Raw genomic sequence first — 57,671 nt, forward strand, 5'->3', positions numbered from 1 at the left:
CCGATGTCACCGGCATCATCAAGCTGAAGGAAGGCGTGGAAATGATCATGCCGGGCGACAACGCCGAGCTGGACGTCGAGCTGATCACCCCGATCGCCATGGACCAAGGCCTGCGCTTCGCCATCCGTGAAGGCGGCCGCACCGTCGGCGCCGGCGTCGTCGCCAAGATCATCGAGTAGTCTCGATCGATCTTAGCCTCGGCTGAGACATGCGAAGGCCCCGGAGAGCAATCTCCGGGGCCTTTTGCTATGGGTGCCTCCCCGCCACCCGCGCAAACGTGAACCGCTGACCGTCCGCCTCGAGCGTCCCGCTATCCGGACCGTCGAAGGTCACCACCGCGTCCTGTTCGACGACGAAGAAGCTCTGGGCCGCCGCCGGGATCAGCTTGAAGACCTGGTTCTTGCGGATCTCGATCGTCATCGCCGCGCCGCCGTCGCGGACGTCGAAGGTCCCCAGGCCCTTGATCTCGAACTCACCGGCGAAGCCGCGCTGGGCGTCCAGCGGCAGGGTGATGGCGGTGCGGGTGATCGGGCGCTGGTCGGGCCAGCCATAGGCCACGGCGATGCCGCGCAGGATGTCCTGGCCCAGCTGGTAGCCCTGGTCGCCATTGGTCAGGATCACCGCGCCGTCGCCGGTCTCCGGATGGCCGATCAGGGTGGCCTTGTAGCCGGCGTTGGAACCGTCGTGGAAGAAGGCCTGGTCCCGGCCCTCGCCGATGATCTTGAAGCCCAGGGCCCAGCCGGCCGGCTCCGGCGTCAGCATCGTCCGCGCGGTGGCGGCCGACAGCACCTCGCCCTGATCGCTGCCCGCAGACCGCTGCAGGTCGATGACGAAGCGCGCCAGGTCGTTGGCGGTCGTCCACAGGCCCGCCGCCGCCAATTCGGGATAGACGTGGGGACCGCCGGTGATCGGCCGGCCGGCGCCGTCATGGGCCAGGGCCACGTCGCGGGTTCCGGCCGGCAAGGGCTGGTCGTAGGTGCTGCGGGTCATGCCCAGCGGCCCGAACACCGCCTTGCGGGCGATGGCGGGGAAGGGCGCGCCGGCCGCGTCGATCATCGCCTGCTGGACGATCGTGTAGCCGCCGCCGGAATAGCGGTAGGCCGCGCCCACCGGGCTGTCGACGCGCACCGCCGCGGAATTGGCCGGCGCGGTTCCGTCCAGGATCTGCGGCGCGGTCGGCAGGGTCTCGCCCGCGGCATAGCCGGCGAAGCCGTGCACCGTGGTCCCGGCCGTGTGCGACAGCAGGCGGCGCAGGGTGACCGGATTGGCCTGGGTGAAGGCGTTGTCCGGCAGCCGCCAGGTCTTCAAGGCCGTGTTGATCGGCGCCTCCAGCGACAGGGTCCCGTCCTGCACCAGGCGCATGGCGGCGGCGGCCGCCACCGGCTTGCTGACCGAGCCGGCCTGGAACAGCGTGTCGGCCCCGATCGGCGCGCCGCCTGGGGTGACGACGCCATAGCCCTTGGCCCAGTCCAGCCGTCCGCCGCGCACCACGGCGATGGCCACGCCGGGCACGTTCATCGCCTTCATGGCGTCATCCAGCCGCCGGGCGGGGGAGGGCAGGCCGGCGATCACGACGGCGGGCAGCAGGCCGGTCTCGACGGCCTTCTGGCGATCGGCGGCCGTCTCGGCCTGGACCAGGGTGGGCGCGGCCATCAGCGCGCACATCAGGGCGCTCATCAGTGCGCCAGGGGCCAGGGTCGATAACTTCATGCGGGCGTCCTTCCAGTGGCATCGAACTTCGCCGTGGGCTCCACGCCCCGCAACATAAGGTTTGGTAACGTCCCGCACGGTCGCGCTATGTCGGCTGCCGCCTTGACGGCGACGCGGGAAAGGCCCAGCACCGACGTCGGGGTCTCGGGGGAAACGGGCGTTTGGACTGGCGGCGGAAGATCAACGGCAATCTGGGTGCGCGCTACGGCCTGGCGCTGACGGCGGCCGGCCTGGCCATCGTGGCCCGGTTCGGCCTGAACGATCTGCTGCCGGCGGGCTTTCCGTACCTGACCTTTTTCCCGGCCGTGGTGGTCTGCGCCTACTATCTGGGCCTGCGCCCGGCAATCCTGTGCGCGGCGCTCTGCGGCCTGGCCGCCTGGTACTGGTTCATCCCGCCGTTCGCCGCCTTCGCCCTCGGGCCGCCGGTGCTGTGGGCGCTGGGCTTCTACGCCTTCGTGGTGGCGGTCGACATCTTCTTCATCGACGGCATGCGCAAGGCCCTGGACCAGCTGGAGGACGAGCGCGAGCGCTATGCCCAGCTGGCCGAGAGCCGCGACCTTCTCTATCGCGAACTGCATCACCGGGTGAGCAACAACCTGCAGGTCGCCGGCGCCCTGCTACGCCTGCAAGGGCAAGGGATCGCCGATGCCGACGCCCGCCACGCCTTGTCCCAGGCCGGCGAGCGCATCGAGGTGATCGCCAAGATCCAGCGCGAGCTGCACGACCGCACCGGCGAGCCGGCCCCGTTCCGCGCCTTCGCCGAGGCCATCCTGTCCAGCGCCGCCTCGGCCGCCGGGGCGAGGGTGTCCCTGACCCTGGAGGGCGGCGAGGCGCCGCTACACTCGGACCAGGCCACGCCGGTGACGCTGGTCATGCTGGAGAGCTTCAACAACGCCTTGGAGCACGGCTTCGGCGAGACCGGCTCGGGCCGGGTGCGGGTGAGCCTGGACCAGTCGGGCGAGACCCACGTGCTGACCGTGCGGGATGACGGGGCGGGGCCGCCGGACGGCTTCGATCCGGCGACGTCCAAGAGCCTGGGCCTGAGGATCGTGCGCGCCATGGCCCAGCAGCTGGGCGGCCGCTTCGAGATGGCCCGCGAGGACGGCTGGACGGTGTGCCGGCTGAGCTATGTGGGGAAGGCGGACTAGGGGAATAGATGCTCCCCCGCGCTGCGGGGGAGCTGTCGCGGAGCGACTGAGGGGGCAAGCTGGACGTATGCCGCGTTAGCCCCCTCCGGCCCTCTGGGCCACCTCCCCCGCATCGCGGGGGAGGATCTTAAAGTCCTACAGCCGATCCACCGGCGCTGCGCCGCTCTCCGCTTCACGCGGCGTGGTCAGGCGGCCCAATTTCGGCTTCAGCCACATCTCGAAGTCGTCGATGATCTCGTAGACCACCGGCACCAGCACCAGCGACAGCACGGTCGAGGTGATCAGGCCGCCGATCACGGCCACGGCCATGGGTTGGCGGAACTCAGCGCCCTTGCCGATGCCCAGGGCGGTCGGCAGCATGCCGGCCATCATCGCCAGGGTGGTCATGATGATCGGGCGGGCGCGTTCGCGGCAGGCCTCGATGATGGCGTCGCGCTGGGACTTGCCGGCGCGCTCCTCCTCGATGGCGTACTCGACCAGCAGGATCGAGTTCTTGGCCGCCAAGCCCATCAGCATCAGGAAGCCGATCAGCGACGGCATCGACAGCGACTGGCCGGTGACGACCAGGGCGGCCAGGGCCCCCGAGATGGCCAGTGGCAGGGCCGACAGGATGGTGATGGGCTTGAAGAAGCTGCGGAACAGCAGGATCAGCACCCCGAACACCAGGCCGATGGCCGACAGCAGGGCGACGGCGAAGCCGGTGAACAGCTCGACGAAGGCCTCCTGGTCGCCGGCGGCGGCCAACTGCACCCCGGCGGGCAGCTTCTTCATGGTCGGGGTGTTGTTGACCTCGTTCAGGGCCTGGCCCAGCTGGGCGCCGCCCTGCAGGTCGGCCTCGACGGTCAGCTGACGCTTGCGGCCGAAGCGGTCGATCTTGGCCGGACCGGCCTCGAAGCTGACATCGGCGACGGTGTCCAGGCGGGTGAAACCGCCCGAGCTGGTCGGCAGCAGCAGGGCCTTGATCGCCTCCAGGTCGCCGCGGCTGTCGCGGGGCAGGCGCACGCGGATCGGCACCCGGCGCTCGCCCTGGGTCATCTTGGCGACGTTGGCGTCGATGTCGCCGACCGTGGCCACGCGAGCCACCGAGGCGATGTCGGCCGAGCTGACGCCCAGGCGCGCGGCCTCGTCGGCCTTGGGCCGGATCAGGATTTCCGGACCCGACGGCGGGCTGGACGGGCGCGGGTCGGCGACCGTCTTCAGCTTGCGCATGTCACGTTCCAGAGCCAGGGCGGCGCGCTCCAGCTGCTTGCCGTCCTCGGCGGTCAGGATCATCTGGACGTCGGCGGCGCCCCAGTCGCTCTGTAGGTTGACGCGGGCGTCGGGGATCTCGCGCAAGGACGCGCGGATCGCCTGCTTGATCTCGGTGACGGTCAGGTCGCGCTTGTCCTTCAGCACGATGGTGACCGTGGCGTCGCGGACGTCCGTGCCGCTCTGGCCGCCCCAGCCGCTGGCGATGTTCGAGCCGACCTGGGCGAAGACGTGGGCGGTCTCCTCGCGCGTCTCGAAGTTGCGGGTGACGGCCTGGATGGTGCGGTCCATGTCGGCGGGCGTCGAACCGGGCGGACCCTGGACCTTCAGATAGTAGAAGTTGGCGTTGCCCGGGGGCTGGAAGCCGACCGCCAGTACGCCGATCGAGGCCAGGAAGATCGCCCCGGCCAGCGAGGCGAAGGTGATCACCCCACCCAGGATGAAGCTGACGAACTTGTGGTCCAGCGCCCAGTCCAGCGACCGGCTGTAGAAGCGCGGCAGCGGCTTTTGCGGATGCGGGTTGGTGTTGGGCTTGAGGAAATAGGCGGCCAGCAGGGGCGTGAGGAAGCGCGCCACGACCAGCGAGAACAGCACCGCCACGGCGACGGTCAGGCCGAACTCCTTGAAGAACTGGCCGGGGATGCCGGGCATGTACGAGACGGGCACGAACACGGCGACGATCGAGAAGGTCGTGGCCACGACCGCCAAGCCGATGGCGTCGGCGCCCTCCATGGCCGCCTCATAGGGGCGCTGGCCGCGACTGACGCGTTTCTCGATGTTCTCGATCTCGACGATGGCGTCGTCCACCAGGATCCCGATGACCAGGGTCAGGGCCAGCAGGGTCACGACGTTCAGCGAGAAGCCGACCATCGACATGAAGGCGAAGGTCGGGATCAGCGACACTGGCATGGCGATGGCGGTGATCAGGGTGGCCCGCCACTCGCGCAGGAACAGGAACACCACCAGCGAGGCCAGCAACATGCCTTCCAGCAGGGTGTGCTCGGTGGCGGTGAAGCTGGCGCGGGTCTCGTCGACGACCGAGAAGATCTTGGTGAAGGTCACGCCCTTCTGCGACTCTTGCAGCTTGGCGATGGCCGCGACCACGCGGTCCTCGACCTGGACGTCGCTGCTTTCCTTGGTCTTCATCACCTGGAAGGCGACGACGGGCTTGCCGTCCAGGCGCGCGAAGCCGCGCTCCTCGCCGGCGCCCTGGCCGACCTCGGCGACGTCGGTCAGCTTCACATAGCGGCCGGCGCCAGTCGGGATGGTGATGGCGCGCAGTTCTTCCAGGGTCTGGGCGGCGCCCAGAACCCGCAGCGTCTGCTCGCGGCCGCCGACCAGGGCCCGACCGCCGGGGGCGTCCAGGCTGTAGTTGGCCAGGGCCTGGTTCAGCTGCGGCGCGGTGATCCCGAAGGCCGCCATGCGGTCCGGGTCGATGATGATGTTGATCTCGCGGCTGACCCCGCCGACACGGGCTACCTGGGCCACGCCCTTCTCGCCCTGCAGGGCGCGGGTGACGGTGTCGTCGATAAACCACGACAGGTCGGTGTTCGACATGCCCGGGGCCGACACCGCGTAGGTGATGATCGGGGCGCTGTCGATTTCCAGGCGGGTGACGGTGGGCTCGTCGACCTCGCGCGGCAGCTGCTGGCGCACCTGGTCGATCTTGGAGCGGACCTCGTCGGTGACCTTCTGCAGGTCCTCGCCCAGCTCGAACTCGATCGTGGTGGTCGAGGCGCCCTGGACCACGGACGAGCGGATCGTCTTGACGTTGGAGATGCTGGCCACCGCGTCCTCGACGGGGCGGGTGACTTGCGTCTCCAGCTCGCCGGGGGCCGCGCCGCTCTGGGTGACGGTGACGGTGACGGCCGGGAACGAGACGTCGGGGAACTGCTTCACCGGCAGGCCCAGATAGGCCCCGATGCCGGCGATCAGCAGGGCGATGAAGACGACCGCGACCGGGGTCGGGTTCTTGATCGCCCAGGCGGAGATCCGAAGCTGCGAGGACATCAGCGCGCCGCCTGCTGCTCGATCGGCTTGACCTTGTCGCCGTCCAGCGTGAAGGCGGCGGCGTTCAGCACGATGCGGGCGCCGGGCTGCGGGCCCTGCACCAGCTGCACCCAGCCGCCGCCGCGCTGGCCGGTTTTGATCTTGACCTGGCGGGCGCGGTTCTGGTCGTCGATGGTCACCACCGAGGCCCCTTCGGCGTCATAGCGGATGGCCGATTCCGGCACGGCCGTGACCGCCTGGCCCGACGAGCCGAACACGGCGCTGGCCATGCCGCCGGCCCGCAGGTCCTCGCGCAGCGGCAGTTGCACGCGGACGCGGCCAAGGCGGGTCTCGGCGTTGATCAAGGGGCTGACGATGCGGACATTGCCAGACACAGTCGCGCCGCCGGGCGCGGTGACCTGCACCGACTGGCCGACGCGGACGTTGGAGAGGTCGGCTTCGTTGACCTCGGCGTTCAGCTCGACCAGGCCGTCGCGGGCGATGCGGAACCACGGCGTGCTGCCGCCGGCCACGTCGCCGGGACGCACGGTGCGTTCGAGGACGCGGCCGCCGACCGGAGCGGTCACCGTCATGCGGCGATCGCGGGTCTGCAGCTCGGCCAGGGCCGCGCCCTGGGCTTTCGCCGTATAGCGGCGGCTCTCGATCTGCTCCTGGGACAGGATGCCCTGGCCGTCCAGGCCGGTGACGCGCTTGGCCTCGGCCTCGGCCTGGGCGGTGACGGCGGCCTGCTGGGCGATCTGGGCGCGCAGCAGGGTGTTGTCCAGCTGGGCCAGGGGCTGGCCGGCGCGGACCCAGGCGCCTTCCTCGACGAAGACGCGGCCGACGCGATAGCCGCTGAGCTCGGAGCCGACGGCGGCTTCTTCGCGCGGGATCAGCTGGCCCGAGGCCTTGAAGCCGCCGCCCAGGGCGCGGCTCTCGACACGGGTGACGCTGACCGTGCGGGCCTGCTCGGCGCCGGCGGCCGGCTTCTCGGCGGCGTCTTCCTTCTTGCCGCAAGCGGTAAGGCCAAAGGCGGCCGAGACCAGGGCGGTGGCGATCATCAAGGAGCGGGTCGTCATCGTAGCGGGTCTCATTGGGCGTTGGGCTTTGCGGGAATGGACTCGGGCGACCAGCCGCCGCCGAGCGCCTTGTAGGTCTGGACGGCGCGCTGCAGGGCCTGCGTCTGGGCCCCGGTCAGGGCCGTGCGGCTGCTGCGCCAGGACTGTTCGGCCTGCAGGGCCGTGGTCAGGTCGGTCAGGCCGGCGGCATAGCCCTTCCGGCTGGCCTCATAGGCGGCTGCGGCGCGGCGCTCGCCGGCCGCCAGCAGCACGACGCGGCGCTGGTCGGCGTCCTGCTGCACCAGGGCGTTCTCGGTCTCGCCGAACGCCTTCTGCACGGTCTGCTCATAGGTGACGGCGGCCTGCTCGACCCGGGCGCCCTGCGCCTTGATGTCGGACAGCAGCTTGGGGATGTTCAGCAGCGGGATCGACAGGTTGCCGCCCAGGCTCCAGGCCGAGCTGGTGGTCGACACCGTATCGCCCGGCGTCAGGAAGCTGGGGCTGATCTGCTTGGTGATGCCGATGCTGGGCGTCATGGTCAGGGTCGGAAACAGCGCCAGCTCGTTGACGTTCAGATTGCCCGAGGCCGAGGCCAGGCGCGCGGCGGCCTCACGGATGTCGGGGCGGCGGGCCAGCAGGGCGGCGGGCGCGCTGGCCGGGACCGGCGGAGCCTTGGCCAGCACCGGCTCGACCGGCAGGCTGGCCAGCGGATCCACGCCCTTGCCGACCAGGATCAGCAGGCTGCGGCGCGAGGCCTGCAGCTGGGCTTCCAGCTGGGCGACCTGGGCCTCGGCCTGGGCCAGATCGGCGGCGGTGCGCTCGCCTTCGGACTCGGCCGACAGACCGCGACGGCCCTTCTCGGCCGAGACGTCGTACAGGCTCTTGGAGATGCGGGCGTTCTGGCGGGCGTCTTCCAGCTGCACGGCGTAGCCGCGGGCCTCGAAATAGGACTGGGCGACATTGGCGGCCAAGGCGGCGCGGGCGCCCTCATAGGCGAAGCGGGCGGCGGCCAGGTCGTTGTCGACCACCTTGCGGGCGGCGCGGCGGCGGCCGATCAGGTCCAGCTCCCACGAGACGTCGAAATTGGCCGCATAGGTCTTGGTCACCCCGCCCAGGGTGAAGGCGCCCGAACCGCTCTGGTCGATGATGTCGGTCTTGGTGCGCGAGGCCGAGCCGACAACCGGGGTTTGCGGGATGTAGAGTTCGCGGATCTGGCCCTGGCGCACGGCGCGGGCCTCGTCCAGCCGGGCGGCGGCCAGGCGGGCGTCGGGGCTGTTGGCCAGGGCGGTCGTGACCAGGTCGTTCAGCACCGGATCGTCGAAGGTGGTCCACCACTGGTCCAGGGTCTGGGTCGCCAGCGGCGTCCCGGCCGGCGCCTGGTAGGCGGAGGGCAGGGGCACGTCGACCTTGGGTGCGGGCGTCGTGCAGGCCCCCAGGATCAGAGCCAGGCTCGAGACGGCCAGCAGCGGGGAGGCGCCGGTCTTGGCGAGACGCATGAATTCAAACCCGGTTAGTGCGGTCCGCCGGGGCGCCCTGGGCGACCGGCGTTTTTCGATGAGGCCGTTTTCCACTTAGGGGAGCGCGCGCCGGCAGGAAAGCCCTCATGCGCACGCTTTGGCGAAGCTTATGTTGCAACGCACCCAGATCTAGTCGGTTCAGATCCCATACCTGTCAGCAGGGTGTCGGTGCGGTTTCACGCCTGACGCACGCCCCGTCAGCGGTTGACGTCGCGGCAAAACATACCGCATCATCGAAACAGCTGTTCGACTCCTTGGGGTGAGCAGTGTCCCGCCGTTGGCGGGGAGGTGCGTAAGCGTTGCTTTTCAAGTGTCCGGCCCGGCGGAGACCAAGGCTTGTCGACCCTAGAAGACGCATCACCGAGTTTCGAAAACGAACGCTTCAGGCGGCGTGCCGGCCAGGCTGGCCGGGTGATGCTCTGTGTCCGGATTAACTGCGCTCGACCGGAACCTTGGGGGAAGGGGAGGGCGCCGCCCGACTGAACGAACATTCCGGCCCCGCGAAGACGGACGCCGGTCAAAAACAAACGAGGGAGGGAATTGCAGATGAACCGAACCAGCTTCCTGCGCGGGGGCTCCAGCCTCGCCTTGGCTATCGCGCTGACCAGTGGCGCGGCCCACGCCCAGCAGAGATCGAACGAGAGCTCGACCCAGGTCGAGGAGGTGGTGGTCACCGGCTCGTTCATCCGAGGCACGCCCGAGGACGCGGCCCTGCCGGTCGACGTGATCGGCGCCGAGGAACTGCAGAAGCGGGGTTCGCCCTCGACCGTCGAAATGCTCAAGGCCCTGTCCGTATCGAACGGGGTGCTGGGCGACACCAACCAGTTCGACAGCCGCGCCCAGGGCTCGGAAGGCTCGGGCTCGGTCAATCTGCGCGGCCTGGGCTCGCAGCGCACCTTGGTGCTGCTGAACGGCCGGCGCCTGGCGATCAACCCGCTGGCCGCGGCCGGCGCGGGCATCGTCGACACCAACATCATTCCCGCCGCCGCCATCGGCCGCCTGGAAGTGCTGAAGGACGGCGCGGCCGCCACCTACGGCTCGGACGCCATCGCCGGCGTCGTCAACTTCATCACCAAGAAGAACGTCAACGGTCTGGAGGTCGCGGGCGACTACCGGATCATCGACGGCTCGAACGGCGACTACGGGCTGAACGCCACCTGGGGCAAGACCTGGGACAACGGCAACATCCTGGTCAGCGCCGGCTGGCAGCACCGCTCCAAACTGTCGGTCGCCGAGCGCGACTGGGCCAGCACGCCCTATCTGACCAATCCCGAGGCCGGCTGGTCGGCGGCGGGCAATCCCTCGTCCTTCATCCCCCTGGCCAGCACGACCAGCGGCATGCGCGATCCGTCCTGCCAGGGGCTGGGCGGCTATCCGGGCTTCAGCGGCCTGACCCCGGTCTGCTACTGGCACTACACCCCGTTCGACAATCTGGTCGAAAAGTCCGACGCCGTGCAGATCTACGGCGAGATCAACGCGGACCTGTCGTCCAAGACCAGGTTCCACGCCGAGGTGCTGTACGCCCACACCGACGTGCCCGAGTGGAACACCTCGCCGTCCTATGCGGCCCTGGCCGTGCCGACCGCGGAAGTCGCACCGGCCGCCGCCCTGGCAGGGCGCTATTTCGTGCCGGCCAGCAACCCCGGCCTGATCGCCTTCATGGCCGCCAATCCGACGGTGCAGCTGACCAGCCTGGCCACCGGCGTCACCACGACCTCGCCCAGCGCGATCTTCGCCGGCGGGGCCCTGAACGTCGCCAACCGGCCGTTCGGCATCGGCGGCAATCCCAAGTTCGGCTACGGCCCCTCGATCGGCTCGCGGGCGTTCGACGCCTTCCGCGTCTCGGCCGACCTGAAGGGCGAGTTCGACAACGGCATCGGCTGGGAAATGGCCCTGACCTACAGCCAAGAGGTCGGCATCCGCACCGGCTACGACACGCTGGTCAACCGCTTCGCCCTGGCCCTGCAAGGCCTGGGCGGCCCCACCTGCGACACCAATCCGTCGCTGCCGGGCATCCAGGGCACGCCCGGCGTCGGCGGGTGCATGTATTACAACCCCTTCGCCAGCGCGATCCCCAGCAACGCCATCACCGGCGCCAGCAATCCCGGCTACAATCCGTCCCTGGCCAACAACAAGGACCTGGTCGACTGGTTCTTCAGGAAGCTGTCGACCAAGCAGTCCTCGCGCCTGTTCGTCGGCGAGGCCGTGCTGAACGGCAAGACCAACATCAGCCTGCCGGGCGGCGACATCGCCTGGGCGGCCGGCGTCCAGTACCGCCGCAGCTTCTTCAAGGCCGACTACAACGACATCAGCAACGCCCTGATCAATCCGTGCGTCAACACGCCGGACTTCGGGGTGACCACCTGCACCGGCTCGGCCCGCAACGGCCCCTTCATGTTCCTGGGCGTCGGCACGCCGTCGGATAACCAGAGCGACGTGATGGCGGGCTTTGGCGAACTGTCGCTGCCGATCACCGAGACTGTCCAGGCCCAGCTGGCCGCCCGCTACGAAAGCTATGGAGGCTCGATCGGCTCGACCTTCAATCCCAAGGCCTCGATCCGCTGGCAGGCCACGCCGTGGATGGCCCTGCGCGCCTCGGCCGGTTCGACCTTCCGCGGTCCGCCGGACCCGCTGACCACCACCACCTCGGTGACCTCGCTGCAGGGCATCCTGGGCGTGTTCCGCGCCGTCGACATCTTCAGCAATCCGGACCTGAAGCCGGAAAAGGCCAAGACCTACAATTTCGGCCTGCTGTTCAACGTCGGCGACTTCAAGGCCAGCGTCGACTACTTCATGTTCGACTTCGACAACCCGATCGTCGCCGAGCCGGTCGCGGGCATCACCAACGCGCTGTATCCGAACGGCGCGGCGGGCGCGAACAACTGCGCCAATCCGGCCTATGCGGCCCTGGTGGCGCGCTTCACCTTCAACGGCGCTTGCGGCACGCCCACCACCAGCATCGCGCGCCTGAAGACCTTCTACGTCAACGGCGCGGGCGTGAAGAACTCGGGCTTCGACTTCAACGCCGAGTACCGCTTCCGCGAGGTGATCGGCGGCGACCTGACCCTGGGCGCCACCGCCACCTACGTCCAGAAGTACGAGGTCGGCGAAAGCCAGGTCGAGGGTGTCACGGTCGAGAAGGCTTTCGACGCCGTGGGCCTGCTGAACTACCAGACCACCGTCGTGCCGATCCCGCAGTGGAAGGGCGACGTCTTCGCCGAATGGAACACCGGGCCGCACAACCTGCGCCTCTCGGTCCACTATATCGACGGCTATACCGACCAGCGCATCGCCCCGTTCGCGACCAACGCCTACAAGGACACCACCGGCGCGGGCGTGACGGTCAGCGCGGGCAAGCAGATCAAGAAGCAGGTGCTGACCAACCTGGCCTATCGCGTCTTCCTGCCCTGGGACACGACGGCGACGATCGCGGTCACCAACGTCTTCGACAAGGACCCGTCCTACGCCCGCCTGGACCTGGGCTACGACCCGTTCACCGGCGATCCGCTGGGCCGGACCTACAAGTTCGGCCTGCGGAAGAAGTTCTAGGCTCCCTCCCGAAGGAAAGCTGGCGGCGCGCTCGGAAGAGTGCGCCGCCTTCGTTCATGGCGACTACAGCGTCGCCATGTCGATCACGAAGCGGTAGCGCACGTCGCTCTTGTGCATTCGCTTGTAGGCCTCGTTGATCTGGTCGATCGAGATGGTCTCGATGTCAGCGACGATGTTGTGCTGGCCGCAGAAGTCCAGCATCTCCTGGGTTTCCTTGATCGAGCCGATCATCGAGCCGGCCAGGGTGCGGCGGCCGGGGATCAGGGCGAAGGCGTTCAGCGACACCGACTCTTCGGGCGCGCCGACCAGCACCATGCTCCCGTCCACCTTCAGCAGGTTCAGGTAGGCGCCCCAGTCCAGCCCGGCCGAAACCGTGCAGATCAGCAGGTCGAACGCGCCGGCCAGGGTCTTGAAGGTCGCCGCGTCGCTGGTGGCGTAGTAGTGGTCCGCGCCCATCTTCAGACCGTCGGCCTGCTTGGACAGGGTCTGGCTCAGCACCGTGACCTCGGCGCCCATGGCGTGGGCCAGCTTGACGCCCATGTGGCCAAGGCCGCCCAGGCCCAGGATGGCGACCTTCTTGCCGGGGCCGGCGTTCCAGTGGCGCAGCGGCGAGTACAGGGTGATGCCGGCGCACAGCAGTGGGGCGGCGGCGTCCAAGGCCAGGTTGTCGGGGATCGACAGGACATAGCCTTCCTTGACCACCATGTGGTCGGAATAGCCGCCGTAGGTGGGCAGGTCCGAGCCCGGCTGGGCGCTGCTGTAGGTCTGGACCAGGCCCGGCATGTACTGCTCGCGGTCCAGGTCGCGGGTGGCGCAGCCGATGCAGCTGTCGACGAAGCAGCCGACGCCCACCCGGTCGCCTTCCTTGAACTTGGTGACGTTGGCCCCGACCGCGGTGACCACGCCGGTGATCTCGTGGCCCGGCACGATCGGGTAGACGCTCATGCCCCAGCCGTTGTCGACCATGTGGATGTCGGAGTGGCAGACGCCGCAGTGCTTGATGGCGATGACGACGTCGTCGGCGTTGGGTTCGCGGCGGTCGAAGGTGAAGGGCGCGAGCGGCGCGCCGGCGGCGGGCGCCGCATAGCCTTTGGCAGTGGCCATCGGGATGTTCCTTGAAGCTTGGGAGGCCCGCGATCGGGGAGGACCGGGACGAGGCGATACTTGCCATGCCCGGGACGGCGGCGTTACGCCGATCCTGCAAAGCTCTTGCACGATCCTGCAAAGGCAGCGGTCGCCAGTTTCGCGCCTGCACTCGGCGGTCTAGAAGGACGACGCCTCCAAAGCCTGGAAAACCAAGACCTTGAACGATCCCGCCACCGCTGGCGTCTACGCCGAGATCGCCGCCATCGTCGCCCGTTACGCCAGCGAGGAGGGAACCCACTCGCCGATCGACGGCCTGTTCATCGTCCGGCGCACCTCGCCGACCCTGCCGCTGCACGCCCACCAATGGCCGTCGTTCTGGCTGGTGGCGCAGGGCCGCAAGTGCGTGACGGTCGGCGACGAGGAGCTGCACTACGGGGTCGGCGACTGCCTGCTGGTGGCGCTGGACATGCCAGTGACCTCGCAGATCACCGAGGCCTCGGAGGCGCGGCCGCACCTGTGTGTGGGCGTGGCGATCAATCCGGCCCGGTTGGCCGACCTGATGGGCCGCCTGCCTGAGGCGGCCAGCGCCGCGCCCGACGGCGTGCGCGGGGTGGGGGTCAATCCGGCCTCGCCCGAGCTGCTGGACGCCACGCTGCGGCTGTTGCGCCTGCTCGACCGGCCGCAGGACGTGGCCGCCGTGGCTCCGCTGATCGAGCAGGAGATCCTGTATCGCCTGCTGAGCGGACCGCAGGGCGCGCGCCTCTTGCACATAGCCGGCGCCGAGGGACAAGGGCGTCGCGTGACCCGCGCCGTGGCCTGGCTGCGGGAGCACTTCGCCCAGCCGTTGCGCATCGAGGCCTTGGCCGAGCACGTGGGCATGAGCGAGAGCTCGCTGCACCACCACTTCAAGGCCGTCACCAACATGACGCCGATGCAGTACCAGAAGCAGCTGCGGCTCTACGAGGCGCGCCGCCTGATGCTGGCGGGCCTGGACGTCGGCGCGGCCGGCTTCGAAGTCGGCTACCAGAGCCCCTCGCAGTTCAGCCGCGAATACCGCCGCCTCTACGGCCAACCGCCCGCCAAGGACATCGAGACGATGCGCACGCCGATGGCGGCGGAGTAGAAATGCTCTTCTAGGTGGAGTTTGCCTGCCTTAAGACCATCAAATGGCGCTGCTCTATCAACCCCGGCCGGGTGAAGTCGTCATGTGCGACTTTCATGGCTATGTCGTGCCGGAGATGGTCAAGCGGCGACCCGTCGTTGTTCTGGCGCGCAATCGCCAGAATCGCCAACTCGTCACCATCGTTCCACTCTCGACGACACGGCCCGATCCTCTTGGGGCGCAGCATCATCAACTGGCTCAAAGTCCGTTGCCCAATGCGACCGAGACCGTCTGCTGGGCCAAGTGCGACATGGTGGCGACAGTCAGTCTCTCGCGGCTGGATCGCTGCAAGGCGGGGCGGGGGAGATATGTCGTGCCCGTACTGCCTGTCGCTGACCTGGCGGCGATCCGCGCAGCGGTTGCAATCGCGTTGGGAGTGCCTTAAATTGAGGCTGTTCCCATAAGGGACTTGCGAGCCTACCTTCACGGGTAGCCGGTGCGGCATCAGACGATGACAAGTCTTGCCGTTTCCGCGAATAGGGCCGGGAAACCGGCCCTTTGTCATTCCAGCGGCCTAGATGAAGTCCAGCATGCTGGGCGGGCCCGCCAGGGTCCCGTTGGCGTTGAACATCTCGGCCAGCTTGTCGCTGGCGGCCTGCAGCTCGACCATCTTGGAATAGACGGCCGGGGTCCAGCCGGCGGCGTCGCGTTCCTCGACCGTCATGCCGGCATAGCGGGTGATCATGGCCATGCCGAAGCCCGCCGAGCCCTCGTCGCCGGACGACTGGTAGCCGGCCTTGATCGCGGCGCTGTCGCGCTGGCGGATCTCGGTCTTGGCCTTGGCGATCTCGTGACCCGAGAACTGCTCGTCTTTGTTCAGGGCGATGGCCGACAGCGAGCGGTCGTCGAAGCGGCGGAAGTCGATCTCGCCGCCGTCCGCGCTGGTGGCCATGCCGGGCGAGACGGCCAGCTCGTACTGCTTGTCGAGGGCGGCGCGGACGTCGGTGGCGACCTTGCCGAACTCGCGGGTCTTGGCGCCGGCCACGACGCTGCCGGTTTGCGCCATGTAGGCGGCGACGGGGTCATTGGCGATGCCGGCCGGGGCCAGGCCCGGGCGGGCGATGGCCTGCTTGCGACCCTCGACCAGCGCCTCGCGCTGCTGGCTCCAGGCGGCGGTGGTCTTTTCCTCCGGGCCGGCGGCGTCCAGGCGGTCGAGCGCGGTCTGGTAGAGGCTGGCATAGTCACCGGTCAGCCGGGCCTGGGCGGCGGGGCCGGCCAGGACCTGGTCGGCCTGGCTCTTCAGGGCGAGGGCCGCGACGACCTGCTGTGACATGGGAAAGGCGCCGCCCTGGTTGCTGGCCACGGCGTAGAGGGTGCGACGGTCCTGACCCGAGAGATCGATCGTGGCGTTGCCGTCCTTCAGCGCGTCCTTGGCCCCGGCCGCCTTCAGGCGCGCGGTGATCTGGGCCTTGGCCTCGGAGACGACGGTCTCGATGGTGCGCGAGTCGGTCTGGGCCTTCAGCGCCGCCTGGGCCGCGGCCGACAGGGTGACGTTGACCGCCGGGGTGTTGATGGTCGGGCTCTGGTCGCGCGGCGCGCCGTAGCCGGTGGCCTGGTTGGCGCGCTGCGCCGCCGTCTGCCCGGCGGTCAGGCCGGGGGCGTAGGTCGACGAATACGGGTTGATCGTCGTCATGACGCGGGGACTCGAAGCGAATCAGACGCTTACAAGCTAGCAGCCGCCTCCGCGGGGCGACACCCTATGGTTAATAGGTCGCAACCTTTGGGCGTCGCGCCCTAGTTCAGCACGCCCGTCAGCAGCGGCTTGGCGAACAGTTGGGCCGCCTCGTCCTGCTCGAGGCCGGGGACCCAGGCGCCCAGCGAGGCCGCCGCGTTCAGCATCGAATTGATCATGTGGGCGGCGATGCTGGGGTCGATCGGGCGGATCGAGCCGTCCGCAATACCGTCCGAAATGATCGAGGCGAACCGCTGCCAGCCGCGCATGTAGCCGTCGGCCATTTCGCTGCGCAGGGGCTCGGGCAGGGCGCCCAGCGACGAGGCCCGCAGCAGCGGCCCGTGCTCGGACAGCTGGTAGCTGGTCAGGCCGGCGGCGGTGGAGACCAGCTGGGTCCAGCAGTCGGCCTGCAAGGCGCGCGCATCCAGCTGCGAGCGGCGGGTGACGGTGAAGGTGCGCTCGAAGCACTCGGCGACCAGGGCGTCCTTGTCCTCGTGGTGGTGGTAGAACGAGCCCTTGGTGACGTTCAGCGCCGCCGAGATCTCCTCGACCGAGGCCCCGCGATAGCCGCGTTGATTGATCAGTCGGGTGGCGGCGACCAGGAAGGTCTCGCGCCATTCCAGGCCCTCGGCTCCGGGGCCGTCGTCCGACGCCGGGGTCGGGTCGGGCAGTAGCTGCGGGGCCCAGGCGCGGCCGTCGGCGTGCAGGCCGTTCAGCAGGATGTCGCCCATGCGGTCGCGCACCCGGCCATAGTCCTCGATGTCGTAGCGGCGCAGCCAGCGGCCGGACCAGAACACCTGCTCCATCAGCAGGTGGGCGCGCGCCGTGCGCTGGCGCTTGTCCAGATGGCCCAGCGACGGGTCGTCGAAGAAGGTCCGCACCCGGCGGAAGAGGTCGGTGAACGCCCCGCCGACGGACTCGCGCAGGGGCTCCTTCAGCGCCTTGACCTCGGTGAAGCTGGTAAGCGGCGTGGCCTCGCCCAGGCGGACGCGGCGGTTGAGGTCGAGATACAGGTCCAGGAACTTCAGGATCCGCGCGGCGGGCGAGCCCTCGGCGGCGGCCTCCTCGACCATGGCCTCGAAGCGCTCCAGCCCGCGCATGAAGCAGGCGGCGGCCAGGTCGTCCTTCTTGCGGTAGTAGTAGGTGACGCTGGTGGTGTTCAGGCCCACCGCCGCGGCGACGTCGGCCAGGGTCATGCCGCGCACACCCTGACGGTTCAGGATCCCCGTGGCCGCAGCCAGGATGGTCTCCTTCTTGCGGGCGTAACGCGCCGTGGCCGCACCCGCGATCCGACCGTCATCCATCGAACAGAACCCCTGACGCGTCCGTCGCGCCGAATGGCCGAACGCTCATACCCGATTTAGGCTTTTCGAGGGGCGGCCGAAAGGCGCCCCTCGGCCGTCGAACGGCAATATCCGGCCTGAGAGGCCCAAATCTGTCAGGATTATCGCGCTCCGCTCACGGACGAGCGGGCGGCTTGGCCATTTCGGCCTCGACGATGGCCAGGAAGCGCTGGCCCAGCTCGCCGCCGGTCGCGGTCTCGACGGTCTCCAGCACCACGATGTCGGAGGTCAGCAGGTCCTGGGTCAGGCCGTCGGCCGGGATCAGGGCCGCGCCGCTCTTGTGGTACTCGATCGGGGCCAGGGTCACGTAACCGTAGTTGCGGGCGCGATGGACCAGTTCGTTCTGGTTCAGGAACAGCGACAGCTGGTCCATGAAGCTGTCATTGACCGCCGTCAGGGTCAGCTTGCCCTCGCCGGGCGCGGCCAGGGGCTGGGGCGTCACGGCCGGGGTCTTCCAGGCGCGGGGCGGGCGGCGCAGGTTCAGCAGGGCCGACAGGTCGCGGTCCGGGCCGATCTCGTCGGGACCGGCGGCGACGCTCCAGGTCAGTTTCGGGATCGACGGATCCTGGCGGCGCAGGGCGTCGGTCACGGCGTCGCCGGCCAGGGCCACGCCCAGCTGGTTCCAGTGGATGCCGTTGCGGGGGAAGAGCTCGTACTCGACCTTGCCGCGGTGGGCTTCCAGCACCGCGCGACCGTCCACCCAATGGACGCCGGCCGCGTCGAAGGCGCTGCGGGCGGCCGGATAGAGGACGTCGCGCTTGTTCGTGGGGCAGGGATAGCTGGCCGGCACCAGGTCGGGCAGCCAGGTCGTCTTCACCGGGGCCAGCACGTAGACGAATGTCTGGCCGCGGGCGGCGAACCAGTCCTGGACCCTGCGCACGCGGGCGGCGAAGGCGGGCAGGCTGGCGGGATCGACCGGCGTGATGATCCCGCAGTGGGCCAGGATGTAGCTCTCCTCGAACAGCGCCCCCTTGCGGCCGCGGATGATCGAGCCGGACGCCATGTACGACGTGCCGAAGGTGTTCCACTGCCACTGGTTATAGGCGCGCACGATCTGCGGACGCGGCGGCAGGCTGGCGGCGGCGTTGGCCTCGGTGGCCTTCTGGTACTCGCCGCTCCACAGGGCGGCCAGCGACAGGGGCGGGCGCTCGGGCGGCAGCTGCATGCCCTGCAGCGGCGCTGGCTCGGGCAGGCGGGTCTTGATCAGGGGCGAGGCGCCCATGAGGCCCAGGCCGGCCAGAACCGTCAGGGCCAGGATCCTCGGCGTCCAGGTGAGCAGCGTGCGCATGGTCAGAACCGGAAGTAGAGGAAGGGGTTGAACGTCGTCGTCAGCGCCTTGGCGATGGCCAGGCCGCCCAGGGCGACGATGAAGACGGCGGCGCCGGCGCGGACAGCGGGGCGGCTGGCGCCGACCTCGACGACGCGGCGGACGAGCGGGGTGGCGGCGATCAGCGCCCCGCCCAGGCCGATGACGATGGCGGCCAGCTCATGGCTGCGCAGGGCGACGAAGCGGCCGTCCAGCCCCGGCGAGGCCATGGCCGCCAGCATCGCGCCCAGTTGCGGCAGGTCGTGGGCGCGGAAGATGGTCCAGCCGATGGCGACCAGGACCAGCACGCCGGCCGCGCGCAGCGGCGAGGGCAGCTTTTCGGTCCACTTCCACCAGCTCTGGCGGTCCAGCACCATGAACGCCCCGTGCCAGGCGCCCCACAGCACGAAGGTCCAGGCTGCCCCGTGCCACAGGCCCGACAGCAGGAAGCAGAGCCACAGGTTCAGATAGGTCCGGGCCTGGCCGTGCCGGTTGCCGCCCAGCGGGATGTACAGATAGCTGCGGATCCAGGTGGTCAGCGAGATGTGCCAGCGCTTCCAGAACTCGGTGAAGCTGACCGCGCCATAGGGGTGGGCGAAGTTTTCGCGCAGCTTGAAGCCGAACATCCGCGCCAGACCCAGGGCCATGTCCGAATAGCCGGCGAAGTCGAAATAGATCTGGGCGGTGAAGGCGATCACCCCGATCCAGGCGCCGGTAAAGCCCGGGGTGGCGCCGGCCGGATCGAAGGCGCGGTCCACGACCTGGGCGCAGACGTCGGCGATCAGCACCTTGCGGGCCAGGCCCCACAGGAAGCGCAGGAAGCCCCAGGTCCGGTCGTCCCAATCGGCCTGGCGGTTGCGCAGGGCGTCGTCGATCTCGTGATACTTGATGATCGGGCCGGCCAGCACCTTGGGGAAGAAGAACACGAACAAGAGGTAGTCGCGGAAGGTGCGGGCCGTGCGGCTCTCGCCCCGGCGCAGGTCCACGAGGTAGGTGATCTTCTCGAAGACGATGAACGACACGCCCAGCGGCAGGGCCAGGTTCAGGTGGGGCAGGGGTCCCAGCACCGGCTCGACCGTGCCGATGAAGAAGTCGGCGTACTTGTAGACGAACAGCAGCAGCAGGTTGGCCGACACGCCCAGGGCCAGCCAGCGGCCTCCCTCGGGGCCGGGCTTCACCACCTTGGGGCCCAGCAGATAGTCCAGCACCGCCGAGGCCAGCACCACCAGCACCGCCGCCGGCTCGCCCCAGGCATAGAACAGCACGCTGGCGACCAGCAGCACCGCGTTCTTCAGGACCTTCGGCGCCAGGAAGTAGAGCAGCAGCGCCGGCGGCAGCACGAAGAACAGGAACAGCGGCGACGAGAACAGCATACTTCCCCCAGGCGACGCATCGTCGGCCCCAACCTTGGGCAGGAGGGTTAGCGAGCTTGCCGCGCTTTGAACAGAGGCGTGACCATGGGGCGGTCCGGGGCGCAGTTTCCTTGACCTGGGCGGTGCGTACCGGGTGATCGGCTTCGACATGCGCAGCCAAGGCCCCGATGTACCTGCCCGTCGGTCTAAGCTGTTGTCGCAAAGACTTGTTTCGACCTTAGCGCGAACTGTGCCTAGATAGCCCCATCGGGGCGGGCGTTTCTTCTTGCATGGGAGCGCGTTCGCGAAAATGTCAGTGGTTGAAGGTGGATCGGCGTCGACCGGTCTGGTGGCCCGGGTCAAGGGCATCCTGTTGTCGCCGTCGGCGGAATGGGAGCGCATCGAGCGGGAGCCCGCCACGATCGGGGGCCTGTTCACAGGCTATGTCTGCATTCTGGCGGCGATCCCGGCGGTCGCCGGTCTGATCGGCGGCCAGCTGTTCGGCGTCGGCATTCCGGGCCTGTCGGTCAAGCCGGGCCTGGGCATGGGCATCGCCGGCGCGGTGATGGGCTATCTCGGCGCGCTGCTGATGGTCTTCATCCTGGGCATGGTCATCGACGGCCTGGCCCCCAGCTTCGGGGCCGAGAAGAACCGCGTCCAGGCCTTCAAGGTCGCCGCCTATTCGGGCACCGCCGGCTGGGTCGCGGGCGTGCTGCAGATCATGCCAGCGCTGGGCATCGTCGTGCTGCTGGCCAGCCTGTACGGCTGCTACCTGCTCTATCTGGGCCTGCCGCGGGTGATGAAGGCCCCAGCCGAGAAGGCCACGGGCTATGCGATCGTCACGATCCTGGTGGCCATCGTGATCTCGATCGTCATCGGCGTGATCACCACCGCCGTCATCGGCATGGCCGGCATGGGCGCGGGTCTCGCCGGCGGCGGCCTGGCCGGCGTGGCGGCGGGCAATGCTGCGGGCGCTTCGGGCACGGTCGAGATCAACGGCCAGAAGGTCGATCTGGAGATGCAGGCCGCCGCCAACCGCGCCGAGCAGCTGTCCAAGCAGCCGCAGAAGCCGGTCGCGGTCGACGCGCTGAAGGCCCTGATCCCCGGCGACATGGCCGGCTATACGCGGGCCAATCTCGAGACCAGCTCCAGCGGGACGGGCGACGTGCAGATCGGCGTGGTCAAGGCCGACTACCAGAAGGGCGACTCCTCGTTCCAGCTGGCGGTCACCGACCTGGGCCCCATGGGCGCGATTGCGGCCCTGGCTTCGGGCATGGGCGCCCAGCAGACCCGCGAGACCGATGACGGCTATGAGAAGGTTTCCACCGTCGACGGCCGTCTGGTCTCGGAGGAATGGAACCGCCAGTCCAAGTACGGCAAGTACTCGGTGGTGGTCGCCGACCGCTTCTCGGTCGAGGCTCAGGGCACGGCCGACAGCGTCGACGACCTGAAGCGCGCCGTCGGCGCGGTCAACACCGGCCGCCTGGAAGCGCTGGCGCGCTAAGGCCTCAAGAGGCCTTGCGCTTGCCCGGGCGTTCCATCGTGAGCGCCTGGGCGATCGCCTGGACCAGGGTGGTCGGCGACAGCGGCTTGGCGATCGCGCCATCCATGCCGGCGGCCAGATAGGCCGCCTGCTGGTGAGCCATGGCGTTGGCGGTCATGGCCAGGATCGGCGCGGCGCCGGCGCGGCCGGGCAGAGCGCGGATGCGATGCGTGGCCTCGACCCCATCCATCAGCGGCATCTGGATGTCCATCAGGATCAGGTCGAAGCCCTCGTGGGCGGCGGCCACGCCCTGTACGCCGTCGTCGGCGGTGACGACCCGTGCGCCCAGCGCCTCCAGCATCCGGCCGGCGATCAGGCGGTTGGTGGCGTTGTCCTCGACCACCAGCACCCGCAGGCCGGCGAACAGCGGGCCGTCCTCCTCGCGGGCGACCTCGGCGGGCGCGGCGCAGGCCTTGGCCTCCATCTCGATCCAGAAGGTCGAGCCCCGACCCGGCTGGCTCTGGAAGCCGATCTCGCCGCCCATCATCTCGGCCAGGCGCCGGCAGATGGCCAGGCCCAGGCCTGAGCCGCCGAACCGGCGGGTGGTCGAGCCGTCGCCCTGCTTGAAGCGTTCGAACAGGCCCTGGGCCGCCTCGGGATCGATGCCGACCCCGGTGTCCTGCACCTCGTAGCGCAGCCGCAGCCTGCCATCGACGCGATGTCCGGTCAGGCGCGCGATCACGCCGCCCTCCAGGGTGAACTTCACCGCATTGCCCACCAGGTTGAACAGGGCCTGGCGCAGGCGCAGCGGATCGGCCGCGACCCAGCCCAGCGCGCCGTCTCCAGGCGGCGGAACCTCGATGCGCAGCTCCAGCCCCTTGGCCTGGGCCTGCGGGCGCAGCATGTCGGCCACCCCGCGCAGCAGGTCGGCCGGGTCGACCGGCTCGATCGCCAGCTCCAGCTTGCCGGCCTCGATCTTCGAGAAGTCGATGATGTCGTTCAGCAGTTCCGACAGCATCTCGCCGCAGCCCAGGGCCTCGTTCAGCAGGCGGCGGCCGTCGTCGGTCAGGGTCTCGGTCTTCAGCAGGTGCAGCACGCCCAGCACCCCGTTCATCGGCGTACGGATCTCATGGCTGACATTGGCCAGGAACTGGCTCTTGGCCTCGGCCGCCGACAGCGCCGCGTCGCGGGCCTGGACCAGCTGGGTGACGTCCTGGCTGATGCCGATGATGTCCCAGGCGTCGGAACTGCCGCCGCGCACCCCGCGCCATTCGGCGTGCATGTGGGTCCAGGCCGCGACGCCCGGATCGAAGTGGCGATAGTCGACGGTCACGTGTTCGCCCGTCCGCAGGGTGCGGGTGAAGCCTTCCCACACCGTCTCGCGGTCGTCGGCATGGATCGACTGGGTCATCTCCATCACGGTCATGACCTTGGCGCCCTGCGGGTACGAGGGCGTGGGCACTTCCTGGTCGAAGACGTAGGCGCCCTTGCGGGGGTTGAAGCGCCAGGCATAGACGCCGGCAGCGCTGCGCAGCAGCTCGCTGGAGCGCTCGGCCTGCTGGCGGGCGATATTGCGGGCGCGCTCCTCGCTAAAATCCTGGATGACGATCAGCAGCCCGTCGCCCAACCCTTCTTGCTCAGGCAGCAGCTTGGACTGCGAGCGCACCCACAGCCAGCCGCCGCCCTTGCGCGCCAGGCGGTGCTCGGAGCGGGCATGGCCGATCGTCCGCAGCGCCGCGGTGATCGCGTTGATCACCTCGGTGTCGTGCAGATGCAGGAAGTCGCGGATCGGCCGGCCAAGGGTTTCCTCGGGCGTCCAACCGGTCGCCAGCGTCCAGGCCGGATTGACCTTCACGATGGCGTCGTCGCGCAGCACCACGAACATGTCGAGGCTGCTCTGGAAGAACCAGTCGGCGGCCTCGGCCTCAATTCCGGATGCGGCGTGGGCGTCCAAGCGCTTGCCCATCCTCTCTCCCTCGTTTTCAATCAGGATGCACAGGATCGGGTAAAGGTTGCGTTTCGACGTAACGTTGAAATCCGGGATCCTGATCCAAAACCGAGACAGTCGTCAGAACTGGGAGGGACAGGGATTTGAGTACGCCGGAAGCCGTAGGCATGTCGTCGGAGCGCCTCGCGCGCATCGAGACCTTCCTCAAGGACAAGTATATCGACAGCGGGAAACTGCCCTGCGCCCAGGTCCAGGTCTGGCGGCGCGGCCAGCTGGCGTACAGCACGGTGCTGGGCTCGGCCGATATCGAGCGCGGCAAGCCGCTGAAGGCCGACAGCCTGTTCCGCATCTATTCGATGACCAAGCCGGTCACCAGCGTGGCCTTCATGATGCTGGTCGAAGAGGGGCTGGTGGCGCTGGACGATCCGGTGCACCGCTTCATCCCCGCCTGGCGCGACCTGGGCGTCTTCCAGGCCGGCGTGGCCGGAGCGTTCCTGACCACCCGCACGGCCGAGCCGATGCGGATGATCGACCTGCTGCGCCACACGGCCGGCCTGACCTACGGCTTCCAGCAGCGGACCAATGTCGACGCGGCCTATCGCAAGCTGCGGCTGGACGGCGTCGACAGCGAGGGCGGCCTGCAGGCCTTCGTCGATGCGCTGGGGACCGTGCCGCTGGAGTTCTCGCCGGGGACGGCCTGGAACTATTCGGTGGCCACCGACGTGCTGGGCTATCTGGTCGAGACGATCTCGGGCCAGCCGTTCGAGGCCTTCCTGAAAAGCCGGATCTTCGACCCGCTGAAGATGGTCGACACCAGCTTCTTCGTGCCCGAGAGCGAGCGCAGCCGCTTCACCGCCTGCTACACGCTGAACCCGCAGGGCAAGATGGTGCTGCAGGACGATCCGCTGAAGAGCCGCTTCCTGGCCGACCCGTCGGTGAAGTCGGGCGGCGGCGGCCTGGTCTCGACCGCCGACGACTACATGCGCTTCTGCCGGATGCTGCTGAACGGCGGCGAGCTGGACGGCGCGCGACTGCTCAGCCCCAAGACGCTTCAGCTGATGACCATGAACCACCTGCCGGGCGGCCAGGAGCTGGTCCAGGCGTCCAAGTCGCTGTTCAGCGAGGCGGTGTTCGAAGGGCTGGGCTTTGGCCTGGGCTTCGCCATGACCATCGACCAGGCCCGGACCAAGAACCTGGGCTCGCTGGGCGAATACTTCTGGGGCGGCATGGCCTCGACCGCCTTCTGGGTCGACCCCGTCGAGGACCTTTCGGTGGTGTTCATGACCCAGCTGATGCCATCCAACGCCTATCCGATCCGGCGCGAGCTGCGGACGCTGGTCTACTCGTCGCTGACGGAAGCGGCGGGGTAGGGGACGCAAGAAAGCGGCGCGGAAGGGCCCCTTCCGCGCCGAGTTGCGCTTTACCAAAGTCCGACGCATTGCGGGCAACACGCCGCGCCCGCGGGTTCACCGACTTCGAAACGTCAGGACGCGTGCAAGGCGCATCCAAAGTCCATGACTTTCCGCGAACGCCCTTCCCAGCGCGGATCATTCTCTCTGGATTTCAGGCAAATGCGGCGCGCGGACAGTCGCGGCCTGACATCGGCATCCACGGACAATCTCGGCTGAAACTACAATTTCGAATTTGGAGTACGGTTTCGTGGCCGTCAACGGCGGATGCTTGAAAATGGGGCGCCGTCAGGGAGGTCTGGACATCTTCGCCGGACCGTGCAGGCTTCTCTCAAACAATCGTTCAAACGAAAATCAGAGGGTGGAAGCCGCCATGGCCGCGATCAACGACGTCACCGATCTTACCGTCGAAGGCGACATCGGCGTCGTCACGCTGGACAGCCCGCCAGTCAACGCCCTGTCGGCCAAGGTCCGCGAAGGGCTGAAGGGCGCGTTCGAGGGCGCGATCGCCGATCCGGCCGTCAAGGCCATCGTGCTGATCTGCGCCGGCAAGACCTTCATCGCCGGCGCCGACATCACCGAGTTCGGCAAGGCCATGACCGGCCCATCCCTGCAGGACGTCCAGGCGCTGATCGAGAACTCGCCCAAGCCGGTGGTCGCCGCGATCCACGGCACGGTGCTGGGCGGCGGGCTGGAGGTGGCGCTGGTGGCCCACTACCGCGTCGCTGTGCCGTCGGCCAAGGCGGGCCTGCCCGAGGTGAACATCGGCCTGCTGCCGGGCGCCGGCGGCACCCAGCGCCTGCCGCGCATCGTCGGCGTCGAGAAGGCGCTGGAGATGGTGACCAGCGGCCAGCACGTGCCGGCCAAGGCCGCGCTTGCGATGGGCCTGTTCGACTCGATCGTCGAGGAAGGCGCGCTGCGAGACGGGGCCATCGCCTTCGCCCGCGTGGTGCTGGCCGAGGACCGCCCCCTCAAGAAGGTCCGTGAGCTGAACGACAAGGTCGAGGCCGCCCGCGGCAAGCCCGAGATCTTCGCCGACTTCCGCAAGGCCAACGCCAAGAAGTTCCGCGGCTTCATGGCCCCGGAAAACAACATCAAGTGCATCGAGGCGGCGGTGAATCTGCCGTTCGAGGAAGGCCTGGCCGAAGAGCGCCGGCTGTTCGTCGAACTGATGAGCGGCAGCCAGTCGGCCGCCCAGCGCTATGTGTTCTTCGCCGAGCGCCAGGCCGCCAAGATCCCCGACGTGCCGGACGATACCCCGATCCTGCCGGTCAAGAAGGTCGGCGTCATCGGCGCCGGCACCATGGGCGGCGGCATCTCGATGAACTTCCTCAACGCCGGCATTCCGGTGACGATCATCGAGGCCAAGCAGGAGAACCTGGAACGCGGCGTCGGCGTCATCCGCAAGAACTATGAGAACACCGCCAAGAAGGGCCGCCTGACCCAGGACGACGTCGAAAAGCGCATGGGCTTGCTGACGCCGTCGATGAACCTGGAGGATCTGGCCGACTGCGACCTGATCATCGAGGCCGTGTTCGAGCTGATGGAGATCAAGAAGGAGGTCTTCGGCAAACTGGACAAGATCGCCAAGCCCGGCGCGATCCTGGCTTCGAACACCTCGTACTTGGACATCGACGTCATCGCCGCCTCGACCTCGCGGCCCGAGAGCGTGATCGGCCTGCACTTCTTCTCGCCGGCCAATGTCATGCGCCTGCTTGAGATCGTGCGCGGCGAGAAGACCGACAAGTCGGTGATCGCCACCTCGATGCAGATCGGCAAGAAGATCGGCAAGGTCGCGGTGCTGGTCGGCAACTGCCACGGCTTCGTCGGCAACCGCATGCTGGCCCAGCGCCAGCGCGAGGCCCAGAAGCTGATCCTGGAAGGCGCCATGCCCTGGGATGTCGACCGGGTGCTGTACGACTTCGGCCTGCCGATGGGCCCGTTCGCCATGAGCGATCTGGCCGGCCTCGACATCGGCTGGGACCCGGCCAAGACCTCGTCCTCGACCGTGCGCGAGGTGCTGTGCGAGATGGACCGCCGCGGCCAGAAGAACGGCAAGGGCTTCTACGACTACGACGAGAACCGCAACGCCAAGCCGTCGGCAGAGGTCGAGGGCGTGATCCGCGACTTCGCAGAGAAGCGCCAGATCCAGCGCCGTGAGATCACCGACCAGGAGATCCTGGAGCGTTGCCTGTACCCGATGGTCAACGAGGGCGCGAAGATCCTGGAAGAGGGCAAGGCCATCCGGGCGTCCGACATCGATATCGTCTGGATCAACGGCTACGGCTGGCCGGTCTATCGCGGCGGCCCGATGTTCTGGGGCGAGCTGGTGGGCCTGGACAAGATCCTGGCCAAGATGAAGCAGTTCCACGCCGAACTGGGCGACGACTTCAAGCCGTCGGCCCTGCTGGAGCGGCTGGTGGCCGAGGGCAAGGGGTTCAAGGACGCGTAAGGCCGTAAGGACTGTCATCCCGGCCAAGCGCGTAGCGCGCCGAGCCGGGACCGCAGCAAGCGCCGGCGTTTCCGGCGGTCCCGGCTCTCCGCTTCGCTGCGGCCGGGATGACAAGAGTGTTGGAGTCACCCATGACCACCATCGCCGCCATGATGTCCGCCGACTACGGCGTGATGGGCGACATCCTGCGCGCTCGCGCCGAGGAAGCCCCGGACCGTCCGGCCATCGTCATGGAGACCGGCGAGGCGGTCACTTACGCCCAGTTCGACGCCCTGGCCGACCGGGTCGCGGCGGCCTTGCAGCGGGACGGGATCGCGCCGGGCGAGGCGGTGGCGGTCTGCGCCCTGTCGTCCATTCCCTATACGGCGCTGTTCCTAGGCAGCCTTCGGGCCGGGGTGGCGGTCGCCCCGATCGCCCCGTCCTCGACGCCCGAGGCCATCGCCGGCATGGTCGCCGACTGCGGCGCGCGACTGTTCTTCCTGGATGCGGGTGTGGCGCAGGCGCAGAAGCCCGCCCCGATCGCCGTCCGCCAGATCGACCTGGACCACGCGTTCACCGCCTGGCTGGCTCCCGAGGGCGCCAAACCCGCGCCGGTCGAGATCGCCGCCGACCAGCCGTTCAACATCATCTATTCCAGCGGCACGACCGGCACGCCCAAGGGCATCGTCCAGTCGCACGGCATGCGCTGGAAGCACGTCTTCCGCGGCGACGCCGTCGGCTACGGCCCCGAGGCGGTCACCGTGCTGTCGACCCCGCTCTATTCCAACACTACGCTCGTTTGCTTCTTCCCCACCCTGGCGGGCGGCGGGACCGTGGTGTTGATGAAGAAGTTCGACGCGGCCAAGTATCTGGAGCTGGCCCAGAAGCACCGCATGACCCACACCATGCTGGTGCCGGTGCAGTACCGCCGCCTGATGGAGCGCCCCGACTTCGGTGACTACGACCTGTCGTCCACCTACCTGAAGTTCTGCACCAGCGCCCCGTTCGCCGCCGAGCTGAAGGCCGAAGTTCTGCAGCGCTGGCCCGGTGGCCTGGTCGAGTATTTCGGCATGACCGAGGGCGGCGGCACCTGCATCCTCATCGCCCACGAGCATCCCGACAAGCTGCACACGGTCGGCCGGCCCGCGCCGGGTCACGACATCCGCCTGATCGATGAGGACGGCGTGCAAGTCGGTCCCGGCGTGGTCGGCGAGATCGTCGGCCGCTCGGGCGCGACCATGAACGGCTATCACGGCCGCCCGGACAAGACCGCCGAGGCGATCTGGACCTCGCCCGAGGGCTGGACCTTCATCCGCACCGGGGATGTGGGCCGCTTCGACGAACACGGTTTTCTCACGCTGATGGACCGCAAGAAGGACATGGTCATCTCGGGCGGGTTCAACATCTATCCGTCCGACCTGGAGGCGGTGCTGGTCCAGCACCCGGCCGTGCTGGAAGCGGCGGTGGTTGGCGTGCCGTCCAAGGAATGGGGCGAGACCCCGGTGGCCTTTGTTGCTCTCAAGGGCGAGGGCGACGCCGCCGACATCAAGGCCTTCGTCAACGGCCAGGTCGGCAAGACCCAGAGGCTGGCCGATGTGCAGATCGTCGACAGCCTGCCACGCAGCCACATCGGTAAGGTGCTGAAGCGCGAGCTGCGCGACAGCTGGCAGATTCCGCCTAGCTGAAGGACGTTTTTGCCGCGTCGGCGCGCCACATTAGGCCAGAGGGAATCAGCGAATACGGTTGCTTAACCATATGGTGCGGCCATGCAGGTCGCCCGGTTTCGTCTTGGAATGCGTCCCGAAATGCTGCCGAAGCCCGCTGCTGTTCCGATCCTTTTCCCGGAAGGGAAGGCCTTTGTCCGCGCTTCCGGCGCCCCCATCGACTTTGATGCGGTCGCCAAGGCCCTGGGCGTGGCGGGTCATGGCTCGGATCTCGAGAGCCGCCTGGCCGCCCGCTTCGCCCGTCCGGTCGCTGTCCGCGCGTTCGCCGATCGTGTCGAGGCCACCGCCGCGGCGCTGAAGGCCCTGGGCGTGCGCGAAGGCGGCGTCTGCGTTGTCTCGGCGTTGGCCGATCCCGAAACCCTGGCCGGCGTCGCCGCCGCGGGGCTGAAGGCCTGGCTGGTCGACGTCGATCCGTTCAGCGCCATGTTCGAAACCGGCCACCTGCGCGCGCGCCTGCCCGACGCGCCGGGGGCTCTGGAAGCCATCGTTCCCGCCGCCGCCCATGGTCGCGCCCCCGACATGCGCGCCTGGGCCGCCTTCCGCGCCGAGACCGGCCTGCCGATCCTGATTGACGCCGCCGGCGCCTTCGATGTCGTGATCGAAGCCCCAGTTCCGGTTCTGGTCGGTCTGCCGGGCGGGGAGGGCGTGTTCGTCGCCTGCGAGGACGCCGCCACCATCAACGACATCGACGCCCAGGCCTTCGCCGGCGAGGATGGCTTGGCCGCCTGGCCGGGTCTGCGCCAGCGCCTGTGCGGCACCGCCCAGCAACTGCGCGTGCTGCTGCTGGACAGCGGCGTCGGCTTCCAGCCCGGCTGGGGCATGAGCTGGATCTCGCCGACCTGTGCGCTGAGCCTGCCGACCGACGACGCCGGCGCCGTCGCCTGGAAGCTGCAAGGCGCGGGCGTCCAGGCCAGCTGCGCGGTTCGTGATCGCTCATTGGCCGCCGACGACACCCCGACGGCCGACCACCTGGCCGCCTCGACCGTGGTGATCACCCTGGATCCGAACCTGGACATCGAGGCCCTGGACCGCCTGTGCGACGCCCTGCGCGACGCGGTGGGCTAGAGAACGCCAGCGACTTGGCCTAGTTCTGGGTCATGGCTGAAGAGCATCACGATGAGGGCTTGTCGCGGGACTGGGGTTTCACCCTGCCGGACGAGGTGTGGGAAATCCCCGAGGACGAGCGCGACGCCCAGGCGCGCTACAACGACGACCTGTGCCAGTGGGGCGACCGCTTCTTCATCCGCTGCATCCTGCCGGTGCCGCTGAAGGGCGAGGACGACTTTTTCGGCTGGGGCGCCTGGGCCGAGGTCGAGGCCGAGGTCTTCGAGCGCTATCTCGATCTCTATGAGGCCGACGGCCGCGACGAGCCGCCGTTGCCGGCCAAGTTGGCCAACCGGCTGGCGCCCTATCCTGGGACCACCCTGGGCACCCGCCTGCTGATCCAGTTCCAGGACCCCGACGAGCGCCCGATCCTGACCCTGCAGGAGGGCGACAAGAGCCGTCTGGCCCAGGAGCAGCGCGACGGCATCGACGCCGCGCGTCACCGCGAGGTCCTCAGCGTCCTGGACGCCTAAGGCCAAGCTTCCACCAAGCGGTCACGATTCAGCGACAACCTCCCGGCGAGCTGTAGCGAGGGGTTGTTCGTGGTCTCATCCGTTGTCCTGCTGGCCGCCGGCGCGGCGGCGTTCACGCCGGCTGGCTGGAGCCAGGTCAAGGGACCACCGGCCTATGCAGTCTACCGGCCCGCCGACGCGCCCAGGGTCGAGCTGAGGCTGCATGTCGAGCCCGGCGACGGCGGCGACATCGACGCCTGGTTTCGCCGGCGCATCCAGCGCGCGCCGGACGCCACGACCCTGACCTCCAAGCCCGCGTCCGAGCCGGCCCATCGCGGCGTCACCTCCGGCATGGCCATGGTCAAGAGCGACTTCGGCGCCAGTCTGGTCATCACCCTGGCCTGCGCGGGCCAGGACGGCCGCAACCGCTATGCCGAACTGCTGACCGCGCCCAGCGACCCGGCGCTGAAGGCGCATGTGGGATCGGCGACCGAGCTGATCGTCTACGCCTGTTTCGCGCCGGCGGCGTCGACAGCGCCAGCTGCCAAGCCCACCCCGACCCAGGCGGCCGCACCGCCCTCCGCCAGTGCGGTCAAGGACGGCGACATCGAGGCGGTGCTCTATTCGTGGAGCCAGATCTACGGGATTGGCGGCCTGCAGATGAACGAGACCACCTATCTGCTGCTCAAGGACGGCAGCGTGCGTCGCGACTTGCCGGTCGAGCGCGACTTCGACGCCGCCGCCTCCAAGGCGCGCGAGGCGGGGCAGTGGGGGCGCTGGCGCAAGTCGGGCGCGACCTATCAGCTGGCCTTTGGCGGCGGCGCCTTCGAGACTCCACCGGGCGCGCTGGTTCGCCTGCCGGGCCGGTCGGGCGAGGCCCTGGCGGGGTCGTACAAAACCTCGTCCTCGTACCAGATCGGCGGCGGGGCCGGGGCGTGGTCGGTCCGCGGCGTCAGCTTCACGGCCGACGGCCGGTTCTCGGCCTTCAACACTGGCGGGGCGGGCGGTTCCGTGGGCATGGGCGACAGCCGTGTGGTCGCCAACACCGTCTATGACGACGAAGGTTCGGCCGGCGGGGTGTCGGGCTCCAATTTCGGCGGCGGCTCCTCACGGCGCACCCCCGGCGGCGCCGCCGACCGGCAGGGAACCTACCGTATCGACGGCTACACCCTGACCCTGCGCTATGACAGCGGCCGGGTGGAGCGCGGCTTCTTCTATACCGACGCCGCGCGCCGCTCGGTGTTCTTCCGCGGCGCGGACCTGATGAAGAACTAGCCTAGTGCGCCGCCGCGTAGGCCTCGACCTGCGCCACGCGCTCGGCTTTCTCGGCCTCGGTCAGGAACGAGCCGGTGAAGCTGTTCTTGGCCAGGGTGACGATCTCGTCGCGCGTCAGACCCACGGCGCCGGCGGTGGCCAGGTAGTTCTCCAGCAGGTAGCCGCCGAAATAGGCCGGGTCGTCGGAATTGACGGTCGCCTTCAGGCCCAGGGCCAGCATCGTCTTCAGCGGGTGGACGTCCAGGCTGGGCACGCCGCACAGCTTCAGGTTCGACAGCGGACAGACGGTCAGGGTGATGCCGTCTGCCACCAGGCGCTGGGTCAGGGCCTCGTCTTCCAGGGCGCGGTTGCCGTGGTCGATGCGGTCGACCTTCACCAGGTCGATGGCTTCCCACACGTATTCGGGCGGGCCTTCCTCGCCGGCGTGGGCCACGACCTTCAGGCCCAGGTCCCGCGCGGCCTGCAGGACGCGGGCGAACTTGGCCGGCGGGTGGCCGACCTCGGAACTGTCCAGGCCGACGCCGGCCAGCGAACCCAGCCAGGGCTTGGCCTGCTCCAGGGTCTCGAAGGCGCTCTCTTCCGACAGGTGGCGCAGGAAGCAGAGGATCAGCTTGCTGGTCACGCCCAGCGTCTTTTCGGCTTCGTCCATGCCGGCCAGCAGGCCCTTGATCGCCGTGTCGAAGGCGATGCCGCGGTCGGTGTGGGTCTGCGGGTCGTAGAAGATCTCGGCATGCGTGCCGCCGTCGGCCGCCAGGCGCTTGAAATAGGCCAGGGCCAGGTCCTTAAAGTCGGCCTCGGTGATCAGCACCCCGGCGCCCTGGTAGTAGATGTCCAGGAAGTCCTGCAGGTTCGAGAAGTCGTAGGCCGCGCGGATCTCGTCGACCGACTTGAAGGGCAGGGCGACCCCGTTGCGCGCGGCCAGCTCGAACATCAGTTCAGGCTCGAGGCTGCCCTCGATGTGCATGTGCAGCTCAGCCTTGGGCAGGCCGCGGACGAAGTCGGAGAAGGCGGTGTCGGTCATGGGGGAGTGATCGGTCTCACGCCCCGTGGGGTCAAGGGGCTGTCGCGGCAATTAGCGCCGTGCGTCCTTCGAGGCCCGCGGCGTGGGCACCTCAGGATGAGGTTATCTGTAAGTCCTCATCCTGAGGTGCGAGGCGAAGCCGAGCCTCGAAGGACGTACGGCCTAAGCCGAAGAACGCCACCATCGCCTGCGCGAACACCGGATCGGCCACGGCCGTGCGGTGGTCGCCCTTCACCAGCAGCGAACGCGCGCCTGGGATCGCCGCGGCCAGGCGGTCGGGGTGGACGGCCAGCGGGTCGTCGTCGCCAGCGGTGACCAGGGTGGGGGCGGTGATGCGGTCCAGGGGGATGGGCTGGGCGTGGACGACGCTGGCCTGGGCGGCCAGGGCCTTGCGGTCCGCGCCGATGGCGTCGGCGAACTGGCGGAAGGGGACGGCGGCCGGGTGGCGGATGGTCGAGGGATCGTCGGTCAGCAGGGCCTGGACCAGGGCGTCATTGGGCACGTGGCGGGTGTCGACGCCGCCCTTCTCGACCACGCCCTCGCCGACGCCGCCGGTGACCAGCCGGCGCACGCGCGGTTCCTGGCTGGCGCAGATCAGCGCGACGATGGCCCCCATCGAGTAGCCGGCCAGGTCGATGGCTGGCACGCCAAGGTGGTCGATCAGCGCCGAGACGTCCTTGGCCATCCGCGCCTCGCCATAGAAGGTCGGGTCATGCGGCTTGTCCGACGCCCCGTGGCCGCGCGCGTCGATCGTGATGACCTTGCGGCCCGCCGCGACCAGGACGTCGACGATGCCCGGCGTCTTCCAGTTGATGACGCCGCTGGCCCCGAAGCCGTGGTGCAGCACGATCGGCGGCTGGTCCTGGTCCTCGCCCCAGACCTGATAGGCGATGGAAAGGCCGTCGGTGGTCGTGAAGCTGGGCATGGCGGCTCGCAGGTGAAGTCAAACGATCGTTTCAATTCCTAGCAAATGAAAACGCCGGCCGCCACGGGGCGACCGGCGTTCGGCGATCTCAGGATCCGCAGCGTGTTAGTGCGCGGCGTCCTTTGCCTTTTCGGCGGCGTCTTCCGCCTTGTCGCCAGCCTTTTCGGCGGCTTCACCGGCAGCGGCGGCGGCGTCGCCCGCGGCCTCCTTGCCAGCTTCGGTCGTCGCCGTGGCGGCGTTGGCAGAGGCGTCCGAAGCGGCCTGGGCGGCCGAGGCGGCGGCGGCGGCTTCGCTGGCGGCGTTGCTGCTTTCGGCGGCGGCTTCCTGGGCCTTCTCGGCCTTGTTCTCGCAGGCCATCACCGTCAGGCCCAAAGCGGCCACGGCCGCGATCGTCACGATACGCATGGACATCTCCCTCCAACCCCGACCTTGAGTGTCGGGTCGGAGAGATAATCCGGATCGGCGCGATCGGTTGCGCTTGCGGCCTACAGCGGCTGCGGGGGCGCGGGCTTGGGGGCTTCCGGCAGGGGGATGAACTCGTCGTGGTCCAGGTCGGGCAGCTTCATGCGGCCGGCCTTCCAGTCGGCCTTGGCCTGCTCGATGCGGTCCTTGGACGAGGAGACGAAGTTCCACTCCATGAAGCGCGGGCCCACCGGTTCGCCGCCCAGCAGCATGACGGTGGAGCGCTCCAGGGCCTTGAAGACCACGGTGTCGCCCGGCTCGAACACGGCCATCTGCAGGGCGGAGAGCTCGCGGCCGTCGACCTCGACCCGGCCGTCGGCGACATAGGCCGCGCGCTCGGCATATTCGGCGGGCAGGGCGGCGGTCGTGCCCGGCTCCATCTCCCAGTGGACGTAGAACAGCGGCGAGAAGATCGGCACATTGGCCTTGGCGCCGAACGCCTCGCCGGCGATCAGCCGCGCCTTCAGGCCGCGCTCTTCATAGGTCGGCAGGTCGGCGTCGCCCTCGATGTGGACGAAGCCGGGGTCGGTTTCCTCATATTCCTTCGGCAGGGCGATCCAGGCCTGCATGCCGTCCATGCGGCCGCCCTGACGGCGCAGGGTCTCGAAGCGTTCGGAGTGGGTGATGCCGCTGCCGGCGGTCATCCAGTTGACCTCGCCCGGCTTGATCACGGTTTCCGAGCCGACGCTGTCGCGGTGGGTGATCTCGCCCTGGAACAGATAGGACAGGGTCGACAGGCCGATGTGCGGGTGCGGGCGGACGTCGGCGCTCTTGGGGAAGCCGGGGGCGAACTCGGCCGGACCCATATGGTCCAGGAAGGTGAACGGGCCGACCATGCGGCGGGCGTGGAAGGGCAGCACGCGGCCGACCTCGAAGTTTCCGATGTCGTGGCGGCGGGCTTCGATGACGAGGTCGATCATGGGGCGGCTCCGGGAAGATGTAAGCTCAACCTAGCCGGGCCGCCCTATGTCGTCTTGCGCAAAGACCGCAACACATCGTTCGCGATCTTGCGCCCTTTACAGCGTGTCGGGCGTCTTCTTCAGCGGCCACAGCGCCAGCAGGCTGATCAGGCCGGCGCCGGCCAGATAGACGCCGACCAGGCCCAGGCCGCCGCGGCTGGCCAGGTACTGGGCGGCCACGGGCGCCAGGCCCCCGCCGATGATCCCGCCTATATTGAAGGCGATCGAGGCGCCGGTGTAGCGCACGCGGGCCGGGAACAGGCTGGGCAGCCAGGCGCCCAGCGGTCCGTAGACCAGGCCCATGATCAGCAGTGACAGCGACAGGAAGCCGCCAACCAGCCACAGCGAGCCGCCGCCCAGCATCGGGGCCAGCAGGGCGCCGACTACAACGGTCAGGGCCGAGCCGGCCATCAGCACGCGGCGGGGCGTGCTGGCGTCCGACCAGTAGCCGGCCCAGACGATGCCGCCGGCCATGAACAGGATGGCGAAGAGCAGCACGCCCAGGAACGTCTGGCGGTCATAGCCCAGGGTGGTGGTGCCGTAGCCCAGCGCGAAGGCGGTGGTCAGATAGAAGAGGGCGAAGCACGCGACGACGGCGAAGATGCCGCTGATCGTCTCGCGGCCGTGGGTGCGGAACAGCTCGGCCACCGGCACGTGCGGCGGCGGGGCCTCGGCGGCGGCGGCGGCGAAGGCGGGGGTCTCGGTCAGCTTCAGGCGGATCCACAGGCCGACCCCGACCAGCAGGATGCTGCCCAGGAAAGGCAGGCGCCAGCCCCAGGCCAGGAACTGCTCCGGCGTCAGGAGGGCGCCCAGCAGAAGAAACAGGCCATTGGCGGCGATGAAGCCCACGGGCGCGCCCAGCTGCGGGAACATGCCAAAGCGCGCGCGCCAGCCGGGCGGGGCGTTTTCGACGGCCAGCAGCGCCGCCCCGCCCCACTCGCCGCCCAGGCCGAAGCCTTGGCCGAAACGGAGGAGGCACAGCATGAACGGCGCGATCCAGCCGGCCTGCTGATAGGTCGGCAGGAAGGCGACCAACAGGGTCGAGCCGCCCATGATGATCAGCGAGGCCACCAGGGTCGACTTGCGGCCGATGCGGTCGCCGAAGTGGCCGAACACGATCGAGCCCAGCGGCCGGGCGATGAACGCTACGCTGAGGCTGGCGTACGAGGCCAGCAGCTGCACGGCCGGCGAGTGGGCCGGGAAGAACAGCGGTCCGAACACCAGCGAGGCGGCGGTGGCGTAGATGTAGAAGTCGTAGAACTCGACCGCGGTGCCGATCAGGCTGGCGGCCAGCACGCGTCGCGACGACGCGCTGCCTGCGCTCGCTTGGGCCATGATGGCCTCCCCCTAGAAAATGTCAGGATGGTCCGGAGCGGCTCCCCAGCACGCTCCGGTACGCTTTTAGCCCAGTGGGCTGACGTAGGGGCTGACCAGGCCCAGAGGCACGGCGGTCGAGTTCTTGACGCCACGGATGACGATGCGGCTCTCGATGTTGGACACCAGGCCCAGCGACAGCAGCTTCTCGCGCAGGAATTCGTCGAAGGCGTGCATGTCGCGGGTGACGATGCGCATCTCGTAGTCGGCCGCGCCGGTCACGGTGGCGCACTGTACGACCTCGGCCCACTTGGCGACGGCGACCTCGAAGGTGTCGAGGTTTTCCTTGGTCGGCAGCGACAGCTTGACGGTGCAGTAGACTTCGAAGCCCAGGCCCAGCTTTTCGCGGTCCAGAATGGTGACGCGGCGCTGGATGACGCCAGCGTCTTCCAGGCGCTTGATCCGGCGCCAGCAGGGGCTGGACGACAGGCCGACGCGCTCGGCGATCTCGGCGACGGACAGTCCGGCGTCGTGTTGGATGAGATCGAGGATCTTGGCATCCACGGCGTCGAGTTGTTCGGACAAGAAATTCCTCCCCCCAGAGGGCGTTGACGCTCCAATTTTGCGCAAAACCGCCACGAGTCGGGCACGTGTTGGGCAAACATTTTCCGCGCTTCTATAAGATATTGCGTTGCGGGCGGGAAGACCCGGGAGGAAAATTTTTGCTATGCGGCACTCCGAAGTCACGCTCGACGACAAATATGTGCTCGAAGATGGTCGTGCTTTCATCACTGGCGTGCAGGCGCTCCTGCGGGTCCTGCTGGATCGCAAGCGCCTCGATCGCCTCGCCGGACTGAATACGGCGGGCTTCCTTTCAGGCTATCGCGGCTCGCCGTTGGGCGGCCTCGACCAGCAGGCCGCGCGCATCAACAAGCTGCTGACCGCCCACGACGTGGTGTTCAAGGAAGGGGTCAACGAAGACCTCGCCGCCACCGCCGTGTGGGGCAGCCAGCAGGCCAATCTCTTCCCGGGCGCGCTTTATGATGGGGTCTATGGGATGTGGTACGGGAAGGCGCCTGGCGTCGACCGCACCGGCGACGTCTTCAAGCATGCGAACTTCGCAGGGACCTTCCCGACCGGCGGCGTGCTGGCGGTGGCCGGCGACGACCACGGCTGCAAGAGCTCGACCCTGCCGTCGCAATCGGAATTCGCCTTCCAGGATTTCGAGATGCCGGTGCTGTCGCCGGCCGACGTCCAGGAAGTGCTGGACTACGGCATCCTGGGCATCGCCATGTCGCGGTTTAGCGGTCTGTGGACGGGCATGATCGCACTCGCCGACACCATGGACAGCGGCGTGACCATCGACGTCTCGCTGGGCCGCCACAAGGCGGTGATCCCCGACTTCGCCTTCCCGCCCGGCGGTCTCGGCATCCGGCTGAAGGATCAGCCGATGGAGAAGGAACGGCGGATGCGGCTGCACAAGCTGCCCGCCGCCCTGGCCTTCGCCCGCGCCAACCAGATCGACCGCGTGGTGCTGGGCGCCCAGTATGTGCGCTCCGGCAAGGCGCGCCTCGGCATCGTCTGCCAGGGCCAGGCCTATAAGGACGTGCTGGAGGCCTTCACGGCCATGGGCATGACCCTGCAGGAAGCCGCCGACCTGGGCGTCTCGATCTACAAGGTCGGCATGCCCTGGCCGCTGGAGCCGCTGGGCCTGCGCGCCTTCGCCGCTGGCCTTGAGACGCTGATGGTCATCGAGCACAAGCGCGCCCTGATCGAGCCCCAGGCCCGGGCCGCGCTCTATGATCTGCCCGCCCAGGCGCGTCCCCGGGTGATCGGCAAGACCGACGGCAAGGGCGGCCCGTTGCTGTCGGAGCTCGGCGCCCTGTCGGTGGCGGAAATCGCCCTGGCCATCTACGACCGCCTGCCGGACGGGCCGCACATGGAGCGGGCTCGCGCCTATCTGAACCGCGTCTCGGCCGCCGGCGTCGCCGCCGTCAGCCTGGCCGCCGACCAGGCCCGCAAGCCGTTCTTCTGCTCGGGCTGCCCGCACAACACCTCGACCAAGCTGCCGGAAGGCAGCCGCGCGCTGGCCGGCATCGGCTGCCACTACATGGCCGGGTTCAACGACCCCTCGACCGACCTCAACACCCACATGGGTGGCGAGGGCCTGACCTGGGTCGGCGCCTCGCCCTTCACGGCCGAGAAGCACGTCTTCCAGAACCTGGGCGACGGGACCTACAACCACTCGGGCTCGCTGGCGATCCGGGGCGCGGTCGCGGCCGGGACCAACATCACCTACAAGCTGCTCTATAACGACGCCGTCGCCATGACCGGCGGCCAGCGCGCCGAAAGCGGCTTCACCCCGGCCCAGATCACCCGCCAGCTGGCGGCCGAGGGCGTCAAGAAGACCGTCATCGTCGTCGACGAGCTGGAGCGCTACCAGGGCGTCACCGACCTGGCCCCCGGCGTCGAGATCTTCCCGCGCTCGGACCTGATGCGCGTGCAGGAGATGCTGCGCGAGACGCCCGGGACCACGGTGCTGCTCTACGACCAGACCTGCGCCACCGAAAAGCGCCGTCGCCGCAAGCGCGGCTCGATGCCCAAGGCGACCAAGCGCGTCTTCATCAATCCGCTGGTCTGCGAAGGCTGCGGCGACTGCTCGGTGAAGTCCAACTGCGTCTCGGTCGAGCCGCTGGCCACGGAGTTTGGCCGCAAGCGCAAGATCAACCAGTCCTCGTGTAACCAGGACTACAGCTGCGTCGAGGGCTTCTGCCCTTCGTTCATCACCCTGGAAGGGGCCGAGAGCGCCCAGGCCAAGAAGGCTCCTGCGCCGCTGACCGCCGAGTCGACGCCGCTGCCGGAGTTCGAGCCGTTCACGGGCGTGCGCAAGATTCTGTTCACCGGCGTGGGCGGTACGGGCGTGACCACCGTGGCCTCGATCCTGGCCATGGCCGCCCACATCGACGGTCGCTCGGGCAGCGTCGTGGACATGACGGGCCTGGCCCAGAAGGGCGGCTCGGTGTTCAGCCACGTCAAGATCGGCGAGACGGAAGAGACCATCGTCGGCGGCCGCGTCCCTGCAGCAAGTGCGGATGTTCTGATCGCCTGCGACCTGCTGGTGGCCGCGTCGCCGGAAGGCCTGTCGCTCTATGCCAAGGACCGCACGCGGGCTTTCGGCAACAGCGACTTCGCCCCCACCGCCGACTTCGTCACCAGCCGCGACGTGCGCTTCGACAGTGGGGCCATGGCCCGCCGGGTGACGGGTGCGACCAAGACCTTCGACGCCTGCCCGGCCCAGCGCCTGGCCGAGACCGAGTTCGGCGACGCCATCTACGCCAACATGATCATGGTCGGTTTCGCTTGGCAGCGCGGCGTGATCCCGCTGTCCAGCCGCGCCCTGTACCGGGCCATCAAGCTGAACGGCGTCGACGCCGAGGCCAATCTGCAGGCCTTCGAGCTGGGCCGCCGCGTGGCCCACGATCCCGACGCGATCACGGTCAAGGACGACAAGACCCCGACGCCCGAGACCCTTCCGCTGGAAGAGCTGATCGCCCACCGCATCGGCGAGCTGACGGCCTATCAGAACGTCGCCTATGCCCAGCGCTATGCCGACAAGGTGGCCAAGGTCCGCACCGCCGAGGTCGCCGTGAGCGGTCCGGATAGCGCCCTGCCGCTGACCCGCGCGGCGGCGGTCAACCTCTACAAGCTGATGGCCTACAAGGACGAGTACGAGGTCGCGCGCCTCTACACCGACGGCCGCTTCGCCAAGGAGTTGGCCGGGACCTTCAAGGGCGGCCAGGCCAAGGTGTGGCTGTCGCCGCCGCTGCTGGCCCCCAAGGGCGCCGACGGCAAGCCCAAGAAGATCGCGTTCGGCGGCTGGATGCTGGACGTCGCCTTCCCGCTGATGGCCAAGATGAAGGGCCTGCGCGGCGGTCCGCTGGACGTGTTCGGCAAGACCGAGGAGCGCCGGATGGAGCGGGGCCTGATCGCGTCCTACGAAGCGGCCCTCGATCGCCTGGCGGCGGGTCTCTCGACCGAGAGCCTGTCCCTGGCGGTCAAGATCGCCGAGGTCCCGCAGCAGATCCGCGGCTACGGGCACGTCAAGGACGCTTCGGTGAAGACGGCCAAGGCGGCCCAGGACAAGCTGTGGGAGCAGTGGGGGGCGGCTTAGCCCGCCCCCATTGCGTCGATCCTCAGGCCTTGGCCGCCACCGGCAGCCGGAAGGGCGCGCCCAGCCGATTGAAAGCGTTCATCGCCGCGATGGTGATGGTCAGATCCACGAGGTCCTTGGGCGTGAACGCCGCGGCGGCCGCGGCATAGGCTTCGTCGGAGGCATGGGTCTCGCTGACGCGGGTCACTTCCTCGGCCCAGGCCAGGGCGGCGCGCTCCTGGTCGGAGAACAGGTGCGGGACCTCGTCCCACACCGAAACCAGCAGGACCTTGTCGACCGACATGGTCTTGCGCAGGTCGCGGCCGTGCAGGTCGATGCAGTGGGCGCAGCCGTTGATCTGCGACACCCGCAGGAAGACCAGATGGATCAGCTCTGCGGGGAGGTCGGTGTTCTGGGTCACATAGCGGTGGACACCGAACAGAGCCTTGGCGCCGTCGGGCGCGACCTCGGACCAATTCAAGCGGCTCATCTGGTTTTCTCCTGTGCTGCCGGATGGCTGTCGAGGAGATGACGAGCGCCGTGTGGCTAACGTGACAGGGGCGCCGGAGTTTTTTCCGAGGGCGCTTGTCGCTCGATGGCAGCGGGGAGAGCGTGGCCGCGCTTCATGACCCAATACAGCGCCAGCGCTGCGGCGATCAGCGCCCCCGCCGTCAGCGGGGCGGCGAGATCGCCGGTCGAGACCCGCACGGCGATCAGGCCTAGGCACACCACCGCGCCCAGGGCCGGGACAAAGGCCGGGGGCTCGAAGGCGCCGGGCTTTTCGCCGGGACGCTTGCGCAGCACCAGCAGGGCGCCGTTGACGACGGTGAAGACGGCCAGCAGCAGCAGGGTGGTGGCCTCGCCCAGCTGGGTGACGTTGCCCGACAGGATCAGCACCGCAACGATGGCCAGCAGCACGGCGATGGCGATGTGCGGGGTGCGGCGGCGGGCGTGGACCTTGGCCAACGGCTTGGGCAGGCGGCCGTCGCGGGCCATGCCGTACAGAAGGCGCGAGGCGGTGACGTAGTTGATCAGCGCGCTGTTGGCGACGGCGAAGACGGTGATGACCACGAAGGTCCAGCCCGGCAGCCACGGCGCGGCCTTGTCCATGACCATGGCCAACGGCGCCCCGGCCTGGCCCAGCTCGCGCCAGGGGATGACCGAAACGGCGGTGATGGCCACGGCGATATAGAGGGCGGCGGTGATCCCCATGGCCAGCAGGATGCCGATGGGCAGGGTGGTGCGGGGGTTCTTGACCTCCTCGCCGACATTGATCGAGTCCTCGAAGCCGACGAAGGCGAAGAAGGTCAAAGCCGCGCCCTGTACCAGCAGCAGCGGCACGATCGAGGTCGCCGCACCCTGAGCCGGGGTGGGGATGTCGAAGAGGTCCGCCTGACCCCAGAACTTCGCGCCGACGATCACCACCAGCAGCAGGCCGCCGGCCTCGATGAAGGTGCAGACCAGATTGGCCCAGATCGACTCGCGGATGCCACGGAACACGATGCCGGCCATCAGCACGACATAGGCCAAGGCGATCAGCACCGGCGGCGTGGAAGCGAGCCATTGGAAGGTGTGCAGGTTCTCGCCGATCACCCAGGCCCCGGCGGCGATCGAGGTCAGGCCCGAACAGGCCGTGGCGATGCCCACCACGTGGGTCAGCAGGCCGCGCTTAAACGCCCGCTGGGTGACATAGGCCGCGCCGCCGGCCTTGGGATAGCGCGAGGCGAGGGAGGCATAGGACAGCCCCGTCAGCAGCGCCGCGACCAGGGCGACCAGGAACGAGGCCCAGACCGCTGAACCCACCTGGCCGGCGGCCTTGCCGATCAGGCCGTAGATGCCCGCGCCCATCATGCTGCCGGCCGCGTACAGCGTCATCTGCATCGGCCCGATGGCGCGCAGCAGCGGTTCCTTGGACGTGGGCTTGGCGGGCTCGGTCATGAGGAGGCAACGCACTGACGCCGCCAGGGGTTCGTGCTAGGCTTTCGCCATGAACAAGCCGGTGCAAGTGACGGTGCAGCTCAGCGCCGAGGACGCCGCCGATCTGCAGGCGCGGGTCGAACGCGGCGAGTTCGCGTCGCTGGACGAGGGCGTCGCCGCGGAATTGGCCGAGCTGAACTACCGCCGCGCGGCGGAGATCGTCGGCGGTTCGGAAAAACTCGAGGCGCTGCTGGATGCGTTGGAAGAGAGCGACGAATACGAGCGCTTGGCGGAGGGGCGCGGGGAGCCGCCGGCCGGTGTCGCCGAGGATGTCGAGGCCGTCCGCCTTTCGATCAAGACGTCCATCGCCGAGAACGACTACGAAGACGCCGAGGGGGTGTTCGGCCAGCTTCGCAAGCGCTTTGGCGAGGGCCAGGGTTGAAGCGGCTCCGGTTCGCACGCCAGGCGAAACGGGACCTCTTCGATATCGGCGACTGGATCGCCGCCGATCGGCCGCTCGCCGCGCGCCAGGTTGTCAGCCGGTTGATCGAACGCACCAGCGCCTTGCGTGACGCGCCCGAGATGGGACCGCTCTATCCTGTGTACGGCGATGGTGTTCGCGGTCTCTCCGTCAGACCCTATCTCATCCTCTATCGGGTTGCCGACGAAGACGTTTTTATCGAACGCGTCATCCACGGCGCTCGCCTGCCGAAGACCCTGAAATGACCGAATTCGATTTCGACGCCGTCGTGGTCGGCGCCGGCGCGGTCGGCCTGGCCTGCGGATACGCTCTGGCGCAGCAGGGCCTGAACGTGGCCGTGCTAGAGGGCGAGGGGCACATCGGGCAGGGCGTGTCGTCGCGCAATTCCGAGGTGATCCACGGCGGGCTCTACTATCCGTCCGGCTCGCTGAAGGCGCGGCTGTGCGTGCAGGGGCGGCGGCTGCTGTATCCGTTCCTGGACAGGCACGGCGTGGCCTACAAGCGCTGCGGCAAGCTGGTGGTGGCGACGAGCGAGGACGAGGTCCCGCGCCTGGACGACATCTGGGACCAGGCCCTGGCCAATGACGTCGAGGGCATGGAGCGGCTGACCGGCGCGCAGGCCCGCGCGCTGGAGCCAGGTCTTGCCGCCCAAGCGGCGCTGCTGTCGCCAGAGAGCGGGGTCTTCGCCAGCCACGACTACATGCTGGCCCTGCACGGCGAGATCGAGGCGGCCGGCGGTGCGGTGGTGCTCAATACGCCGTTCGAGGGCGCCGAGGCCTTCGCGGGCGGCGGCTTCAAGGTGCGGGCCGGCGGCGTCGATCCCACCAGCCTGACCTGCCGCCTGCTGGTCACTGCGCCGGGCCTGTCGGCGCAGGCCGTCGCCGGGCGCATTGAGGGCTATCCGGCCGATCGCATCCCCCAGGCCCACTACGGCAAGGGCGTCTATTTCCGCCTGACCGGCAAGGCGCCGTTCCAGCGCCTGGTCTATCCGCCGCCGATCCACGGGGCGCTGGGCACCCACTATCGCAACGACTTGGGCGGCCAGGCGGTGTTCGGGCCGGACCTCGAATATGTCCCCGCGCCCGACTATGCGATCGATCCGGCGCGGGCCGAGGCTTTTGCGGCCTATATCCGCAAGTTCTGGCCGGGCCTGCCCGACGGCGCCCTGCAACCCGATTATGCCGGGGTGCGGCCCAAGCTGCATGGGCCGGACGAGCCGCAACCGGATTTCCAGCTGCGCGGCGTCGAGGATCACGGGCTGGAAGGCCTGATGGCGCTGTTTGGCATCGAGAGCCCGGGCCTGACCAGCTCTCTGGCGATCGGGCAAGAGGTTGCGGATCGGCTGCTGGCGCGTTGACACGCAAGCGGCGCCCCACGATGGTCCCCGCCCGTTAGACGACGCACCGGAGTCCGCTTTGACCAACATCCTGCACGCCATGCTGGGCAAGGGCTTGGGCGGCCTTGAGCAGGTGTTCCTGGACTATCAGCCGATCCTGGAGGCGTGGGCGGCGCAGCATGACGGCCGCTGCGTCGGCGTGGTGCGTCAGGGCGGCAAGGTCGCCGCAGCGCAAGGCCAGCGCACGCCGCCGTTCGTGTCGATGCCGGCCTTCACCGACTGGGACCCGGTCACCCTGGGCGCGGCCAAGGCGGTGGTGCGCGAGGCCCAGCCGGCGCTGATCCTGAGCCACGGCCAGCGGCCCGCCCGCCTGTTCGCCAAGGCCGCGCCGGCGGGCGCCGTGCAGGCCGTCTGCGTGCACAAGCCCGCGTTCGATGTCGCGCCCGGCGTCCACTATCTGTGCGTGGGCCAGCACCTGGCCCAGCTGGCCCTGGACCGCGGCGCGAGCGCCGACCACGTCCACTTCATTCCCAACGCCGTGACCCCCCCGACGGCCCGGGCGACGCCGTTCGCGCGCGGGAGCGTCGAAAGCTGCCCGATCAAGATCGTCGCCGCCGGCCGCCTGCACCCGAAGAAGGGCTTCGACATCCTGATTCGGGCGATCGGCAAGCTGCGCGCCTATGATCTGGAGGTCACCTGCGAGATCGCCGGCGAGGGCGACGAGCGCGGCGCGCTGGAGTCGCTGATCCGCGAGCTGGACCTGGCGCCCTGCGTGAAGCTGGTCGGCTGGACCGACGACGTCGCCGGCTTCCTGGCCTCGGGCGACGTCTTCGCCTTCCCCTCGCACCAGGAGGGCTTCCCGCTGACCTTGCTGGAGGCCATGGCCGTGGGCCTGCCCGTGGTGGCCACCGAGATCGACGGTCCCAACGAGATCCTCAGGGACGGCGTCAACGGCCGGCTGGTCCCGGATGACGATGTCGACCGCCTGGCCGAGGCCCTGGGCGAGGTGGTGGCCGACCCGCAAGGCGGGGTTCGCCTGGGCGAGGCGGCTCGCGCCCTGGTCCTAGGCGAATACGGTCCCGACCAACTGGCGCGGCGCTTGGAAGCAGCGCTGGACGGAATGTTCACTAATGCTTGATGCGGGGCGCTCTTGAGCGTATGACCCCCGTCCGTCCTGGCGATGGCTGGGTAGCTCAGATGGTTAGAGCGGTGGATTCATAACCCACAGGTCGGCGGTTCGATCCCGCCCCCCGCCACCAGGACGGACTGGCTTCTCCTTACAATTCAGAAGTTTGGAACAGCGCCGCGGCGCTGCTCGTTGTCGCGTCATGGCGCGCGCACCCAAGGTCTTCACCTGGTCGGACGGCTTCCACCGCTACACCGTGGCGGCGACGTCGCGCGTCAAGGCGCTGGCGGCCTGGGAGACCGATCGCGATCTCTTCAAGGAAGGCGTGGCGGTCGAGGCGCCCGATGCGCCCGACGCCAAGGCCGCCCTGGCCGCGCCGGGCGCAGTGATCCGCCGGGCCGAGGGCGGGCTGAAGGCGGCGGTCGAGACCTTGCCCAAGCCCAAGGCCGCGCCGAAGAAGAAGGCCGACGCCGCCGAGGCCAAGCGCAAGAAGGCCCTGGCCGAGGCGGAAGCGGCGCTGGAAGCCGCCGAAGCCGAGCAGCGCTACGCCGAGGCCGATCTGGAGCGTCGGCGTCGTGAGCTGGACGCTGAGGCCAAGGCCCTCAGCGGTTCGTGGTCAAAGCGCCGTCGGAGCCTGGAGCAAGCCGTGAATCGTCTGCGCTCGCCATAGCCGGCGCGGGCATGGGCGCGTGGCCGCGCAGGCCACGGGCGTCCAGATAGTCGATCAGGGCGGCGGGGTGATCGGTCTGGACGATGCTGACGCCCTGGTCGATCAGCTTGCCCCAGGCCTTGTCCGGATCGCGGAGGGCGCGGCGGTCGCCAGACTGATCCAGCACGCCCCGCCAGCCCTTGGTGGCCAGGGTGTTGGTCCATACGCGGATGCGGGCCGTGCGGGCGGCGTCGCGCACGGCGGTGAAGCCCTGGCGCTTTAGAGCCACCATTTCCACGGCCGGGATCGGCTGAGCGCCCGAGGCCTGCTGGGCGGTGATCTGGCCCAGGCGCTCGGGCCGGCGGCCGCCCATGCTGGCGACCATCGGCATGAAGGCCAGGTCGCGATAGAGTGGCAGGTCGGCCAGCGGCGGGGCGTCGAAGCCGGCCTTGGCCTTGAACAGCACCCAGTCGCTGGCGTCGGCCTGGCGGACAATCTTTGCGGCCTCGATCGCCAGCGGCGCGCGCTTGAGGTCGATATTGACCAGGATGCGGCCCCGGGCGGCGCGCAGAAAGGCCTCCAGCGTCGGCGGGGCCTGGGTCGGGTCGCCCTTGAACCGCAGGGCCTGGATCTGGGCCAGGGTCATGCGGGAGACGCGGCCCTTGCCGTCGGTGGTGCGGTTGACGGTCTTGTCGTGCATGACCACCAACGCCCCATCGCGGGTGCGGCGCACGTCGATCTCGACCAGGTCGACGCCCAGGGCGATACAGCGCTCCAGGGCGGTCAGCGAGTTCTCGGGCAGAGCGGAATCGAAGCCGTGGCTCGGCGCTGAACGATGGCAGGCGCGGTGGGCCACGACCAGGACACCGTCGGCTGGATCATACAGCCGATCACGCAGGCCGCTGGCAGACGCGGAGCCGGCCATCAGGGCCGCAGCGATCAAGATTGCGAAAATCCGCATGGTGTCGAGGCCTCCCGGCCCTTCCATGACCGATTCACGCGACAGGCATACGGCAGTTCGGACCTGTTGAGGTGACGCCACGGCCGCACCTGGACCGCTACGCGCCAGGTGCGTCGTTTTGTCCCTACGGCTTTCGGAAACCCCGCAGCACGTTGGCCTCGGTGCTGAGCTGCAGCTGGGCGTAGTCGATGCGGGGCGTGTCCGAGAACAGCAGGTAGTAGTATTTCATCTGCTCAGACCACCAGTAGCCGGGGCAGTTGTCGCCCTGGGTCATCGGCCGGGTCGTGATGTCCTTCAGCGCCGTGTAGCCGTACGCCGCGCGGCTGGTGGCCTTCATCTCGCGATAGTGGATGGCCGACAGCTGGCGATAGCGCTCGTCGCGGTCGATCAGCCACAGGTTCAGGCAGGCGTCGGGATATTCGGGGCGCAGGCCAGTGTGCTTGCGGCGCGGCTGGGCGGTGGCGGCGTCGATTGACTCGGGAATGATCCCGAACGTCTTCTGCAGATAGGTGAAGGTGGCGAGATAGTCGTCGCCCTGCGCCTTGCGACCCACTTGGCCGAGCAGGCCGGCATAGTAGGCGGCCAGCTCGCTTTGGGCCGTGGCGGTCACCGCGCCGGTCTCATAGTCGACCATCGGGAACCACAGACGACCGTCATAACGCTTGGCCTGATGGGCCAGTTGGGCGTCGACGCACTCGATCGCCCAGCGCTTGCAGTCTTCGTCGCCGAACAGTTCCCAGGCGTCCCAGAGATATTCGTAGAAGCTGTCGGCATAGATATCGATGCTGGCGTTGCGGCTGATGAACTCGCCGGTGCGGGCGTCGATATTGGCGGCCATCAGGCCGATCTTCGAGCGGCGGTCCAGGGCGTGCTTCATGGCCCGCTTGGCGGCGTCGAAATAGCGCGGCTCGCCGGTCAGCTGGCTCAGCACCCCGAATTCGGTGATGTAGGTGCCGATCTCGGCCAGGTTGGTCTCGGGATCGCGCACGGCGCCGGTGCGCAGGTTCACATAGCGCCAGGGCAGGCCGTGCGGGGAGGCGTCGAAGGCCTTCATCAGCCGGTCGGCCAGGTCCTTCGCCTTGGCCAGCAGCACGGGATCGCCACAGGCCAGGTGCGCGGCGATCAGGCCGCCGACCAGGCGAATATTGGTCTCGAACACCTGGGCGTCGCCGTCGACATCGAAGCTGAGCGACGACTTCACCCAATCGACGCCGGCCTGGAACTCGGCGTCCAGGCCCATGATCCACAGGGTGTCCAGCGCCTCGACCAGCGACAGGCCCAGGTCATGGCCCTCGATGAAGAACGAGCGCGACGTGCCGCTGACCGGATTGATCTCGTCCTTGCCCCAGGCCTTGGCGACGTAAGCCCGCCAGGCCCACTGGAACTCCTTGCGGACGTCGGCGGCCAGGGCCTTCCAGTTTTCCTTGGGCGCGGCCCTAGGGGCGGCGTGGGCGGCGAGCGACGGCGCCAGGCCGGCGGCGGCCATCGATGCGAGAGCGGAGCGGCGCGTGAGTCGGGCGAGCGTCATGACGCCAGCCTATCCAGGGGCGCGCAACGGTGTCGAGAGCGGGGAAGGGCGCTGGCCGGGGTCACGACACCCCGGCCAGCCAAGGCCGCGGCGGGTGGGGTCGCCGAGGCCTCTTTGCAGCGATGACGTCACTGACGGCGCACGTCCGCCATGCGGCGGCCGCTCAGGCCGGGTCGGCGTCCGGAGCCTCGGGTAGCCGCGCGTGCAGCACGCAGCGCAAGCCTTCGGGGCGATAGTCCATGTCCGCCTGGCCCTTCAGCTCGCCGCGCAGGCTGCGCTCGATCAGGCGCGAGCCGAAGCCCTTGCGGGTGGGCTCGATGACGGTCGGGCCGTCGTGCTCGGTCCAGGTCGTCTCGAGCAGGCGGGTGGCGGGGTCATAGGTCCAGGTCAGGCTCACGCGGCCCACAGCGTTGGACAGGGCGCCATACTTCAGGGCGTTGGTGGCCAGTTCGTGGAAGATCAGCGCCATGGTCAGGGCCCCGCCGGGCTGCAGCCGCACCGCGGGTCCCGCGACGCTGACCCGCACCCCGGCCTCGTCGAACGGCCGCAGGGCGCGCTGGGCCACCTCATGCAGCGCCGCCCCGTGCCAGCTCTCGCGGGTCAGGATGTCGTGTACGCCCGACAAGCCCAGCAGGCGCGCCTCGAACTTCTCGAAGGCCACGGTGGGATGGGGTTCGTTGCGCAGGGTCTGGGCCGCCATCGACTGGACGGTGGCCAGGGTGTTCTTCACCCGGTGGTTCAGCTCGTTGATCAGCAGCCGCAGCTGGCCCTGGTGGCGCTGGGTGGCGGTCTCGGCCTCCTTGCGGGCGCTGATGTCGGAGATGATCGCCAGGATATAGGCCGGCTCGTCCTCGACGCGGACCATCGAGGCGGTCAGGTGGATCCAGACGTCGCCGCCCGGCGTCACGAACAGGCGCTCGGCCGAGCAGGTCTCACGCTCGCCCGCCAGCAGGGCCGCGCTGGAGGCCAGCACCTCCTCGAGATGGTCGGCATGGGCCAGGCTCTGGAACGAGGCCCCCAGCAGCGCCTCACGCGGCCGCTGCAGCAGGGCGCAGAAGCTGTCATTGACCTCCAGGATCTCGCCGATCGGGGTCAGGCGGGCCACGCCCATCGCCGCCTGGTCGAACACGGCGCGATAGCGGGCCTCGGCGGCCTCCAGCTTCTGACGGGCCTCGATATTGGCCGTGACCACCTCGGTATACAGCACCAGGCCGCCGATCACGCTCTCGCCGCGCTCGTTGGCGTCGGTGCGCCAGGGGGCCATCGACCAGCGGATCCACTCGATGTTGCCATAGCGGTCGATATAGGGGTCGCCTTCGTGGCGCAGCTCGACGCCCTCGGCCAGCACGCGGGCGTGCAGGTCGCGCCACTTCTGCGGCACCTCAGGAAAGGCCTCGTAGTGCAGGCGGCCGATCAACGGCATGTCGGCGGGCAGGTGCTGGTCGGTCAGATACTGCCGCGAGGCGGCCAGATAGCGCATCTGGCTGTCGAAGATGGCGATGCCCAACGGGGCGTGCTTCAGCGCTGTGGTGACGCTGGGAGACGCGGAAAGGGGCGGAGATTCGTCGATCATCGTTCGTCGATGGTAGCGGTCTCTAAGCGCATGCCGGCCTGAATTCGACCTGAGGCCGCCTGCGCAAATCGCCGCACCTGGAGGTCGTTAACCTTTACTGCAAAAATCTTAAATCTGCACGACCGATTAACCGCCCCATGCGTTTATCCGTTCATGGCGAAGTTCGCGTCCGGCGGGGAACATGAGCGGCGGTCGGCCGTCCGCATCCAGACCCAACGGTCGGGGAAGGTGCTGTGCGGCGCCTTCGCGTGGGACTGCGTGATCCGCGACCTGTCCAGCAGCGGCGCCCGCGTCCAGATGCTGACCGCCGCCGCGCCGCCCGGACAGGCCCAGCTGGTCGACTTGGCCGCCGGGCTGGCCCACGACGTCACCGTCGCCTGGCAGAAGGACCGCGAAATCGGCCTGCGCATCGTCCGCACCTACGACCTGCGCGGCCTGGCGGCCGGCGCCGCGGGCACAGCCAAACGCATCTGGCTGGCCTCGCAGTCGAACGTCTCGGCGGGGTAGCGGGGGAGCCCCCATCCACGAAGCGCGTGGGTTGCGACGTGTTGCCGACGCCTTTGCCGATCAAAAGTTTCGGCTGACGGCGACGGTCGCCACGAAGGGTGTTCGGATGTCCCACACCTCACGTTGGATAGGTCGGCCAGCGCGGCTGGGGGCGTACTGCAGCCGGCTGTAGGTCGTGCGGGTTCCCAGCAGACCGTCGAGCCGCAGAGTGATCCGGGCGTCCCGGACGCGACGCGTCTCGACATACAGGCCAAGGTTGGCCCCGTGATCCTGGACGCGCGCCTCGTCCTGGTACCAAAACAGCCGCTGGAAGCCGCGGGCATAGTCCACGCCCCAGGAGGCGGTGGCCAGGTCCTGGCGCAGCTCGACCTCGAAGGTCTCGGGCTGGAAGCTGGTCAGGGCGCGTCGCTCGCCAGTGAGCGGGTCGTTCAGCCGCGCGCCCTGGCGGATGTACTTCACATTGAGGAGCCCGTTGCGGAGGATCCGATCGAGCGGCAGCGCCAGATTGCCCCTGACGCTCCAGACCTTGGCCTGCTCGACATTGACGGTTCCGAACGCGCCCGACGGCAGGACCGACGCCTCCAGCACGTCGCGTCGCCATTCGTGGGCCACCTTCAGACTGATGGCTCCGCGTTGCGAGAAGCGGCGCTCATAGTCCAGGGTCGCCGTCGTCTTGTGGTCGGGGCCCAGTTGCGCATTGCCCGCGTTGGTCCGGCCCTCCGCCAGGCTGGCCGAGGCCGCGAAGTCTCCGAACGACAGCTGTCCGACCGAACGCCGGATCGACAGGCGCAGGTTGCTGCGGTCGTCCGGGCGATAGGTCGCCGTCAGGCTGGGCTTGAAGAAGCCGAAGTCGCGCTCGCCATCGCCAGACTGGAGGTGGGAGGCCTCATAGGCGGCGCCGGCCGCGATCGTCCAGCGCGGCCCCGGTCGCCAGTTGAGCGTCGCGAACGCCTGGCTGCGGGTCTCCGAGACATCGACCGCCGAGACCGACCGCGACGGGGCGGCGCCGAACCGGGAGGAGATCGACCGGTTCTCGAGGCTGTTCCAGGCGATCTCCGCGCCGATCTCCGGCTGGAGCACGCCGGCGGCCTTGGCGACAACTACGCGGGCGATGGTCTCGCGCGAGGTCGCCTGGCTCTCGAAGCTGTCGGTCAGCGAGACTGAGCCGCCGGTGTCGATCTGGCTCCACGACCGCGCGTCGAGGTCGATGATGCTGGCGAAGCCCAGCAGCTTCAGCCCATAGCCGGCGCCGACCGGACGAGACCAGTCGCCGCCGATTTCACCGCGCCAGCGGGCCGTGCGCTTGGGAAAGCTCTGGGCCTGGACGGCGTCGCTGAACGAAAAGCCTTCCGACAGCTGGGCGCGGGCGAGGGTGGCCGCGACCTTCATCTCGCCGCCGGCCAAGGAGCTGGACAGGTTCAGGCGCTGGCTCAGTTCCGGAAAGTCGGCCGCGTAGGCCAGAGCCGATCCTTCCTTCGCGCGACCGGACAGGTCGAAGGTTCGTTGGGTCCCGTGCGAGCGCTCGCCGGGCGCGTCGAAACTGGTCTTGGCGACGATCTCCAGGGCGCCCAGGCTGCGGGTCACGATGACGGACGCCTTGCCGCGCACGTTGTCTCCGCGCCTGGACAGTTCGGCGTTCACGGCCAAGCCGCCGCGTCGCTTCAGGCGGACGATATTGGCCACCACCGTCTGGCCCGAGGCCTCACTGGCTGTCGCGGCGCCCCGGTTGATCTCGATCCGCGCCACTTGTCCGACGGGGATGGCGGCCAGGGCGGACGAGAGCCCGCCGGCTTTGCTGGCGGGACGCGCGCCGTCGATCAGGATGTTGCCGCCGCCCTCGGCGAAGCCCCGCACGCCGGAGTCGCCGAGGTCCGGCTGGAAGCCCGGCAGGCGCTGGACCATTTCGAGCGCGTTCTGCGGCGCATAGGGGGCGAAGAAGGCGGCCGGGTAGGTCTCCTGTCCGATGTCCGCCTGGCCGGTGATGGCCACGGCGGCCATGAGGCCGTGAAGGATTGAAGTGGGCATGACGCTGCGTCCCTTGGTGTTTTGCAGCGTCGCGAGATAGACAGCCGAGGCGAGCGCGCCACAGCGATGGGCCGCGCGACGGAGCGTCCGGGACGGGCGGTCGGGGGGCTGGGACGAATGGCGGACGAGACGTGACGAACGGTAGCGACGGGCTGCGACGCTGGGCGCCGGCCGCGATGACGGTCGCCTTGGTGACGGTCGCCGCCGCCGGTAATCTGGCCGCTACCTTGGACCGCCAGCTGCGCTCCGGCCTGCCGCTTTCGCCCTCGATTCCGATCCTCGACGAGGTCAGCAGCTCCCTGGTCTGGCTGGCGCTGGCGCCGCTGATCGTCATGGCCTTCCGCCGGCTGGTCCCGCCGCGTTTTCCCTGGCCGCTTGCCGCGCTGCTTCATGTCGTCGGCGCCGCGGCGATCTCGTTGGCCCACTACGGCCTGACGCGGCTGTTTCGCGCGATCGTCCATGTCGCGTCGGGGCAGGACTTCCGCCTGCCGGTGACGTGGGAAGGCTATGTCGCCGACCTCTATCGGGACGCTCTGACCTATGTGCTGCTGGGCCTGTTCTATTGCGGCGCCCATGCCCTGCTGGTCGCCAGGCGCAAGGCGCCGGAAGGCGAAAGCGCCGCCGCGCCGGTGCTGGAGGTTCGGGACGGCGCCCAGACCCTGTACATCCCGATCGCCGAAATCCTGTGGGTCGAAGCGGCCGGCAACTATGTTCAGCTGCACGTCGTCGGGGGGCGCGCCATCCTGATGCGCGCCACGCTGGCCAGCCTGGAGAAGCGCTTGGAGGGTTGGGGTTTCCTGCGCATCCACCGCTCGCGCCTGGTGAACGCCACCGGCGTCAAGTCCGTCGAGAGCCACCCGTCTGGAGACGCGACCCTGGTGCTGGCGGATGGCGGCACGATCTCGGCTAGTCGCCGCTATCGACCGACGCTGATCACGACCCTGGCCTCGCGGGCCGGAATTTAGCGCGAAGGCGACGGAGCGTTCGAACGGACACAGGCGCAAAAAAGGCCTCGGCTGAGCGGACCGAGGCCTTTGTCGTTCTTAGGCGGTCTCTGCAGACCTTAGGCGGGTTCGTTGCGCGAGGATTCGTCGGCCATGGCGCGGACCAGGTCGAGGACCTGGCGGCGAACGCGGCCGCGACCGATGCGCGGGAACACCTCAGCCAGTTCCAGGCCTTCCGGCGTGGTCAGGAACTCCTGCACGACCTTTTCGGCGTGCTGGGTGGCGTCGTCGACTTCAGCGCCGCTCATCGGATCGGCGAGGCCGTCGAAGAAGAACGACACCGGGACCTGCAGGGTCTTGGCGATCTCGTACAGCTTGGAAGCGCTCACGCGGTTGGCGCCGCGCTCGTACTTCTGGACCTGCTGGAAGGTCAGGCCGAGAGAGTCTGCGAGCTGTTCCTGGCTGACGCCAAGCAGCTTGCGACGCATGCGAACCCGACCACCGACGTGCAGATCGACGGGATTGGGACGACGGCCTTCAGTTTCTTCGCTCATGTGGGTAATTCCGCCTCCAACGGTTGTTCGGGGAAAATGACACGACCGTGACGCTGGTGAAAGCGAAGCTCGCGTCGCGCGGCGTTACGTCGCGCTGGTTTCCCTTTCCTCCCCGATTCCAGGAGGTTAGTCGCCTGTGAGGTGATTCGCCGCCAACCTTGGCGGGTCCCGCTTTCGTCAAACGCGAAATTGGAGGCGGGCGGGAGTCAAATGAGCGAAGTTCAGGCGTGCAGGCGCTGTTCGCGCTGGCTCCAGATGTGGCGGGCGCGGCCCGTGGCGTCGTGCAGCCGGAACAGGGTTTCGGCCGCCAGGGTCTCGTCGCGCTCGGCGCCGGCCACCAGCTGCGGGGTCATGGCGCGGCGCACCTGGCGCTGCACGCAGGACAGGTCGCCGAAGGCCAGCATGTCCATGGCGTCGATCTCGTAGCCGACCGGCGACTTGCGGCAGACGGCCTCCAGCACCCGGTCCAGCAGGTCCTGGGACAGGGCGATCTCCGAGCCGGCCACCACGCCATGCTCATAGGCGCGGGGGATGCCGACCAGGCGGGTGTCGATCGGCGAGTTCAGGATCCCCGGATACAGCTGCATGTCGATCATGCCCACGAACCGGGTGACGCCCTTGCGCAGGGCGTATTCGAAGGCCGCGGCCCAGACCTCGAACACCCGCTCGCCGCGACCCGGGCCCTTGCGCCGGCGATAGGCGTCGGTGGTGAACAGGCGCGTGGCCTCCCAGACGTCCGCGCCCTTCTTGGGCGTCTCGTCTGGGGCGATCAGGTGGGGGAACTTGTCGGCCAGCATGCAGCGGTCGTCGGTGGGGCGCAGGCGCAGGCCCACCTCCAGCTCCATCTCGGGATTGAAGCCCAGCAGATAGATGGCGCGGTGGTCGTCATAGTCGTCGACCTCACCGCCCTCCAGCACCACCAGGTCGACCCAGCCGTTCTTCTCGACGCACTGACGACGCCGCTCCTCGTGCATGGCCCACAGCTGCGGGCCGTACAGGTGGCGGTTCTCTGACGTGATGATGTGGATCATGGCCTGCCCCCAAGCGCTGGCGTTCAACAGGGGCGATTAAGCCTCATGGTCAGCGAAATGGACGATAGGCCAAACGGCCTATTCGGATCGTCCGCGAGGTCCGGGAGGAGCCTAGAATTTACGCAGCAGGCCCAGTTCGCCGGCCTTCAGCACGGCCTCCTGGCGTTTGGCCACGCCCAGCCGCTTCTTGGCCGCCTCGATGTGGTGATGGACAGTGCGTGGCGACAGCTCCAGGATCGCGCCGATCTCCCAGTCGGTCTTGCCCCGGCTGGCCCAGTGCAGGCATTCGGCCTGGCGCTCGGAGATGATGCCGTAGTCGGGATTGTCGTCCTGCATTTCCCAGTGCTTGAGCATGGTCGTGCCGAACACCGTGGCCAGGCTGTCGATCACGGCGCGGTGGGCCGGGTCGGTGTCGGGGGCGGGGGTGGACATGCGGATCAGCACCTCCTGGCCGGCCGGGCCGAAGACGCGCACGACATAGCCGTCGTTCATGCCCTGATCGGCGGCCTCGCCCCACATGGCCTGGGCGCGGCTGTCGCCCAGCGGCCGGGCGTCGGACCAGGCGAAGGCGCGCGGCGAGGTCAGCAGCAGCTTCACGCAGGGATCATGAACCACGTAGCGCTCGCTCCAGTAGCGCTCGTCCCAGGCGTCGAAGTCGCGCCGGCTGAGGGTCTGGGGTTCCTTGCCGTAGTGCTCGGCATTGACCAGGGTGGCGGCGAAACGATCGTAGCCGAACGCGGCGATGGCCTCGGCAAAGCGCGCCTCGACCTCCTGGGCGGAGGCCAGGTGAGGGGCTTGGCTCAGAAAAGCCCAGGCCTGTTGCTCAGCGGTGGTCAGCACTCGCCGCTCCGGAACTCACGCCCTGTTAAGCTAGGCGCGAGGCCACCTTGACGTAAAGCGGCCACAATCCCAAGCGGACGGATCAAGCGGCGGCGATCGGTCGCAAGTCGCCGATCGGTAAAAAATCAGGCGGCGGCTTCGGCGCCCTCGTCCTCGCCGCCCAGCAGGGCGTTCAGGACGGTGGCCAGGCGTTCGGGCTTGATCGGCTTTTCGACCACGTCCTGCATCCCGGCGGCCAGATAGGTCTGGACGTCGGCGGGGTCGGCGTTGGCGGTCAGGGCCACGATCGGCACGGCGCCGGGGCGGCCGGTCATCTCGCGGATGGAGCGGGTGGCGGCGATGCCGTCCATGCGCGGCATCTTGATGTCCATCAGCACCAGATCGTAGCGGCCGGTGCGGGCCATCTCGACGGCTTCGACGCCGTCGACGGCCTGTTCCGAGGTGCACTCGAACATGTCGCACAGCGCCTCGGCGACCATGCGGTTGGTGGCGTTGTCGTCGACGATCAGGATATGGGCGGCGCGGCCGGCGACGGCGGGCTCGGCGTCCTGGGCGGCGATGATCTGGGCGGGGGCGGCGGTCAGGCCAAAGCCCACGGTCAGGCCGGCGCCGCGATTGGCCTCGGCGACCAGCGGACCGCCCATGGCGCGCATGACGCGGTGGGCCAGGGCCAGGCCGACGCTGAGCGCCATTTCGTGATGGTCCTGCAGGCTGGCGGCGCTGAGCGGCGCGCTGACCCAGGCCAGGCGATCAGCGGCCTGGCCTTCGGCGTTGTCGCGCACCTGGCCTTCCAGGCGGATGCGTTCGCCGTCCGCGCGGGCGGTCAGGCGGGCCTCGATCATGCCGCGGCCGGCGGCCAGGGCGTTCTCGATCAGGATGTCATAGACCTGCAGCAGGCGCTCGCCATCGACCTCGACCCCGCACTCGGGATCGCCGTCATAGGAGACCAGCAGGGTCGAGCCGCCTTCGTGGGCGCGGGCGGCCCAGCGGGCCTCGACCGCGTCGGCCAGGTCGCGCAGGCGGGTGGGGGCGGTGGTGAAGGCCAGCTGGCCCTGGGCCGAGCGGTGCAGGTCGATGGCGCGGCGCAGGGTCTCGCCCATGTCGCGGCTGGTGTCGCCGATGGCGCGCACGAAGGCGGCGGCGTCCGGCGTCAGGCGTTGCTGTTCCAGGCGTTCGGTGATGGCCAGCACGCCGTCAAGGTGCGAGCCGATCTCGACGGCCATGCGGTCGACCATGGCGCGGGCGTCGCGGGCTTCGCCCTGACGGCGCCGGTGCGAGGCCAGCAGCGAGGTCAGGCCGCCCACGCCGGCATAGCGGCCGGCGGCGTCGATGGTGACATAGGCGGTGCGGAAGACGGGGGTCGGGCTGTCGGCCAGCATGTTGACGAATAGGCTGGCGTCGG

The 57,671-nt window shown here is 68.8% G+C and carries 44 protein-coding genes, 1 tRNA gene and 2 pseudogenes (1 of these 47 running past the window's edge); 21 read left to right on the plus strand and 26 right to left on the minus strand.

Annotated elements, in window-relative coordinates; genetic code table 11:
- A pseudogene (gene tuf, locus ABDW31_RS18880) lies at positions 1–179 on the plus strand (elongation factor Tu); the annotation flags it as partial.
- A gap of 67 nt (positions 180–246) precedes the next feature.
- On the opposite strand, the gene ABDW31_RS18885 reads toward tuf, so the two are convergent.
- A complete protein-coding gene (locus ABDW31_RS18885; RefSeq protein WP_343699426.1) occupies positions 247–1,710 on the minus strand; it encodes a serine hydrolase domain-containing protein in 1,464 nt (487 codons plus the stop codon).
- Between the two features lie 191 nt (positions 1,711–1,901).
- On the opposite strand from ABDW31_RS18885, the gene ABDW31_RS18890 reads away from it, so the two are divergent.
- Positions 1,902–2,858 carry a histidine kinase dimerization/phosphoacceptor domain -containing protein gene (locus ABDW31_RS18890; protein ID WP_343699469.1) on the plus strand — a complete coding sequence of 319 codons (957 nt, stop codon included), beginning with the start codon at positions 1,902–1,904 and terminating at the stop codon, positions 2,856–2,858.
- 135 nt (positions 2,859–2,993) lie between these two features.
- On the opposite strand, the gene ABDW31_RS18895 is transcribed toward ABDW31_RS18890, so the two are convergent.
- From ABDW31_RS18895 to ABDW31_RS18905, 3 genes are read right to left on the minus strand one after another with little or no spacing between them, the layout of a single operon-like run.
- Positions 2,994–6,116, minus strand: coding sequence for an efflux RND transporter permease subunit (locus tag ABDW31_RS18895; protein WP_184722321.1), 3,123 nt, complete (start codon positions 6,114–6,116; stop codon positions 2,994–2,996).
- The gene (locus tag ABDW31_RS18900) at positions 6,116–7,174 is read right to left on the minus strand and encodes an efflux RND transporter periplasmic adaptor subunit (protein ID WP_184722317.1); all 1,059 of its coding nucleotides are present in this window, start codon (positions 7,172–7,174) and stop codon (positions 6,116–6,118) included. Before ABDW31_RS18900 ends, ABDW31_RS18895 begins: the two co-directional genes overlap by 1 nt.
- Positions 7,175–7,185: 11 nt before the next feature.
- The gene (locus ABDW31_RS18905; RefSeq protein ID WP_184722314.1) at positions 7,186–8,649 is read right to left on the minus strand and encodes a TolC family protein; all 1,464 of its coding nucleotides are present in this window, start codon (positions 8,647–8,649) and stop codon (positions 7,186–7,188) included.
- Positions 8,650–8,812: 163 nt separating this feature from the next.
- On the opposite strand from ABDW31_RS18905, the pseudogene ABDW31_RS18910 reads away from it, so the two are divergent.
- Positions 8,813–12,219 (plus strand): annotated as a pseudogene (locus ABDW31_RS18910) (TonB-dependent receptor).
- 63 nt (positions 12,220–12,282) lie between these two features.
- Here ABDW31_RS18910 and ABDW31_RS18915 read toward each other — a convergent pair.
- Positions 12,283–13,323 (minus strand): NAD(P)-dependent alcohol dehydrogenase, encoded by a 1,041-nt coding sequence (locus ABDW31_RS18915; RefSeq protein WP_184722308.1) that lies wholly within the window; start codon positions 13,321–13,323, stop codon positions 12,283–12,285.
- A 199-nt stretch (positions 13,324–13,522) separates the two neighbouring features.
- On the opposite strand from ABDW31_RS18915, the gene ABDW31_RS18920 reads away from it, so the two are divergent.
- Together ABDW31_RS18920 and ABDW31_RS18925 are read left to right on the plus strand one after the other, a co-directional pair.
- The gene (locus ABDW31_RS18920) at positions 13,523–14,428 is read left to right on the plus strand and encodes an AraC family transcriptional regulator (protein WP_184722305.1); all 906 of its coding nucleotides are present in this window, start codon (positions 13,523–13,525) and stop codon (positions 14,426–14,428) included.
- Between the two features lie 43 nt (positions 14,429–14,471).
- The gene (locus ABDW31_RS18925) at positions 14,472–14,852 is read left to right on the plus strand and encodes a type II toxin-antitoxin system PemK/MazF family toxin (protein WP_184722303.1); all 381 of its coding nucleotides are present in this window, start codon (positions 14,472–14,474) and stop codon (positions 14,850–14,852) included.
- A 129-nt stretch (positions 14,853–14,981) separates the two neighbouring features.
- Here the strand turns inward: ABDW31_RS18925 and ABDW31_RS18930 are convergent, their stop codons facing one another.
- The 4 genes from ABDW31_RS18930 to ABDW31_RS18945 form a co-directional block, all read right to left on the minus strand.
- Positions 14,982–16,100, minus strand: a complete 1,119-nt coding sequence (locus ABDW31_RS18930) for a hypothetical protein (protein ID WP_184722300.1) — start codon at positions 16,098–16,100, stop codon at positions 14,982–14,984.
- Between the two features lie 101 nt (positions 16,101–16,201).
- Positions 16,202–17,443 (minus strand): TetR/AcrR family transcriptional regulator, encoded by a 1,242-nt coding sequence (locus tag ABDW31_RS18935; RefSeq protein ID WP_184722296.1) that lies wholly within the window; start codon positions 17,441–17,443, stop codon positions 16,202–16,204.
- 154 nt (positions 17,444–17,597) lie between these two features.
- Positions 17,598–18,770 carry a hypothetical protein gene (locus tag ABDW31_RS18940; RefSeq protein WP_184722293.1) on the minus strand — a complete coding sequence of 391 codons (1,173 nt, stop codon included), beginning with the start codon at positions 18,768–18,770 and terminating at the stop codon, positions 17,598–17,600.
- Positions 18,771–18,772: 2 nt separating this feature from the next.
- Entirely contained in the window at positions 18,773–20,161 is a 1,389-nt protein-coding gene (locus tag ABDW31_RS18945; protein ID WP_184722290.1) for an MBOAT family protein, read from the minus strand.
- 289 nt (positions 20,162–20,450) lie between these two features.
- On the opposite strand from ABDW31_RS18945, the gene ABDW31_RS18950 reads away from it, so the two are divergent.
- Positions 20,451–21,644: a Yip1 family protein gene (locus tag ABDW31_RS18950; RefSeq protein WP_184722287.1), complete on the plus strand. Its 1,194-nt coding sequence runs from the start codon at positions 20,451–20,453 to the stop codon at positions 21,642–21,644.
- Between the two features lie 4 nt (positions 21,645–21,648).
- Here ABDW31_RS18950 and ABDW31_RS18955 read toward each other — a convergent pair whose 3' ends face one another.
- Positions 21,649–23,589 carry an ATP-binding protein gene (locus ABDW31_RS18955; RefSeq protein ID WP_184722284.1) on the minus strand — a complete coding sequence of 647 codons (1,941 nt, stop codon included), beginning with the start codon at positions 23,587–23,589 and terminating at the stop codon, positions 21,649–21,651.
- Between the two features lie 125 nt (positions 23,590–23,714).
- Here ABDW31_RS18955 and ABDW31_RS18960 point away from each other — a divergent pair, with 125 nt between their 5' ends.
- The 6 genes from ABDW31_RS18960 to ABDW31_RS18985 all read left to right on the plus strand — a co-directional run bounded on the left by ABDW31_RS18960 (position 23,715) and on the right by ABDW31_RS18985 (position 31,966).
- Positions 23,715–24,941 (plus strand): serine hydrolase domain-containing protein, encoded by a 1,227-nt coding sequence (locus ABDW31_RS18960; protein ID WP_184722281.1) that lies wholly within the window; start codon positions 23,715–23,717, stop codon positions 24,939–24,941.
- A 400-nt stretch (positions 24,942–25,341) separates the two neighbouring features.
- Positions 25,342–27,432: a 3-hydroxyacyl-CoA dehydrogenase NAD-binding domain-containing protein gene (locus ABDW31_RS18965; protein WP_184722278.1), complete on the plus strand. Its 2,091-nt coding sequence runs from the start codon at positions 25,342–25,344 to the stop codon at positions 27,430–27,432.
- A gap of 131 nt (positions 27,433–27,563) precedes the next feature.
- Entirely contained in the window at positions 27,564–29,096 is a 1,533-nt protein-coding gene (locus ABDW31_RS18970) for a class I adenylate-forming enzyme family protein (protein ID WP_184722274.1), read from the plus strand.
- Between the two features lie 120 nt (positions 29,097–29,216).
- Positions 29,217–30,200: a DegT/DnrJ/EryC1/StrS family aminotransferase gene (locus tag ABDW31_RS18975; RefSeq protein ID WP_184722272.1), complete on the plus strand. Its 984-nt coding sequence runs from the start codon at positions 29,217–29,219 to the stop codon at positions 30,198–30,200.
- A gap of 32 nt (positions 30,201–30,232) precedes the next feature.
- Positions 30,233–30,712, plus strand: a complete 480-nt coding sequence (locus ABDW31_RS18980) for a DUF2199 domain-containing protein (protein WP_184722269.1) — start codon at positions 30,233–30,235, stop codon at positions 30,710–30,712.
- Positions 30,713–30,781: 69 nt separating this feature from the next.
- On the plus strand, positions 30,782–31,966 hold the full coding sequence (locus ABDW31_RS18985) for a hypothetical protein (protein WP_343699427.1): 1,185 nt from the start codon (positions 30,782–30,784) through the stop codon (positions 31,964–31,966).
- Between the two features lies 1 nt (position 31,967).
- On the opposite strand, the gene ABDW31_RS18990 is transcribed toward ABDW31_RS18985, so the two are convergent.
- The 6 genes from ABDW31_RS18990 to ABDW31_RS19015 all read right to left on the minus strand — a co-directional run bounded on the left by ABDW31_RS18990 (position 31,968) and on the right by ABDW31_RS19015 (position 37,232).
- Positions 31,968–32,987, minus strand: a complete 1,020-nt coding sequence (locus ABDW31_RS18990) for an adenosine deaminase (RefSeq protein ID WP_184722261.1) — start codon at positions 32,985–32,987, stop codon at positions 31,968–31,970.
- Between the two features lie 91 nt (positions 32,988–33,078).
- Complete coding sequence (locus ABDW31_RS18995) at positions 33,079–33,912, minus strand: alpha/beta hydrolase (RefSeq protein WP_343699428.1); 834 nt, start codon at positions 33,910–33,912, stop codon at positions 33,079–33,081.
- Positions 33,913–34,017: 105 nt separating this feature from the next.
- Positions 34,018–34,317, minus strand: a complete 300-nt coding sequence (locus ABDW31_RS19000; protein ID WP_184722258.1) for a hypothetical protein — start codon at positions 34,315–34,317, stop codon at positions 34,018–34,020.
- A gap of 80 nt (positions 34,318–34,397) precedes the next feature.
- On the minus strand, positions 34,398–35,294 hold the full coding sequence (locus ABDW31_RS19005; RefSeq protein WP_184722256.1) for a pirin family protein: 897 nt from the start codon (positions 35,292–35,294) through the stop codon (positions 34,398–34,400).
- 96 nt (positions 35,295–35,390) lie between these two features.
- Complete coding sequence (locus tag ABDW31_RS19010; protein WP_184722253.1) at positions 35,391–36,668, minus strand: MFS transporter; 1,278 nt, start codon at positions 36,666–36,668, stop codon at positions 35,391–35,393.
- Positions 36,669–36,734: 66 nt separating this feature from the next.
- Positions 36,735–37,232: an Lrp/AsnC family transcriptional regulator gene (locus ABDW31_RS19015; RefSeq protein WP_172263776.1), complete on the minus strand. Its 498-nt coding sequence runs from the start codon at positions 37,230–37,232 to the stop codon at positions 36,735–36,737.
- Between the two features lie 142 nt (positions 37,233–37,374).
- On the opposite strand from ABDW31_RS19015, the gene ABDW31_RS19020 reads away from it, so the two are divergent.
- Positions 37,375–40,818 carry an indolepyruvate ferredoxin oxidoreductase family protein gene (locus ABDW31_RS19020; RefSeq protein WP_184722250.1) on the plus strand — a complete coding sequence of 1,148 codons (3,444 nt, stop codon included), beginning with the start codon at positions 37,375–37,377 and terminating at the stop codon, positions 40,816–40,818.
- 22 nt (positions 40,819–40,840) lie between these two features.
- On the opposite strand, the gene ABDW31_RS19025 is transcribed toward ABDW31_RS19020, so the two are convergent.
- Positions 40,841–41,287 (minus strand): carboxymuconolactone decarboxylase family protein, encoded by a 447-nt coding sequence (locus ABDW31_RS19025; RefSeq protein ID WP_184722247.1) that lies wholly within the window; start codon positions 41,285–41,287, stop codon positions 40,841–40,843.
- Between the two features lie 56 nt (positions 41,288–41,343).
- Entirely contained in the window at positions 41,344–42,735 is a 1,392-nt protein-coding gene (locus ABDW31_RS19030) for an amino acid permease (RefSeq protein WP_184724180.1), read from the minus strand.
- 49 nt (positions 42,736–42,784) lie between these two features.
- Here ABDW31_RS19030 and ABDW31_RS19035 point away from each other — a divergent pair, with 49 nt between their 5' ends.
- The 6 genes from ABDW31_RS19035 (at position 42,785) to ABDW31_RS19060 (ending at position 46,327) form a co-directional block, all read left to right on the plus strand.
- Positions 42,785–43,156, plus strand: coding sequence for a hypothetical protein (locus ABDW31_RS19035; RefSeq protein ID WP_343699429.1), 372 nt, complete (start codon positions 42,785–42,787; stop codon positions 43,154–43,156).
- Positions 43,153–43,440, plus strand: a complete 288-nt coding sequence (locus ABDW31_RS19040) for a type II toxin-antitoxin system RelE/ParE family toxin (RefSeq protein ID WP_184722244.1) — start codon at positions 43,153–43,155, stop codon at positions 43,438–43,440. Before ABDW31_RS19035 ends, ABDW31_RS19040 begins: the two co-directional genes overlap by 4 nt.
- A complete protein-coding gene (locus tag ABDW31_RS19045; protein WP_184722241.1) occupies positions 43,437–44,552 on the plus strand; it encodes an NAD(P)/FAD-dependent oxidoreductase in 1,116 nt (371 codons plus the stop codon). Before ABDW31_RS19040 ends, ABDW31_RS19045 begins: the two co-directional genes overlap by 4 nt.
- A 58-nt stretch (positions 44,553–44,610) precedes the next feature.
- Positions 44,611–45,669: a glycosyltransferase gene (locus tag ABDW31_RS19050; protein ID WP_184722238.1), complete on the plus strand. Its 1,059-nt coding sequence runs from the start codon at positions 44,611–44,613 to the stop codon at positions 45,667–45,669.
- 44 nt (positions 45,670–45,713) lie between these two features.
- Positions 45,714–45,790: transfer RNA gene (locus ABDW31_RS19055), tRNA-Met, on the plus strand.
- Between the two features lie 69 nt (positions 45,791–45,859).
- Positions 45,860–46,327, plus strand: a complete 468-nt coding sequence (locus ABDW31_RS19060; protein WP_184722235.1) for a hypothetical protein — start codon at positions 45,860–45,862, stop codon at positions 46,325–46,327.
- Here ABDW31_RS19060 and ABDW31_RS19065 read toward each other — a convergent pair.
- From ABDW31_RS19065 to ABDW31_RS19075, 3 genes are all read right to left on the minus strand, one after another.
- Entirely contained in the window at positions 46,260–47,267 is a 1,008-nt protein-coding gene (locus ABDW31_RS19065; RefSeq protein WP_184722232.1) for a glycerophosphodiester phosphodiesterase family protein, read from the minus strand. The genes ABDW31_RS19060 and ABDW31_RS19065 overlap by 68 nt on opposite strands.
- A 124-nt stretch (positions 47,268–47,391) precedes the next feature.
- Positions 47,392–48,795: a glycoside hydrolase family 47 protein gene (locus ABDW31_RS19070; protein ID WP_184722229.1), complete on the minus strand. Its 1,404-nt coding sequence runs from the start codon at positions 48,793–48,795 to the stop codon at positions 47,392–47,394.
- 163 nt (positions 48,796–48,958) lie between these two features.
- Positions 48,959–50,368: an HWE histidine kinase domain-containing protein gene (locus ABDW31_RS19075; protein WP_184722226.1), complete on the minus strand. Its 1,410-nt coding sequence runs from the start codon at positions 50,366–50,368 to the stop codon at positions 48,959–48,961.
- A 153-nt stretch (positions 50,369–50,521) separates the two neighbouring features.
- Here ABDW31_RS19075 and ABDW31_RS19080 point away from each other — a divergent pair, with 153 nt between their 5' ends.
- Positions 50,522–50,875: a PilZ domain-containing protein gene (locus tag ABDW31_RS19080; RefSeq protein WP_184722223.1), complete on the plus strand. Its 354-nt coding sequence runs from the start codon at positions 50,522–50,524 to the stop codon at positions 50,873–50,875.
- 60 nt (positions 50,876–50,935) lie between these two features.
- Here the strand turns inward: ABDW31_RS19080 and ABDW31_RS19085 are convergent, their stop codons facing one another.
- Positions 50,936–52,900 carry a TonB-dependent receptor gene (locus tag ABDW31_RS19085; RefSeq protein WP_184722220.1) on the minus strand — a complete coding sequence of 655 codons (1,965 nt, stop codon included), beginning with the start codon at positions 52,898–52,900 and terminating at the stop codon, positions 50,936–50,938.
- Positions 52,901–53,031: 131 nt separating this feature from the next.
- On the opposite strand from ABDW31_RS19085, the gene ABDW31_RS19090 reads away from it, so the two are divergent.
- The gene (locus ABDW31_RS19090) at positions 53,032–53,865 is read left to right on the plus strand and encodes a LytTR family DNA-binding domain-containing protein (protein WP_184722217.1); all 834 of its coding nucleotides are present in this window, start codon (positions 53,032–53,034) and stop codon (positions 53,863–53,865) included.
- A gap of 98 nt (positions 53,866–53,963) precedes the next feature.
- Here the strand turns inward: ABDW31_RS19090 and ABDW31_RS19095 are convergent, their stop codons facing one another.
- The 4 genes from ABDW31_RS19095 to ABDW31_RS19110 all read right to left on the minus strand — a co-directional run.
- Entirely contained in the window at positions 53,964–54,398 is a 435-nt protein-coding gene (locus ABDW31_RS19095; RefSeq protein WP_184722215.1) for a helix-turn-helix domain-containing protein, read from the minus strand.
- 221 nt (positions 54,399–54,619) lie between these two features.
- Positions 54,620–55,429 carry an acyl-homoserine-lactone synthase gene (locus ABDW31_RS19100; protein WP_184722212.1) on the minus strand — a complete coding sequence of 270 codons (810 nt, stop codon included), beginning with the start codon at positions 55,427–55,429 and terminating at the stop codon, positions 54,620–54,622.
- A gap of 111 nt (positions 55,430–55,540) precedes the next feature.
- Positions 55,541–56,269, minus strand: a complete 729-nt coding sequence (locus ABDW31_RS19105; RefSeq protein ID WP_184722209.1) for a LuxR family transcriptional regulator — start codon at positions 56,267–56,269, stop codon at positions 55,541–55,543.
- A gap of 125 nt (positions 56,270–56,394) precedes the next feature.
- Positions 56,395–57,671 carry the 3' portion of a response regulator gene (locus tag ABDW31_RS19110; protein WP_184722206.1) on the minus strand. Its footprint extends 244 nt past the window's final position, so only the last 1,277 of its 1,521 coding nucleotides appear in the window; its start codon lies beyond the right edge, outside the window — the gene reads right to left on this strand; the stop codon is at positions 56,395–56,397.

The organism is Caulobacter sp. (genome assembly GCF_039596335.1).
Taxonomy (GTDB): Bacteria; Pseudomonadota; Alphaproteobacteria; order Caulobacterales; family Caulobacteraceae; genus Caulobacter.

Coding starts and splice junctions, on each gene's coding strand:
- ABDW31_RS18885 (WP_343699426.1), bottom strand. CDS start 1,710: ATGAAGTTATCGACCCTGGCCCCTGGCGCACTGATGAGCGCCCTGATG.
- ABDW31_RS18895 (WP_184722321.1), bottom strand. CDS start 6,116: ATGTCCTCGCAGCTTCGGATCTCCGCCTGGGCGATCAAGAACCCGACC.
- ABDW31_RS18900 (WP_184722317.1), bottom strand. CDS start 7,174: ATGACGACCCGCTCCTTGATGATCGCCACCGCCCTGGTCTCGGCCGCC.
- ABDW31_RS18905 (WP_184722314.1), bottom strand. CDS start 8,649: ATGCGTCTCGCCAAGACCGGCGCCTCCCCGCTGCTGGCCGTCTCGAGC.
- ABDW31_RS18915 (WP_184722308.1), bottom strand. CDS start 13,323: ATGGCCACTGCCAAAGGCTATGCGGCGCCCGCCGCCGGCGCGCCGCTC.
- ABDW31_RS18925 (WP_184722303.1), top strand. CDS start 14,472: ATGGCGCTGCTCTATCAACCCCGGCCGGGTGAAGTCGTCATGTGCGAC.
- ABDW31_RS18930 (WP_184722300.1), bottom strand. CDS start 16,100: ATGACGACGATCAACCCGTATTCGTCGACCTACGCCCCCGGCCTGACC.
- ABDW31_RS18935 (WP_184722296.1), bottom strand. CDS start 17,443: ATGGATGACGGTCGGATCGCGGGTGCGGCCACGGCGCGTTACGCCCGC.
- ABDW31_RS18940 (WP_184722293.1), bottom strand. CDS start 18,770: ATGCGCACGCTGCTCACCTGGACGCCGAGGATCCTGGCCCTGACGGTT.
- ABDW31_RS18945 (WP_184722290.1), bottom strand. CDS start 20,161: ATGCTGTTCTCGTCGCCGCTGTTCCTGTTCTTCGTGCTGCCGCCGGCG.
- ABDW31_RS18950 (WP_184722287.1), top strand. CDS start 20,451: ATGTCAGTGGTTGAAGGTGGATCGGCGTCGACCGGTCTGGTGGCCCGG.
- ABDW31_RS18955 (WP_184722284.1), bottom strand. CDS start 23,589: ATGGGCAAGCGCTTGGACGCCCACGCCGCATCCGGAATTGAGGCCGAG.
- ABDW31_RS18970 (WP_184722274.1), top strand. CDS start 27,564: ATGACCACCATCGCCGCCATGATGTCCGCCGACTACGGCGTGATGGGC.
- ABDW31_RS18975 (WP_184722272.1), top strand. CDS start 29,217: ATGCTGCCGAAGCCCGCTGCTGTTCCGATCCTTTTCCCGGAAGGGAAG.
- ABDW31_RS18980 (WP_184722269.1), top strand. CDS start 30,233: ATGGCTGAAGAGCATCACGATGAGGGCTTGTCGCGGGACTGGGGTTTC.
- ABDW31_RS18990 (WP_184722261.1), bottom strand. CDS start 32,987: ATGACCGACACCGCCTTCTCCGACTTCGTCCGCGGCCTGCCCAAGGCT.
- ABDW31_RS18995 (WP_343699428.1), bottom strand. CDS start 33,912: ATGCCCAGCTTCACGACCACCGACGGCCTTTCCATCGCCTATCAGGTC.
- ABDW31_RS19000 (WP_184722258.1), bottom strand. CDS start 34,317: ATGCGTATCGTGACGATCGCGGCCGTGGCCGCTTTGGGCCTGACGGTG.
- ABDW31_RS19005 (WP_184722256.1), bottom strand. CDS start 35,294: ATGATCGACCTCGTCATCGAAGCCCGCCGCCACGACATCGGAAACTTC.
- ABDW31_RS19010 (WP_184722253.1), bottom strand. CDS start 36,668: ATGGCCCAAGCGAGCGCAGGCAGCGCGTCGTCGCGACGCGTGCTGGCC.
- ABDW31_RS19020 (WP_184722250.1), top strand. CDS start 37,375: ATGCGGCACTCCGAAGTCACGCTCGACGACAAATATGTGCTCGAAGAT.
- ABDW31_RS19025 (WP_184722247.1), bottom strand. CDS start 41,287: ATGAGCCGCTTGAATTGGTCCGAGGTCGCGCCCGACGGCGCCAAGGCT.
- ABDW31_RS19030 (WP_184724180.1), bottom strand. CDS start 42,735: ATGACCGAGCCCGCCAAGCCCACGTCCAAGGAACCGCTGCTGCGCGCC.
- ABDW31_RS19035 (WP_343699429.1), top strand. CDS start 42,785: ATGAACAAGCCGGTGCAAGTGACGGTGCAGCTCAGCGCCGAGGACGCC.
- ABDW31_RS19045 (WP_184722241.1), top strand. CDS start 43,437: ATGACCGAATTCGATTTCGACGCCGTCGTGGTCGGCGCCGGCGCGGTC.
- ABDW31_RS19060 (WP_184722235.1), top strand. CDS start 45,860: ATGGCGCGCGCACCCAAGGTCTTCACCTGGTCGGACGGCTTCCACCGC.
- ABDW31_RS19065 (WP_184722232.1), bottom strand. CDS start 47,267: ATGCGGATTTTCGCAATCTTGATCGCTGCGGCCCTGATGGCCGGCTCC.
- ABDW31_RS19070 (WP_184722229.1), bottom strand. CDS start 48,795: ATGACGCTCGCCCGACTCACGCGCCGCTCCGCTCTCGCATCGATGGCC.
- ABDW31_RS19075 (WP_184722226.1), bottom strand. CDS start 50,368: ATGATCGACGAATCTCCGCCCCTTTCCGCGTCTCCCAGCGTCACCACA.
- ABDW31_RS19080 (WP_184722223.1), top strand. CDS start 50,522: ATGGCGAAGTTCGCGTCCGGCGGGGAACATGAGCGGCGGTCGGCCGTC.
- ABDW31_RS19085 (WP_184722220.1), bottom strand. CDS start 52,900: ATGCCCACTTCAATCCTTCACGGCCTCATGGCCGCCGTGGCCATCACC.
- ABDW31_RS19095 (WP_184722215.1), bottom strand. CDS start 54,398: ATGAGCGAAGAAACTGAAGGCCGTCGTCCCAATCCCGTCGATCTGCAC.
- ABDW31_RS19100 (WP_184722212.1), bottom strand. CDS start 55,429: ATGATCCACATCATCACGTCAGAGAACCGCCACCTGTACGGCCCGCAG.